Raw genomic sequence first — 55,953 nt, forward strand, 5'->3', positions numbered from 1 at the left:
CGCCGCGCCGATGATACTGGAGCTCCGCCTCCGGGAACGTAGGTCAGCGTCAGACATCCCCTACCCCGCACACCAAGAACCCCCTGCCAAAACGGTAGGGGGTTCTTGCGTCAACCCGGCGAGCACACAAAAAACCCGCTGCAAGCGGGTTTTTTGGTTCGTTGCTCTGGGTCCGAAAAAGGAGCAGCCGCGCGTTCCCTTTATTCCCTGTCCGTTTCTGCGCTCTTGCTATGGTGAGTGCTTTCGGGGTTTGCGCTAAACACCGGGCAAATCGAAGCGTGCGCTAGAGGATGGATTCCCCGTTTCATCCCAGGTAATTTCCTCGACCTCTGTGTGCCCGTCGCGGTGCTGCAATACGAAGGTGCTACATCGGGTACCGTATCCCGGCGCTTGCACGAAGATGGCGGACAAAGCCCGTTCCCAGTCGGCAGGGATACCGGTATCGGGCAGAAGCTCATCCGGAGCGTGCGAACGGTCGGTGAGGAGCGTGATCAGTCCTTCCTGCGTCGGTCGGGGAAAAATCGCTTTCTCCAGCAGGGTTCGGGCGCGTTCTGCTTTGGGCCAGGGGGTGTTGAGCAAGGCGTTCGAGAGGACGTGCAGACCGGGAGAAATCGGCCCGATACGACCGGTACGCGATTCCAGGATCGCTGCTTCGTCACGGTCGATCACGATCAGGTTGAACGGTGGGTAATCGCTCTTGTGCTCCGCGATGCGTTCGAGCACGTCCACGGGGGGATCGTCGGCCATTGCCGCGGCCACGACGAGCTGCCCGCGGCTGGGAGCTCCGGCCCGGTGTTGCGTCGGGTCCCGGTAGTTGGTCAGCGCAGCCAACCGGCCGGTACGGCTGAGCGCGAGCCAAGTTCCTCCACCCGTGAGGTCTCGACCGGCAAGGAGCGGTAGGTCCGGCCACCAGTGCATGGGTTCGGCCGGGCGATCGAAGTATTCGTCGCGGTTGGCGGCAAGGATGAGGGAATACTCCGGATGTACTTGCCAGGCGAAGGCGATGAGGCACATGGTTCAATCCAGTGAATAGGGGAGCGACAGGATTTCAGCCTGTGCGCCTTCGGGTGATCCGAGATGCACTTCACCCGATTCAGCCGCTTCGCGTTGGAGTACGGCGAGCAGCTCGAACCCACCTTCGGGGCGGAGCGCCGAAAGCACGACGCGTCCAGCCCCTTGTCGCCCAAAGACTGGAGAAAAGCACTCGTCTCCCGCCTGCGGGGGCGAGCCTTCGGCAGTACCGAGTCGGTACATACGCTTCTTGACGCGCCCGAGATAGTGTGTGCGCGTTACGATTTCTTGTCCGGGATAGCAGCCTTTGGTGAAGCTCACTGCGCCGAGGCGATCCAAGTTGATCCATTGTGGCAGAAATTCTTCCTGGTTGACGGGAAGCAACCATGGCAGGCCGTGGCGTATGAGTGCAAGGCGCCAGTGAACGGTGCCGCCGGGAGCGTACCGTTCGGTGAGTCGGGTGGTGAAATGCTCCGGGGCTTCCTGTGCGGGGAGGAAATCGAGTACGAAGTCGGGCCCCAGATGGAGAAAACGGCGCTCACCGACCGTTTCGAGCACGGGCGGCAGGAATGGCGCCTGCGGAGTGAGGGAGGGGAGTCTGGCCATGGTGACCAACCCGTCTTCGTATGTGAAGTCGACTTTGCTGCGCAATCGGTAACGAAGGAGCGTGGTGCGCAATGGTTCGGCGAGCGATGCCTCGAGTATCAAAAAGAAGCGTTCCGCCGCGTCTCGCCATAGGAGCACGAGGGCTAGGGTTCGTCCTTTGGGGGTGAGCAGCGCTGCCCAGCGCGCTTCGCCGCCGATGGAGAGGGATTTTATGTCTTGGGTCAGGAGGTTGTGCAGTAGGCTGGCGGCATCTGGACCTTCTGCGCGCAGTACGGCCAGGTTGGGTAACGGCACGATGTACGGAGGTTGCGCCGCTGCATTCGGTGGGATCGACTCGTCCGCTTCGATTCGGTAACCCAGATCGATGAGGTGTGTGAAGAACGTGCTGGGGATGGGCATGGGGAACGGCGTGTATGTGGGTTTGTCGTGTGTACATTATAGGGCGCTCCGAATAACCTACTGCGCGGCCGTATGCCGGGGTGGCGTGGTGCTTGCTTGCTCACCTATCGAGGAGGTATGTCCGGCATCCTGCGTTCCCGGCACCTTGCCCTGCATTCGCTCGCTACGGTTTTTCGTGGTGCCCCTATAAAATCGTGATTGTTACTTTGTGCCGGGCGCACGGCGTGGCTTTGGAGTCGGGAACATGACTGTGGAAAAAGGTGGCAGAAGGCGTTGGCTCTGGGGTGGGCTCCTTGCCTTTGCCGTGCTTTTTGCCGTGGTGGCGGCGACTGCATGGTGGGTGTACGTGCGACCTTTGCCGCTGGCTGCCTCCTCGCTGGAAGTGGAGGTGCCGCGCGGCGCATCCGCTTTGGAGGCAGGGCGTCATCTGGCGCGCCAGGGAGTCGGTGTGGAGCCGTATGCCTTCTATCTTCTGGCGCGCTTTTCTGGGGGAGGGCCGATCATTGCGGGCTATTATCGAGTGGAGCATGGGCTGACGATGTCGGCCTTGCTCGACTTGCTGCGCCGAGGTGAGCGTATCCTGGAGACCATCACCATCGTCGAGGGCTGGACTTTGGCCCAGATGCGTAGTGCGATCGATCGTCATCCCTGGGTGGAAAAAACCTTGGTCGGCGTGGACGAGCAGACTTTACTTTCCGCGATTGGTGCGGAAGAAGCCTTGCCCGAAGGGCTCTTCTTCCCCGATACCTATGTGTTCGATCGCAAGACTACGGATTTGGTGCTCTACCGCATGGCATATCGTAAGATGCAAGAGGAGCTGTTGGCGGCGTGGCAGGCGCGTGATCCGGAGTTGCCGCTGGCTTCGCCCTATGAGCTGCTCATCCTGGCGTCCATCATCGAAAAAGAGACGGGGAGGTCGGACGAGCGGGGCAAGGTGGCTTCGGTCTTCGTCAACCGCTTGCGCCGCAACATGCCGCTGCAGACCGATCCGACCGTGATCTACGGTATGGGCGATTCATTCGAAGGGAAATTGTTGCGACGCCATCTTCGGGAGGATCATTCCTACAATACCTATACTCGCGGTGGTTTGCCTCCTTCGCCCATTTGTCTCCCGGGGCGAGAGTCACTGTGGGCGGCGGCAAGGCCGGAAAAGACCGATTTCTTTTATTTCGTGGCGCGCGGCGATGGGTCGAGCGAGTTTTCGCGTACGCTCGAAGAACACAACCGCGCGGTGGCCCGCTGGCGGAGAGGACGGGGCGCACCATGAGGGAATCCGTGGCGCGCGTACCTTTCATCACGTTCGAGGGAATCGACGGGGCGGGGAAGTCTACCCAGATCGAGGCCTTGTGCCTATTTTTGCAGCAGCGAGGCACGTCTTTCGAGCGCACGCGTGAGCCGGGTGGCACGCCGCTCGGTGAGCATTTGCGCGAGGTGGTTCTGTCGGAATCGATGACCCCGGAGACCGAGCTCCTAGTAATGTTCGCTGCTCGCCACGAGCATCTCCATGCGCGGATCTTACCGGCGCTCTCGGCTGGACGTTGGGTGGTCTGTGATCGCTTCGCCGACGCTTCTTATGCCTATCAGGTGGGGGGGCGAGGCGTAGACGCGGGGCGGTTTACCCTCATCGAGCGCTGGGTGCTGGGGGGAGTACGCCCGGATCTGACTTTTCTCTTCGATCTCGACCCGGCCGTGGCAGCTAGGCGGCTCGCTCAGACCGGGGCGCGAGGTCGTGACCGTTTCGAGCGGCTCGACGAGGCGTTTTTTGCCCGGGTGCGTGCTGCTTATCTCGAACGGGCGGGACGCGAGCCTCAACGTTTCGTCGTGCTCGATGCGACCGATTCGCCCGAGGTGTTGTCGCGACGAGTGATTGCGGAGGTGCAACATCGATGGCCGAGTTGATGCCTTGGCTCGAACCGTTCTACCGTCGTTTCGTGGCGGCGATGCGGGGCGGTCAAGCGCCTCAGGCGCTCATTCTCGGCGGACCGGCCGGGGTGGGCAAGCAGCGCCTAGCGGAAGTGCTTGGCGCTCGCTGGTTGTGTGAGCGGCAGCCCGAGTCGGGGGATGCGCCCTGTGGTCAGTGCCGCGCTTGTCGCCTGCTGCTGGCCGGCGGGCACCCACGGTCCTGGCGGCTCGTGCCTGCTGCCGAAGAGGGGAACGAAGGCAGGCAGATCACGATCGAACGGATCCGGGAGGTGCAAGAAGGTTTGAGCTTGGCCGAAACCGGGCGCCGGGTGGTGACGATCATGCCGGCGGAGGCAATGAACCGGTTCACCGCCAATGCCTTACTCAAGGTCTTGGAGGAGCCCCCGGCAGAGGTATTATTTTTATTGGTGACGGATGTCCCGCAAGCCTTGCTGCCGACGGTGCGGAGTCGCTGCCAGCTTTGGTGGATCGTGCCGCCATCGCGGGAGGTAGCGCTGCTCTGGCTCCAGACCCAAAAGGACGGAGATCAGGCCGTGAGTCTGCTCGATCTTGCCGGTGGGGCGCCACTGGCCGCCTTGCGTTGGGCACGCGCAGGCTGGGGAGAGTGGTTCGAACGGTTTCTCGGTGAGGTCGGGGGAGCGGCGTCGCAGGCACCTCTGGCCTGGGCGGCGGGGCTGGAGTCCTGGCTCAAGTCGAAGGAGACTCGGGACAGCGGCTTCGATCTGGATGCGTGGATGGATTGGTGGTTGCGCTGGTTGCACGATTTGGCTCGAATCGCCGCTGGCGCCAAGGCATGTTATTTTCCTCGGTCCGAGGCGCGGTTGCGCGCTCTCGCGCGACATGCTTCTTTGCGTGCATGGATCGCGTTGGAAGCCAGGGTCAGGGCGCGTGCGCAATGGGTGCGACATCCGCTCAACTTACGCCTCTATCTCGAGGAAGTTTTGACGGCTTACGCCGAAACGCTTGGAGCGAAACGATGATGCAGGAGAATGGACCGCGTACCGATGGACCGAATACCGAGGTCAGGCCCACGGTCTTGTCGCTGAACGTGGCCAACGTCAGTGCCTTGTACGCGGCTTTCATGCCTTTTTTGCGGCGTGGTGGCGTGTTCGTGCCGACGACCAAGCACTACGATCTGGGAGACGAGGTATTTCTTTTGCTGCAATTGCCCGACGAGACCGAGCGTTTTTCGGTGTCCGGCTCGGTGGTGTGGATCACTCCCTCGGGGGTTCCCGGCAACCGGGTGCAAGGAATCGGCGTGCATTTCGCCGAATCGGAGTCCTCTGAGCAGTTGCGCGTGCGTATCGAGCGCAAGCTGGGTGCTTTGCTCGGCTCTGGCCGTACCACACATACTTTGTAAAGGGAAGCGATGTCCTTTCTGGTCGATTCGCATTGTCATCTCGATTTTCCTGGGCTGGCGGAACGTCTGCCGGAAGTGCTGGCGAACATGGATGCGCTCGGTGTAGGCTGGGCCTTGTGCATCGGTGTGACCCTGGAGGATTTTCCCAAGGTCTTGACGGTCGCGCGCAGCGACGATCGGCTGTGGGCGAGCGTCGGCGTGCATCCCGATCACGAAGGGGGTGAGGAGCCGACGCTGGAGCGACTCGTCGAGCTCGCGGCCGATTCCAAGGTCATCGGCATCGGGGAGACGGGGCTAGACTATTATCGGCTCACCGATCGTCCCGAGTGGCAGCGCGAGCGCTTTCGTACCCATCTGCGGGCGGCGCGTGCCTGCGGCAAGCCGGTCATCGTACACACGCGCGCCGCGGCCGAAGATACCCTGATGATCCTGCGCGAGGAAGGGGCCGAGGCCGTCGGCGGAGTGATGCATTGCTTCACCGAATCGCTCGAGGTGGCACGCGCGGCGCTCGATTTGGGGATGTATATTTCCTTTTCCGGCATTCTCACTTTCAAGAACGCCGCGGCGCTGCGCGAAGTGGCCGCGTACGTTCCCGAGGATCGCATCCTCGTGGAGACCGATGCGCCATATCTCGCGCCGGTGCCGCACCGAGGCAAGACGAACGAGCCGGCTTACGTGCGTTTCGTGGCCGAGTGCCTCGCCCAGGTGCGCGGCGTGTCGTTCGAGCGCATCGCCGAGCGCACCACCGAGAATTTTTTCCGCCTCTTTTTCGGGACAAAGAACTCTGCCCAATGAGCGATACTTCGAGAAAATATTTCATGGACATGACAAGCCCGAGGATGATGGTTCTGGCCTTTGTCTTGAGCTTGGGTATCACCGCGGCTCGGGCGTCCGACCTCGTCGAGGACACCGAGTTCGCCGTACAAAACGGCGACACGGCCACGATGCAGAAACTCCTCGCCAAAGGGATCGATCCGAACACCACCGATGCACAGGGGAATCCGCTCTTGAGCCTTGCTGCTGCCAATGGCGACGAAGCGATGGTGGAGCTGCTGCTGCGAGCGGGCGCTTCTCCCAATCGGCGCAACCTCCTCGGGGAGACGCCTGCGATGAGGGCAGCCCTCAAAGGAAACGCCAAAGTGTTGCAGCGTTTGATCGACGCCGGCGCCATCATCGACCACGCGGGCTGGACGCCTTTGCATTATGCGGCGCTCGGGGGGAATGTGGAGTGTGTCGAAGTGCTGCTGCGTGCCAAGGCCGACGTGAATGCTCCCGCGCCCAACGGGAGCACGGCCTTGATGTTGGCGGCACGCAATGGTCACGTGGACGTGGTCAAGCGTTTGCTCGCTGCTGGAGCGGACACCGAGAGACGCAACGAGGATGGGCGCACGGCAGTGCTCTGGGCGCTCGAGAAACGGCAGACCGAAGCGGCCGAGCTCATCGAGAATGCTCGACGTGCCAAGGGTTTGCCGCCAACCAAGGTGCAGCTCGTGATCGAGTGAAGGGGTTCTCGAGGCTGGGAGGGGGCGATGGAGGCAAGACGATGGTTGGTGCGGGCGCAGTCCCGCGAACGGGTGTGGCGTGAATGGCGGCACGAGTTGCACGCACATCCGGAGCTGGCTTACGAGGAACGGCGTACCGCTGCTTTCGTCGCCGAACGTTTGCGCTCCTTCGGGCTCGATCCGGTCGAAGGTTTGGCGGAGACGGGGGTGGTCGCGGTGCTCGAGGGGCGAAGGGGCGAGGGGCCGATGATCGCACTGCGTGCCGACATGGATGCACTGCCCATCCCCGAGGCCAATACCTTTGCGCATGCTTCGCGCGAGCCGGGCAAAATGCATGCATGCGGCCATGACGGTCATACGGCCATGCTCCTTGCCGCTGCGGAATTGCTCGCTGGTGATCCGGCGTTTGCAGGGACCGTGGTTTTCGTTTTCCAGCCCGCAGAAGAGGGGGGAGGAGGGGCGAAGCGCATGGTCGAAGAGGGGTTCTTCGAGCGCTATCCCGTGCGCGAGATCTATGGCATGCACAACTGGCCAGGATTGCCGGTGGGTCAATTCGCAGTGCACTCCGGTCCGGTGATGGCCGGTACCGAGCGTTTTCGCATCGTCTTGCGCGGACGCGGAACGCATGCAGCCATGCCGCATTTGGGTGATGACGTCATCGCCGCAGGGGCGGCGCTCGTGCAGTCCTTGCAGACGGTGGTGAGCCGTCGGGTGGATCCGCTGCAGGCGGCAGTGTTGTCGGTGACGCAATTCCATGCCGGGCATGCCTTCAACGTGATCCCCGCGGAGGCGGAGCTCGCCGGGACCGTGCGCGCCTTCTCCCCGGAGCTCTTTTCCCGCATCCGCGAGGCGATCGAGCGCATCGGGCAGGGGGTGGCGTCGGCTTACGGCCTTTCTTTGGACGTCGAGTGGGACGAAGGTTATCCACCCACGATCAATACTGCTTCTGCGGCGGCCCGCTGCGCCGAGGCCGCAGTGGCGCTCGTCGGGGCGCAGAACGTGTGCCGTGAAGCGCTGCCGTCGATGGGCGCGGAGGATTTCGCTTTCTTTTTGCAACACCGCCCCGGGGCCTATGTCTGGATCGGCAACGGTCCGGGCGAGGGAGGGTGCCTCTTGCATAGTCCTCATTACGACTTCAACGACGAACTCTTGTCTTTGGGAGCGGCCTATTGGGCCACGCTCGTCACCCATGTGCTCTCGGCATGAGTAGGCGAGTCACACTACACCTGCTGCGGCGGGATCTGCGTACGCCGGCGTTTGCCGCTATCATTGCGGCGCTGGCTCTCGCCGTGGCTGCCGTGGGCAGCGTTCTGTGGCTCAACGATCGCCTGGGACGTGCGTTGCTGCAGGAAGCGGGAGCTTGGCTCGGCGCCGATGCCATGATCACCGCCAATCGCCCCTTGCGAGCCGAGCTTCTTGCTTGGCTCGAGGAATATCCTGAGATCGAGCAGGCCCAGAGCGTGGCCATGGCATCGATCCTGCGCGTGGGCGAGCGCTGGCAATTGTCTTCTCTGCGGGCCATTCCTCCTCGTTATCCCCTGCGTGGGCAGTTCGTGCTGAGGCGTAGCGCCGAGGGGGGACGGGAAGAAACTTTACAAGGGGGTCCGGCACCAGGAGAGGTGTGGGTCGATGAGTCGCTCGCCGGGCTACTCGGCGTCGGTCCCGGCGACGAGGTCCGGGTGGGGCGCCTCTCCTTGCGCGTCTCTGCCATCGTGCGCCTCAATCCGGAACATGGGGGAAATTTTCTCGATCTGTTGCCCGAATCCTGGATCAGCCTCGCCGACTTGCCGGCTAGTGGTCTCCTCGGGCCTGGCGTGCGGGCTCAGTGGCGTGTTCATTTGAGTGGCCCCGAGTCGGTGCTACGTCGCGTGGCACGAGAGGCAACGGCGCGTTTGACCAAGGGTGAGGAGTTCGTCTCGCTCGAAGACGCTCAGCCGGCAGTGAAGACTTTACTCGAGCAGACGCAGCGTTTCCTACGTCTGGCGGTGTTGGCGGCGACGGCTCTCGCCGCCGTCGCCGTGGGACTGGCAACTCGCCGCTTCGTGCGCGATCGGCTCGATACCGCCGCCTTGCTGCGTTGTTTGGGGGCGAGCCGTTACCGGGTGGCGGCGATCGTGCTCGGAGAGTTCGCCGCAGCGATCGTGCTCGCTCTCCTGCTCGGGGCAGTGCTGGGATTACTCGCGCAGCAGGGGTTCGCTTCGCTCGCTGCACGGGTGATGGAGACTTCCAGTCTTCCCGCGCTGCGGTGGTGGGCTGCGTGGCCGGCGGCTCTGCTCGCCCTCCTGCTCGCCTTCGGATTTGCCGTGCCTCAGCTCGTGGCGCTCGCGCAGGTGACACCGCTAGCCGTACTGCGGCGCAACCTGGGGGGCTGGCGTGGTGGAGTGCTCGCTACGGCCGCGTGTGGGGCGTTCGCACTTTTTGCGCTCACGGTCTTGCTCGCGGGTGAGGTGCGATTGGCTGTCGGTGTCTTTGGTGGATTGATTCTGGGCTTCGTCCTGCTGCTGGGCGTGGGATCGGCCGGGTTTGCGGCCTTCAGACGTTTTTCTGAGGGGGCGGTGGTTCCGCTGCGGCTCGCCTGGCGAGCGCTCGGCAACCAGAAAGGGCTTGCCGCCCTGCAGGCCAGTGCGCTTGCTTTGGGCTTGGCAGCGTTGTGGCTGTTGGCCATCGTGCGTGGCGACCTGTTGGAATCCTGGCGTTTCAGAATTCCTCCGGATGCCTCCAATCGTTTTCTCCTCAACGTGCAGGCCGATCAGGTGGAAGGGGTGCGTGCCTCGTTTGTCGAGGCGGGGTTCGACGAGCCGCGTTTCTGGCCCATGGTGGGGGGCGCCCGCTTGGTTGCGATCGATGCAGTGCCGGTGAGCGACGAGTCTTTCACGGACGCGCGCGCGCAGCGGTTGATGCGGCGAGAGTTCAACTTGAGCCATGGGCTGACCTTGCCCGCAGACAACCGCGTGGTGGCCGGGCGCTGGCACGGTGAGCCCGGCGCGCCGGAGAACGCACTTTCGGTCGAGGAGAGTCTGGCTCAGACCTTCGGCCTGCAGTTGGGGAGCCGCTTGCGTTTCGTCATCGACCTGCAGGAGGTCGAGGGAGTCGTAACCAGCATCCGGCGACTGCGTTGGGAGTCGATGAACGTCAATTTCTTCATCATTACCCATCCGTCTCTGCTTGAATCATTCCCTGCCTCTTGGCTGACGAGCTACCGCTTGCCGCCAGGCCGGGAAGCGTTCGAGCGGACTTTGCTCGAGCGTTTTCCCAATGTCACCGTGATCGACGTCGGGCGCATCCGCGAGCAGTTCGAACGCATGAGCGACCAGGTGGCTGCGCTGTTGCAGGCGGTATTTTCTTTCACCTTGGGGACGGGCGCGCTGGTGTTGGCGGTAGGCTGGATGTTGGGACAGGAGGAGCGGCTCCAGCGTGTGGCCATCCTGCGGGCGTTGGGGGCGCGGCGCCGACAGATCCTCGCCACGCTCGCGCTCGAGTTCGCCACGCTCGGTGCCGTGGGGGCGCTGGTTTCGGTCGTTTTGAGCGCGGGGGTAGGTCTGTGGCTCGCGGCTTCGGTCTTCCGCCTGGAAGTGGCGCTCAGCTGGGGGGTGCTCGCCGCAGCGGGGGGGCTTGCCGTACTTGGGGTGGTCGCCGTAGGAATGGCCACCGTGCAGCCACTGCTGCGTCGCCCGCCCCTCGAGGCTCTGCGCGCGAGCGTCGTATAATCGCGGCTATCGTTCGATCTCGAGGTGGCCGTGGAGTACTTGTCGACGCGTGGGCAGGCGCCCGTACTAAAGTTTTCCGACATCTTGCTGGAAGGGCTCGCCGCCGACGGCGGGCTCTACGTGCCGGCGCAGTATCCCCACATCGCTTCCGCGGAGCTCGCGCGCCTGTCGCGGCTGCCTTATGGGGAACTCGCCTGGGAGCTGCTGCGTCGCTATATCGACGATATCGCCGAGGACGAGCTCGCCCGCTTGGTGGTGCGTACCTACACCGCAACGCGCTACCCCTTCGCCCGTCATCCGGCGCGCGCCGCGCGCATCACGCCGCTCACCTGGCTGGAAGAGGGGCGTTTCGGGCTTCTCGAGCTCTCCAATGGCCCCACGCTCGCCTTCAAGGACATGGCCCTGCAGCTGCTGGGCGAGCTTTTCGAGCATGTGCTCGAGCGCCGCGATGAGCGCTTGAACATCCTTGGCGCTACCTCGGGCGATACCGGTTCGGCCGCCGAATACGCCATGCGTGGGCGCGGGCGCGTGCAGGTCTTCATGCTCTCGCCGGCCGGGCGCATGAGCCCGTTCCAGCGCGCGCAGATGTATTCGCTGCAGGAACCGAACATCCACAACCTCGCCGTCGAGGGGACCTTCGACGATGCCCAGGACATCGTCAAGGCGGTGAGCCAGGATGCCGATTTCAAGCGCCGTCACCGCATCGGCGCGGTCAATTCGATCAACTGGGCGCGCATCGCCGCGCAGGTGGTCTATTACTTCGCCGGTTACTTCCAGGCAGTCGATCGTGTGGGCGAGCCGGTGGCTTTCGCCGTGCCCAGCGGCAACTTCGGCAACATCCTCGCCGGGCACATCGCCCGCCAGATGGGGCTACCCATCGGGCGCCTGATTTTGGCCACCAACGAGAACGACGTGCTCGACGAGTTCTTCCGCACCGGCGTCTATCGCCCGCGCGCATCGAGCGAGACGTTTGCCACGTCCAGCCCGTCGATGGACATCTCCAAGGCCTCGAACTTCGAGCGCTTCGTTTTCGATCTGGTTGGGCGCGATACGGAGGCGCTGCGCCGGCTGTGGCGGGCTCTGGAGACCCAGGGGCACTTCGATCTCGAGGGCACGCCGTATTGGGCGCGCTTGCCGGAATTCGGCTTCGTCTCCGGTCGCAGCACGCATGCCGACCGGCTCGCGGCCATCCGCGACGTCTGGACGCGCCACCGGGTGCTCATCGATCCGCACACGGCCGATGCGGTGACGGTGGCGCGGCGTGCCGGTATCGAGGACATGCCGGTGGTCGTCCTCGAGACGGCGCAGGCGGCGAAGTTTGCCGAGACGCTGCGCGAGGCAGTAGGATTCGAGCCGCCGCGCCCGGCCGAGCTCGCCGATCTGGAGCAGCGGCCGCAGCGCGTGATGCGCTTGCCGGCCGATGTGCAACAGGTGAAGGACTATATCGCGGCGCATGCCTGAGGGTGTGTAAATCGTTCCGGAGGGCGACCCCCTTGCCTGTGTGGGGGTCAGGTCCTCCGGAGGCTCAAGTTTCGAGCAGGCGCAAGGAGAGGTCGACGGCCCGCACGTCCTTGGTGAGCTTGCCCACCGAGATGCGGTCGACGCCCGTCTCGGCGATCGCCCGCACCCGGTCGAGGTCGACGCCGCCGGAGACTTCGAGCTCGGCGCGGCCGGCGTTGATCCATACGGCCTCCTTCATCTGCTCGAGCGTCATGTTGTCGAGCAGGATCATCTGCGCCCCGGCTTCCAGTGCTTCGGCGAGTTCGTCGAGCGTCTCCACCTCCACCTGGATGAAGGCGTGCGCCGCCTCCAGCGCTTGGGCCCGCGCGAGCGCCTGGCGGATGCCGCCGGCGGCGATGATGTGGTTCTCCTTGATGAGGATGCCGTCGTAGAGCCCCAGCCGGTGGTTGGTGCCACCGCCCACGTGCACGGCGTATTTCTGCGCCAGACGCAAGCCCGGCACCGTCTTGCGCGTGTCGACGATGCGGGCGCGCGTGCCCTCGACCGCGCGCACGTAGGCGCGCGTGGTGGTGGCCGTACCGGAGAGCAGCTGCAGGAAGTTGAGCGCCGTGCGCTCGGCGGTGAGCAGCGCCCGGGCGTTCGCCTCCACTTCGCACAGCGTCTGCTCGGGCGCGACTTCCGCTCCTTCGGCAGCGTGCCAAGTGAAACTTGCCGAAGGGTCGAGCACGCGTAGCGTTGCCTCGAACCAGGGTTGGCCGCATAGGACTGCCGCTTCCCGGCTGATGACGCGGGCGCGCACACGCGCTTCGGCTTCGATCAGGCGAGCGGTGAGATCGCCCGTACCGACGTCCTCGGCGAGCGCCTGGGCGACGTTGCGCTGGACTTCGATGCGCAGGGCTTCGGTGAAGAGCATGATGACGACCTCGTAGGGTGGCGTGGACTGGGGCTATGGTAGCATCGCTGACCATGAAAGCCGAAGCCGGATTCCTGGAGGTCGACGGGGAAGTCGTGGAGGTGCGGCGCAAGCCCATCCGCCACTGGCATCTTCGCGTCGTGCCGCCCGACGGACGTTTGCGCGTGTCCATCCCCTTGCATGCCGACGGGGAGGCGGTATCGGCCTGGATACGGGGAAAATTGGCTTGGGTGCAAAAACAGCGATCGCACTTGCGCCGAGCGTCGGCAGACCGGGCTTGGCTCTTCGGCGTACCCTATCCCCTGAGGATCGTTTCGGGCGGATCCGATGATGCGCCGGTTCTTTTCAGCGAACGGGAGGGGTTCCTGGTGCAGGGCGTCGGGAACCGGGAGAGCGCATGGAAGCTTTTGCGTGCCTGGCAAGGGGAACGGCTCGCAAGGTTTCTGGAATCGTTGGTGCCTCAGTGGCAAGAGCGGATGCAGGCTCCTTCCATTCGGTGGCGCATCCGTCCCTGCACATCCATTTGGGGAAGTTGCACCCGGGCCACGAGGCGTTTGACGTTCAACCTCTATCTGGCCGAGCGCCCGTCAGAGCTCATCGAATACGTGGTCGTCCACGAGCTCGCCCATCTGTTCCATGCGCACCACGGCCCGGCGTTCTGGGCCCTGGTGGCGCGCTACCTGCCGGATTGGCAACAGCGGCGTAGCGCGCTCAGACGGCCCCTGGGCTGAATCTTCGGCCGGTCAGCCTCGACCCTGCTGATCGACGATGGGCACGAGCAAAATCTCCACACGGCGGTTCTTGGCCCGACCCTCGGGGGTGCGGTTGTCGGCGATGGGTCGGGTAGCGCCGAATCCCACGGTCTGGATGCGATTGGTCGGCACGCCGCGCTGGATGAGGTAGCTCGCCACTGCCTGGGCGCGGTTCTCCGACAGCGTCTGGTTGAAGGCCGCCGAGCCGGTGGAGTCGGTGTGCCCTTCGATGCGCACGATGGTGTTCGGATACTGCTGCAGGCTCTGGGCGAGCTGGTCGAGCACGCCCATGAACTGCGGCTGCAGGGTGGCGCTACCCGTTTGGAACGTGATGGCCTCGGGGGCTTGCAGGCGGATCGTATCGCCCTGACGCTGGATTTCGACGCCGGTGCTGGCCATTTGGCGGCGCAGCTCCGCTTCCTGCTGGTCCATTTGTCGGCCGATGAGACCGCCTACGGTGGCGCCCACCGCGGCGCCGATGAGCGTGCCACCGGTTTTGGCATTGTCGCTGGCAACGGCCCTGCCGACTACGCCGCCTGCTACGGCGCCGATGGTGGCGCCGGTGGCGGCCTTCGCATGCTCGCCGCGGTAGGGGTTCTCGGCACAAGCCGTGAGCAGCACGGTGGCGCCGAGCAGGAGGAGGGGAAATCTCGTCTCGTTCATGGCAGTTCGTTCCATCATGATTTTTTGTCATTTTACATCATGGGATCTCGACGGCGGTTCGGGGTAACGAAGGCTTTCGCCGTTTCGGTGGGTAGAGATTGCAGAAACGTAACTCCTCGCCGTAGGGGAAGAAATCCTCCACCAACCCGGCGCGGATGCGTCGTTGTACTTCCTGCCAGAATTGGGGCGTGAGCAGGTCACGGTGGTATTTGAGGAAGGCTTTGCGGATGCGCGGATCGCCCAGGAGGAAGGTGGCGAACTCTTCGGGAAAGACGTCGAGCGGCCCGGCGCTGTACCAGGCTTCGCTCGAGAACTCCATCTCGGGATAGGGCGCCAGCGGGATGGCGCGGAAATTGACGTCGGTCATGTACTCGATCTCGTCGTAGTCGTAGAACACGACGCGACCGTAGCGGGTGATGCCGAAGTTCTTCCATAGCATGTCGCCGGGGAAGATGTTGGCGATGGCCATCTCGCGGATTGCATTGCCGTATTCGCGCACCGCATGTTCGAGCGTCTCCTCGTCGGCATTTTCTAGATGCAGATTGAGCGGTGTCATGCGCCGTTCGATGTAGAGATGTTTGATCACGATCTGGTCGCCCTCGATCTCGAAGGAGGAGGAGGCCACTGTACGCAGCTCTTCGAGCAGCTCCGGCGAGAAACGAGCCAACGGCAGGGCCACCTGGGAGAATTCCAAAGTGTCGGCCATGCGACCGACCCGGTCGACGCGCTTGACCATGAGATATTTCTGCCGCACCGTTTCGCGGTCGATGTTCTTGCTGCTGCCGAAGACGTCCTTGATGATCTTGAAGACGTAAGGGAAAGAGGGTAGGGTGAAGACGAGCATCACCATCCCCTTGATGCCGGGGGCGATGATGAAGTGGTCGTTCGAGTGGCGCAGATGGGCGATGAGATCGCGGAAGAACATTGTCTTACCCTGCTTGCCCAGCCCCAGCATGGTGTAGAGCTCGGAGCGTGGTTTGTTGGGCATGATGGAACGCAGGAAATTGACATAGCCCGAAGGCACTTCCATGTCGACGAGGAAGTAGGCGCGCGACAGCGAAAAGAGCACCGAGATGCGCCAGGCTTCGAGCAGGATGGCGTCGACCACCAGCATGCCCGATTTGCCGTGGCGCACGGCCACCGCGAAGGGGTATTCCTGGTGCCCATTGATCGCCTTGCCGATGACGTAGGCGGTCTTGTTGCGGTAGAAAGCAGAGTAGAGCACCTGGATTTGCGCGTTGACTTCGGGTGCCGGCCAGCGTCCGCCCAGATGGCGTTTGACGGTGCGCAGGATATGGACGACGTCGCGGTCCAGATGCTCGAAAGGCCGTTGCCAGTCGAAATCTTCGAGGATGCGCCGGATGGTGCGTCGCAGCCCCTCTTCCTTGGGATAGTAACTGGTATAGACGGGCGGGTAGGATTCGATGTATTCAGTGGAGATCGCCGGGCGGGCGAAAATGTATTGATTGTTGAAGTAGCTGCGATGCAGGATTTTCGTCGTCACCGAATTGAAGAAGGTCTCGGCGAGTTCCGGTTGCTTGTGTTCGAGCAAATGGCCGATATAGTGCAGCTTCACTTGCTGCCAGATCGCATCGTCGAGGTTGGCGATGTCGAACGCGCGGCGCAGGCGCTCGACGGTCTCCTCGACGCGCCGATCGTAGAATTCCACGCGCTCTCGTACCGCTTCGAGCAACTTGGACCAGTCTCCGGCTTCGAACAGTTCTTTTGCTCGTCCCGAGGTGGCGCGGAAGATTCGATAATGACGATCAAACCCTTCGATCATCATCTGGGCCATGGTCTCGGCGATACGTTCGGGCGGCAGAGGGTACTGCATCGCGTCTACTCCTCGTCTTGGAAGGACGACAACGGGGTGTCTCGAAAAATCGCCGCGAGCCTTCATGGGGCAGGGCAGCGTGAGTGCGTGGGATGCGATCCCGGTCGAATCGACGCACGGGCATCCGGTCATCACACCCCGCCGTGCGGCCGCGCGGGTCGTTGTTCGAAGTGCTCGATGATACCTTGCGGCGGAGGGGGCTGGGGGGCGGCGTTCTTTCGGATCGTGGAATTTTATTGGATAATACGAAACGGTGGCGCCCTGGGGCGCTGGAAGATGCGGGGCGGAGGCTGCGGGTGAGCTGCGGCCGTCGCATGCCCGCGATGATGACATCAGGGAGAATGACCGTGAGCGAGTCCAAGATCGAGGTACCTGCGGGTGGCCAGAAAATCGTATTGGGGCAGCCCATCCCCGACAATCCCATCGTGCCTTACATCGAAGGCGATGGCATCGGGATCGACATTACACCGGTGATGATCAAGGTCATCGACGCGGCCGTCGAGAAAGCCTATGGTGGCAAGCGCAAGATCCACTGGATGGAAGTCTACGCCGGCGAGAAAGCCACGCGCGTCTATGGGCCCGACCAGTGGTTGCCGGAAGAAACGCTCGCGGCGCTCAAGGAATTCGCCGTTTCCATCAAGGGGCCGATGACCACGCCGGTGGGCGGCGGCATCCGCTCGCTCAACGTGGCGCTGCGCCAGGAGATGGATCTCTATCAATGCATCCGTCCGGTGCGCTACTTCAACGGCGTGCCTTCGCCGGTCAAGCGTCCCGAGCTCGTCGACATGGTGATCTTCCGTGAGAATACGGAGGACATCTACGCCGGCATCGAATGGCCGGCCCAGTCCGACGGTGCGCGCAAGGTGATCGACTTCCTGCAGAACGAAATGGGCGTGAAGAAGATCCGTTTCCCCGAAACCTCGGGAATCGGGATCAAGCCCGTGTCGATCGAGGGCACCACACGCCTGGTGCGCGCGGCGATCCAGTACGCCATCGACAACGACCGCAAGTCGGTGACCCTCGTGCACAAGGGCAACATCATGAAGTTCACCGAAGGGCTCTTCCGTGACGTGGGCTACCGCGTGGCGCAGGAGCAGTTCGGCGCCCAGCCGATCGATGGCGGCCCATGGTGCAAGTTCACCAACCCGAAAACGGGGCGCGAGATCGTGGTCAAGGACGCGATCGCCGACGCCTTCCTGCAGCAGATCCTGCTGCGTCCGGCCGAATACGACGTGATCGCCACGCTCAATCTCAACGGCGACTACATTTCGGACGCGCTGGCGGCGCAGGTGGGCGGCATCGGCATCGCCCCGGGGGCGAACGTCGGCGACCTGTACGCCGTGTTCGAAGCCACGCACGGCACGGCGCCGAAGTACGCCGGCCTCGACAAGGTGAACCCCGGCTCGCTCATCCTCTCGGCCGAAATGATGCTGCGCTTCTTCGACTGGAAAGAAGCGGCGGATCTGGTCATCAAGGCGATGGAGCGTACCATCCAAGACAAGATCGTCACGTACGACTTCGCCCGGCTCATGGAAGGAGCCACCGAAGTGAGCTGTTCTGGCTTCGGCGAGGCGATGATCGCCCGCATGTGATCCTGGCTTCGTGTGCAGCACAGAAGAAAACCCGCCGCAAGGCGGGTTTTTTCTGTAAGTTCTATGTAAGCGGATATTTATACGATTAATAGGGCCAGGGTGGCATCGATGCCCAGGCTCGCACTCTTTTGCTACCGAAGAGGATGAAGGAGATGGAAAATGAATAAATCGCCGCAAGCTTACTGGTCGGCGACCCTGCGATTGATCTCGATCGTCCTGGTCGTCTGGTTCATCGTGTCTTACCTCGCGGGAATCATCCTTGCGCCCGCGCTCAACTCGATCCATCTCGGCGGCTATCCGCTCGGGTTCTGGTTCGCCCATCAAGGATCGATGTACGTCTTCGTCGCATTGATCTTCTACTACGCCTACGCGATGGACAAGATCGATCGCGAATTCGACGTGCACGAAGAATAAGGAGCGACGATCATGTCCGTGCAAGCTTGGATTTACTTGATGGTGGGACTGTCGTTCTCGCTGTACATCGGCATTGCGATTTGGAGCCGGGCGGGATCGACGGCCGAGTACTATGTCGCCGGAGGCCAGGTCAATCCCGTGATGAACGGCATGGCCACTGCCGCCGACTGGATGAGCGCCGCTTCGTTCATCTCCATGGCCGGCATCATTTCGACCATGGGCTATGGTGGAGCCTTGTTCCTCATGGGCTGGACCGGGGGCTACGTGTTGCTGGCGATGCTGCTTGCTCCCTACCTGCGCAAGTTCGGCAAATTTACGGTGCCGCAGTTCATCGGCGACCGGTTTTATTCGAAGAGCGCAGCGGTGGTGGCGGTGATCTGCCTGTTGGTGGCCTCGATCACCTACATCATCGGCCAGATGACCGGCGTCGGCGTGGCTTTTTCGCGCTTCCTCAACGTGTCGAACGAAGTCGGTATCTACGTCGGGATGGCGATCGTCTTCATGTACGCCGTGTTCGGCGGCATGAAAGGGATCACCTACACCCAGGTGGCCCAGTATGTCGTGCTGATCATCGCCTACACGGTTCCAGCGATCTTCATCTCGCTGATGCTCACCGGCAATCCGATCCCACAGCTCGGTCTTGGCTCCAAGCTCGCTGGCAGTGATCTGTATTTGCTCGAGCGGCTCGACCAGATCGTCACCGACCTCGGCTTTGGCAAGTACACCACGTCGGTGCCGGGCAGCTATCTCAACATGTTCATGTACACCCTGTCGTTGATGATCGGGACGGCGGGTTTGCCGCACGTGATCATGCGCTTCTTCACGGTGCCGAAAGTGCGTGACGCGCGCATGTCCGCGGGTTGGGCGCTGGTGTTCATCGCCATTCTCTACACCACGGCTCCGGCGGTGGCGGCGATGGCGCGTTACAACCTCTTGGCCACCGTCTACCCGGCCGCGCTGGAGAACAAGCCGCTGGTGGCTCCGGATCAGGGCATTCGCTACGACGAGCGCCCCGACTGGTTCAAGCGCTGGGAGCAGACGGGTCTGCTGAAATTCTCGGACAAGAACGGGGACGGGCGTATCCAGCACTACAACGACAAGAACGCCGCGCTTCAGGAGAAAGCCGAGCAGGTGGGCTGGAAAGGCAACGAGCTAGACGTCAATGCCGACATCATCGTCATGGCCAACCCGGAGATCGCCATGCTGCCTGGCTGGGTGATCGGTCTGGTGGCGGCAGGGGCGCTCGCAGCGGCCCTCTCGACGGCGGCGGGCTTGCTACTGGCGATCTCTTCGGCGATCTCGCACGATCTGGTCAAGGGGGTGTTCAAACCGGATCTCGACGAGAAAGGGGAACTGCTCACCGGACGGATCGCGATGGTGGTGGCCATCCTCGTGGCGGGGTATCTCGGGCTCAATCCTCCAGGCTTTGCGGCCGGTACCGTGGCCCTTGCCTTCGGGATTGCGGCATCCTCGCTCTTCCCCGCGATCATGATGGGTATTTTCTCCAAGAAGATGAACAAGGAAGGGGCGATCGCCGGCATGCTCGTCGGTCTGTTCGTCACCCTCTTCTACGTGTTCGCGCACAAAGGCATCTTCTTCATCAAGGGGACCGAATACCTCGGGTTGATCGGTGGGGCGAACAGCTTCTTCGGGATTACGCCGGAAGCCTTTGGTTCGGTCGGAGCCATCGTGAACTTCATCGTCGCTTTCATCGTCGATAAATTCACCAAAGAGCCGCCGGCGCATATCCAGGAGCTGGTCGAGAACGTCCGCGTCCCTCGCGGGTCCCAGGTGATCAAGGGCGCCCACTGAGTACGAGCGGGTCTTGACCCCACGAAATCCGCCGGCCCAATCGAGGGCCGGCGGTCTTGCTTGAAGGAGGATCCCATGGCGGACGTCCACGTCGTCGTGAGTTTGGTGCTGAATTGGATATTGTTTTTGTCGCTGTTTCCGCTTTCTTTCATTTGGTTGAGGCGGGCGTTTCGTATCCTGTTTCTCAAGGATTTTTCCGAAGTCGCCTTGCGGCGTGGTGAGCCGCCGCCCAATCCGGAGAAGTATGCGCCTTATACGGCCGTGATCAACCTCGTGGCCGGAGGCATTCTGGTTTATGTCATCTTCGGGGTCATTGCCGTGGGCATGCCTTTCGGCACCTGGACGGCGATCGCGGGTACCACTCTCTGGATGAAACTCTTCTTCGATTTTGCCTTGGCGCGACAGGCGCACTGGCAGGTCAAACCGCGTAAGGGTGGGCAGGAGCGCAACCCCTCACAGACGGTATAGTCTCTGCACGCTTTTGGTATCAGCCGTCATCCCGTTCGCCCCAGTGGCGAACTTGCCGTTCCCATCGGTTGGTGAGTAGTGCATAGACGGTGGCGATCGCGGTGAACAGTATCAAGGATACCGTCGAGAGCAGGAGAAAGCCGAGCGGGACCCCGCCGATGAGGAGCGTGTTGAGCTCCTCGGCATACCACACTACGCCGAGATTGAAGGCGAGCCACAGGGCGAGTAGCGCCAGCGTGAGCCGACGGGTACGCTGCCAGTACCATCGAGCCGCATTTTGGCGGTCGTCGTGCTCGGGTGCGTTCATTGGGCTTGCAGCCGCACACTACGACGGACGTGATACACGGTGGCCAATGGCGCGATCAGGCCAATGGCGATCACGGCCGTGAGCAGCATTCCCAGTTGGGAATAATCGGCCGGCACGAGGATGGTGCCGTCGGGGGCGCGTACTTCCCGCGTGACCACGAAAAGGGTGTTGAGATACTTCGTTCCGAGTTCGGACGCCGAGAGCGCCAGATTGGTGAACGAGGCCATCACGGCGAAGAAGGTCGCCTTGAGATGCTGGGGGGCCGAGTGCGCGATCCAGGCGAGCATGGGAACCATCGATACCTGCCCCAAGGGAGATTCCACGGCGGTGTTGACGATGGCGATGAAACGGGCATCGACCACGCCGTTCGTCATCTGGCTCGTCCATTCGTGCAGGCCGTGGTACATCCCCAGATAGGGCAAGGAAAGCAGGGCGCCGATCACCGAAAGGATCACCACGATGTCGAGAATGGAGCGCTCGGCCATGAAGCGGCGGAAAATGAAAAGTCCGGCCAAAGTGAGCACCGAGCCGATGAGCGAGAGCTTGGCGAGAAAGGACTGATCGAAGGCGAGCTCGTCGATCATCCACCAGGTGAGTCCGGGGCCGGCGGTGGGCGTGGCGCGAAAGACGAAGATTACGAGCGCAGTGCCGGCGAGCGTTCGCCGTGCGTTGGGGCTGAGTTCGCCCATGAGGCGGCGCATGAGGAAGAGGATCACGGCCAACGAGCCGACGAAAATCACTTCCTGATTGCCGGGAAAATCGAGTAACCCCATCGAGAGGGTGAATACGACGAAGATGAGGCTGCCCCACAAGAGCGGCCAGTTGGGTGCAGGGGCTTCCGTACCGAACTCCGGCCATAAGACCGGATCAAGCCCGAGTCGTGCATGACGACGCCGCTCGAGCCGGCGCAGCAGTGAAGCCAGCATGACGCCGGAAACGGACACGAGGGGGATCAGGAGCGCCAACTCATAGATACGTGCATACAGGGGGGCTTTTTCCTCGATCGACAAAGCTTCACTGCCGGAGAAGACGAGGACGTTGGCAATCGACACCAGCACGCCGCCACCGAGGATGGCGATGCGCCCAAGCGTCTGCAGCGTGGTGTGCATGAGCTTGACTTGCGCCTCGGGTAACGGTTCGCCGTTCTCGTCGCGCGTGGGGACGGCTTCGACCGTCATGGCGTCGGCCACCACGTCTTGAAGGACGTAGCCGAGCGGGGCGAGCAACACCGAGAGAACGTACCAGTAGGAGACGGGCCACAGCGCTGCCATCGCGTCGCGTTGGCTCGTGAGGCCAATCATGATGAGCATGCTTGCGGCGATCAAAGCGGCGCCCAGCCAGACGAAGAACGCCTTGCGATGCCAGAAGAGATCGACGAGGTGTCCCAGGGGCATCTTCAGCGCCCACGGGATACCCGCCCAAAAACCGAGCGCGGCAAGGAAAGCCGCGGAGAGGTCGAGGTATTCCTTGACGAAAAACGTACCGGCAATGCCGGTGAGCCCCGAGATGCCCGCTGCGAGGTAGACCATCAGCGGCGGGAGAAAACTCCAGCGCCATTCGCGGCCGAGCTCGATGACGTCGTCTTTCCACCAGAGGCGCAGGGCAAGGAGCAAGCGCAAGGGCAGCACGGGACGGGTCGTCATGCCGAATCATCCTTTGGCGCAAGGATGCGTACCGCCCCGCGGGCAGCGGGGCGGTCCAAGTCCGTACGATCCTTCCCGGGGAAGAAACGCACCGTGGGAAGAATCAGGGTAGCTCTTCGTAGAGGGGCAGCGTGAGGAATTCCGGGAATTCCTCGGTGAGCGCCATCTTCTCGAAGATCTTTGCCGCCTTGTCGTAGTTGGCGGTGTCTTCCCCTTGTGCCGTGACTTCCGCTTTGACTTTGGCGAGCTCTTCGGGGATGAGCGAGCGCACCAGCTCCACCGTGACCTTGCGCCCGTCTTCCAGCACGCCTTTGGGGCTGTAGATCCACTGCCAGACCTGGGCACGGGCGATCTCGGCGGTGGCGGCGTCTTCCATCAGGTTGTGGATCGCCACGGCGCCGTTGCCGCCCAGCCAAGAGCCCAGATAATGGATGGCCACGTTGATGTTGTTGCGCAGCCCTCCCTCGGTGATGGGTTTCTCCGGCTGGAAATTGAGGAAGTCGCGCGCGGTGAAGGTCTCGTCGCGCTGCTTGTCCCACTGGTTGGGGCGATCGCCCAACACCGCCTTGAATTCTTCCATGGCCACGTCGACCAGGCCGGGGTGGGCCACCCAGCCGCCGTCGAATCCGTCGTTGGCATCGCGCCGCTTGTCGTGACGTACGCCGGCCAGCGCCCGTTCGTTCGCTTCCGGGTCGTTCTTGATCGGGATGAGCGCGCTCATGCCGCCGATGGCCGGCGCGCCGCGTTTGTGGCAAGTCTTGACGAGCGCGAGCGCATAGGAGCGCATGAAGGGGACTTCCATGGTGATGCGGGCGCGGTCGGCCAGGCAGAAGTCCTTGTCCTTGCGGAACTTCTTGATGCAGGAGAAGATGTAATCCCAGCGCCCGGCATTGAGCCCGGCGGAGTGGTCGCGCAGCTCATAGAGGATCTCTTCCATCTCGAAGGTGGCGAGGATCGTCTCGATGAGCACCGTAGCCTTGATGGTGCCGCGCGGCAGCCCCAGTTCGTCCTGGGCGAAGCAGAAGACGTCGTTCCACAGGCGCGCTTCCAGGTGACTTTCGAGCTTGGGCAGATAGTAGAAGGGGCCTTGGCCGCGGGCGAGCTGCTCCTTGGCATTGTGGTAGAAGGCGAGGCCGAAGTCGAAGAGCGAGCCGGAGAGGCGCTGGCCGTCGACGGTGACGTGTTTTTCGTCGAGGTGCCAGCCGCGCGGACGGATCTGCAGCACGGCGATCTTGTCGGCGAGCTTGTATTCCTTGCCGTTTTCGGCCACGAAGTCGATTTTGCGGCGGATGGCGTCGTAGACGTTGATCTGCCCCTGCACCTGATTGAACCAGTTGGGGCTGTTGGAATCCTCGAAGTCGGTCATGTAGCTGTCCGCCCCCGAGTTGAAGGCGTTGATGACCATCTTGCGGTCGGCGGCCGGGCCGGTGATTTCGACGCGACGGCATTCGAGCGCCTTGGGCAGCGGCGCGATTTTCCACTCGCCCTCGCGCACGGCGCGCGTCTCGGGCAGGAAGTCGGGTTTCTCGCCGGCGTCGATACGTGCCTGGCGTTCGTTGCGCGCGCGCAGCAGCTCCTGGCGGCGGGGTTCGAAACGGCGGTGGAGCTTGGCGACGAACTCGAGCGCCTCGGGCGTGAGGATCTCGTCGAAACGGGGATGGAGCGGTGCGTGCAGTTGCACGCCTTGGGGCAAGGCGATGGTCATGGGGTTTCCCTCTCTTCTCGATCAAAAAAAGAAATAATAAAGCGTGAGTGCCGTTCCTACCAAGAGGATGAAGCGGCGCAGCCAAATCGCCGGCAGCCGGCGGGCGATGCGTCCTGCGAGATAGCCGCCCGCGGCGGCGGCCAGGAGCACCACCAGCGTGTGCGGCCAGCTCACGGCGCCGCCCAGGGTGAAAGTGAGGGCGGCCACGCTGTAGATCACCGCCGAGAGCCAGTTCTTCAGCGCGTTGATCTCGTTGATGTCCTCGATGCCCTGCATGGCGATGGCGGCGATCATCACGATACCCATGCCGGCGCCGAAGAATCCGCCATAGACCGACACGAGGAGCTGGAAGATCGTCCCGCCCCAGCCCAACGTTTGCCGCGGGCCAGCGCGGCGACGCGCCTCCAGCCAGCGGTTGATGCGCGGGGCGAGCGCGAAGAGGAGCGTGGCCGTGAGCAGTAGCCAGGGGACGAGGCGAGCGAAGAGGGCATTGCTCGTCACCAGCAGCAAGCCACCGCCCAGCGCACCGCCGAGAAACGCGGCCAAGGTCAGACGCGGTAGGTGCTGGCGGTAGCGGGCGAGCTCGCGGCGATAGGCCCAGGCGCTCGCCAGGCTCGCCGGCCACAAGGCCACCGAGTTGCTTGCGTTGGCGGTGACCGGCGGCAGGCCGATCGCGAGCAGCGCGGGAAAGGAGAGGAAGGTGCCGCCGCCGGCGATCGCGTTCATCGCACCGGCGCCGAACCCGCCCAGCGCGAGCAGGATCCAGTGGCTTGCCGTCATCGTCCTCTCCTTGGTGTTTCGTTCCCGGAATCGGGATTTTAGCCGGGCGCGGTCGTGGAGGGCTCTTTTTGAGGAGGGCAGGAAGGGGGCGAGGCCGGGTTCCAGTCACGGGGAAACCGTTCCAACCACGGACGTAATTGGAGGTCTTCCCTGATGATGTGATCGATCAGCCAGGATCGCAGCAGATTGAGGAGCGCACGGCGGGTGTCGTCATCGAGCGCATCGAGCGTGGTTCGCTCGACCGGCTGGGCGAGAATGCGGGCGGTGATGTCGGTCAGCTGCCGCTCGAGCTTTTCGTGTGAGCGGCGATGTTCGTCGAGGTCGGGGTAACCCGCTGCCTGCTGGATCTGCTCTTCGCGTGTGAAGTGCTCTTCGGTGTAGCGGGCGAGTTCGTCGAGCGCGACGGTGAGTCGGGCGAGCGAGGCGCGCCGGAGGATCAACGACTGGATGCGGTCGATGAGCTCGATCAGCCAGCGGTGATCGCAGTCGATGGCATCATTGTGGACCGATAGTTCGTCTCGCCAGTGAAGGTGGAATGCATGAGTGGGGATGGTATCGTCGGACATGCTTTTCCATGAGCGGAAGGGGGGTATTTCGATGCAAATGAGATTTTATCTTTCTGCCCCGCTCTGCACTGTTGCCGGCGTCCAGTCGGAAGGGAAACGTTCGAGCCAGGGTTTGTACCGCAAATCCTGCTGAATGATATGGCTGATGAGCCATTCGCGAAACAGATTCAGAATGCGTTGCCGCAGTTCGGGTGCGAGCGCATGTACCGTATTGCCGCCATGAGCCAGGGAGAGAATCTCGGCGGTGATCGTATGCAACTGATGGGTGAGGTCTCGATGCTGCATCGCATGAGACCGGGCCTCGGGGTAACCGATGGCCTGCTGGATCGCCTCTTCACGCCGAAAGTGCGTAGCGGTATAGTCGGCGAGTTCGTCCAGTGCCTGGGTGAGTTCGCCGACCGAACTGTCGTGCGCCAGCATGCTCTGTACCCGGTTGATGAGCCCGATGAGACGGCGATGGTCGCGATCGATGGCATCATTCTTCACCGAAAGCGCCTCGCGCCATTGGAGCTGGAAAGCGGAGTCGGATGGCGTATTCATGGCATCGATTGCGTCGAGCAGATGCAGGGATTATATTGTCGAAATCCCTCTCGCTAGGACCAAATGATGCCGATTCGATCAAATCATCCCGATAGTTGCCCTCTATGCCTTGAGAATGAGGAAGAGGTGCTGTGGCGCGATGGCCGCTGTCGCGTCATCGACGTCCGCCATACCGATTATCCGGGGTATCTGCGCGTGATCTGGAACGAGCACGTCGCCGAGATGACGGATCTCGACGCGGACGATTGCATGCACCTGTGGCGGGTGGTGCTTGGCACGGAACGCGTGCTGCGCCGCCTCATGAGCCCGGACAAGATCAATCTCGCCAGCCTGGGCAACATGGTGCCGCATCTACACTGGCACGTGATTCCCCGCTACCGCGACGACACCCACTTCCCCGACGCCATCTGGGCCCCACCGCGCCGCCGCGGCCCTTCGCAGCATGCCGTGGTGCATCCCTCGGCGACGCTTGCCGCTGCCCTGCGGGTGGAGCTGGGTGGTAGCGGGGCGACGGCATTCGCTTGAATGTGCGGTAGAATCGTCCTCGCCGGCGCGCAAGGTGCCGGCGCCCGGAGGCGTGGCCGAGCGGTTGAAGGCAGCGGTCTTGAAAACCGCCAGGGGTTTGCGCCCCTCGTGAGTTCGAATCTCACCGCCTCCGCCAAATTTCATTTGTTTTCAATGAATCGTTAGAGGGCAAGCAAGTGTTTTCCACGGGTTGCCCAATTGGGTCGACAATGGCGTCTGCTTGTGCCGGTACCTGCCTCGAGCGTACCACGCCAGAAATGGGTGTCACGGAAAGCAGATACTCGAAAAGTACCGCGTCCTTATGCGGGAGACATGCAAAAGCTTGGGGTTGGGTGAAGGGCACAGAAAAAGATGACTGCTTGATTTTCAGCAGATAGTGCGATTCATCGGGACGCAAAAAACGCCTGAACGGTGTCTGTGGTGCCAGGGAGGGGATTCGAACCCCCAAGCCTCACGGCGGCGGATTTTAAGTCCGCTGTGTTTACCGATTTCACCACCCTGGCGCACGTGCCGCCGATTGTACTGGGAAAATGAAGGGCGGTGTAGAATCGCCCCACATGCTCCAAGTGATTATGCCATGATCGATGAACGGGAAATCGAGGCGCTACGCCGCCGTCTGGAACGCATACGCATACGGACGGATTCCGCTTGGTTGGCCGAAGAGGGCAGGCCTTTGCTGGCCTCGATCGATGAGCTGCTTCATCATTCGGTGGCCTTGACTTTTCCTCTGCCCGCCAGCGACGTGCTCGCTCTGCATCGGTTCATGACGACGGCGGTGGATCGTCTCGAAGAGTGGCTTCCCGATGCCAGGCGTAACGAGTTGGCGGGCAAATTCTTTGCCGGGTTCGCGTTGCGTCTCTATCTGTTGTCGACCATGACCCGGATCGTCTTGCCACCGGGATTCTGGCGCCTCCTCACGCAGCTGGGCCATGCTTATGCGGACAAGGAGCCCGTACGCGGAGAGCTGGCGTGGTTACTCGCGCTGGCCGCGGCCGATCCTCGATTCATGGACGGAAAAGAGCTTTTATGGGCGCTACGTTGGATTCAGAGCGCATCGCCCGTCATTGTCCTGTACGGCTCGGGCCAGAGTCAGGAAGATGGTTTCGTGATGTCTTTGTCGCTCGACGAGCCGCCGGAACCGAGAGCGTGGTTCTTTGGGCGTGAGAACGCTCCTCGGGCCACCTTGTTTTTTTCGCTCGAAGAGCTCGCCAAACGGGCAGAAGAGGAGATCCACCTGCTCGAAGGGGGGGGCTGGGCAACGCGTCGGCATCAGGAGGGTGGCTTGAGTGCGGACGGACGGGCGGCCTTGTTGCGTGAATTGCTCGATCGTTGGCGTTACGGCTGGCAGCGTCGCCTGCCGCGCAAGCCTTTCGATGCCATGGCCGAGTTACTCGTCGGCTGGGAGGCTGTGTTGTCCCATCGTCTCGGCTTGCCAGCTACCATCCATCCGGTTCGCGTCACCGATGTGAGCATCAGCGGCTATGAGTTGCGCTGGACGGACAACGAGGCGCCGATTTTTTTTCCGGGACAGATCGTCGCGATCCGCGTAGGGGGGGATGTGCGCTGGGTGCTGGCGTTGGTACGCTGGTTGAGGCAGCATCCCAACGGTTTGCAGATGGGTATCCAGGCCTTGGGATTCGATCCCGAACCGGTCGCGCTGGGACAGGAGAAACCCTTGCCAGCGGGTACTTCGGCGCAAATGGCTTTGTCGGTGCGCAAAGCGCCTCCCTTGCGTCTGCAATCGGCGCTCGTCTGTACGAAGGGGACCGTTTGCGGTCCGAAATTGGTCGAGGCCAGCGAGTCGGCCGTGGGGAAGTGGCTGTTGCGGCAGGTGCATTTCATCCGGTTCGAGGCGCAGACACGCGACCTCGAAGTGTTTCAGTTCGAGGTCGATCCCTTCATGGAGGATTGATCTCCTGCTTCGTCGGTCTGCGCGGAGGCCGAATCGGGTTCGAGTGTATCGGGCCGCAAGCGTGAGGACGAGAGCGCACCGAGTGTGGCGGCCAAGGCTGCCCCGAGAAGGATGATCGTCCAGAGCAGATAAATCCAGACGAGAAAGATCGGCAAGGCGGCGAACGCGCCATAGACCAGGTCGTATGTGGCGAAACGGGCGATGAATATGGCAAATCCTCGTTGGAGGAACAGAAAGGCTCCTGTGGTGATGAACGCAGCGAGGAGTGCATCGCGAGATCGTACCGGGCGATGCGGGACGAGTTGATAGAGCGCCCAAAAAAAGCCCCAGATCAGGAAGAAGGAGACGAGTGGCGTGGCCAGCCCGACGTGCCCCGTGAGCTTGAGCGATTCCTTGGCCAGCTGTGTGGTCAGGTAGACGCCAATGCCGAATAGCAGGGGCCCCGCGGTCAGGACGAACCAGTAGGTGACCAGGCGTGCGCCGAGGGTACGTGCGCGACGTACGCGCCAGATGCGGTTGAAGGCCGATTCGATGGTCGACAAGAGTATCAGTGCCGTGACGATGAGCATCACGGTGCCGATCATCGAGAGTTTGGTCGAATTGGCGATGAATTCGCGGCTGTAGAGTGTGACGAGGCGCGAGACGGCTTCGGGCAAAAGGTTGGCGCTGAGAAACTCCTCTAGCGATTCGCCGACTTTCTCGAAGGCCGGAAAATTGTGAAAGACGAGCACGGTGATCGTCAGGAGAGGGACCAGCGCGAGCAACGTGGTATACGTCAGGGCTGCGGCTACCATGAGGCAGTCGGCACGGTACACGGTGTGCAGGAAGCGCCGAGCAAAGAGGCGTAGCCATCGAATCGGGTACATCGTGCGGGAAATGAACATGAGGGCCTTCTGCTCGAGCGACGAAGCGCCATGGTCGTATCAATGGGGATTGTATGGGAAAACGTGACGAGTGGGCGCTGGCGGCTTTCGTACTGGCGCTCGTACTGGCGCTTTGGTGCGTGCTGTGGGAGGGTTGGTTTGCCCCTCTGCGTCCCGGAGGGTCTTGGCTCACCTTGAAAGCTTTACCGATCGCTGCCGCGCTGCCCGGATTGTGGCGCGGCCGCCGCTACACGGCGCAGTGGGCTAGCCTCGTGAGTGTTTTCTATGTCGCCGAAGGGGTGATGCGCTGGAGTGATGGCGGGGGGGCGGGTTTTTTCGCCAAGATAGAGGCGCTCCTTGCATTCGCCCTCTTCGTGGCATTGCTCGCTTTTGCTCGGCGCTCGGGGCAGCGCGGGAAGGCATAGGCTGCCTCGAAACGACATCACGGCCGTTTGCGCGGGAGATGGCGAACGGGGGCGCGGGAGGCGGCCCCCGTCATGCAGATGGCCGAGCGCACACGGGCTCCCAACGCCGTTTCGCGGCCGGGCGACTTTTCTGGGCTGTGAACGGCGGCTACCGAAGGTGGCAGCCGCCTGGTCTCACAGCTGTGGGTTGATGCGTACGGCGTCGTGCTGCAACTTGTTGAGGGCGTTGATGTAGGCCTTGATCGAGGCGACGATGATGTCGGTGTCGGCTCCCAGGCCATTGACGATGCGTCCGCCTTTGCTCAGTCGCACCGTGACTTCACCCTGGGCGTCGGTTCCTTGCGTGATGGCATTCACTGAATAGAGCACCAGCTCGGCGCCGCTATGCACCAGGGCTTCGATCGCCTTGAAGGCGGCATCCACCGGCCCCGAGCCGTCGGCTTCGGTGGAATATTCTTTGCCGTCGATCGCGAGCGTGAGTTTGGCGTGTGGGGGTTCTCCCGTCTCGGAATGGATCATGGTCGAGACGAGCCGGATGCGTTCCTGTTCGCTGGGGGTGGGTTCTTCGGCCATGAGGGCGAAGAGGTCTTCGTCGAAGATCTCGTGTTTCTTGTCGGCCAGATCTTTGAAGCGGGCAAAGGCTTGGTTGAGCTGCTCTTCCGAGCCGATCTCGATGCCGAGCTCCTCGAGCCGGGCGCGGAAGGCACGGCGGCCGGAGTGTTTGCCGAGCACGATCTTGTTGGCCGTCCAGCCCACGTCTTCGGCGCGCATGATCTCGTAGGTCTCGCGGTGCTTGAGCACGCCGTCCTGGTGGATGCCCGATTCGTGGGCGAAGGCGTTCGCGCCGACGATGGCCTTGTTCGGTTGCACCGGGAAGCCCGTGATGGTGGACACGAGCTTGGAGGTGGGTACGATCTGCGTGGCGTCGATGCGCGTGTCGCAGGGGAAGGCGTCCTGGCGCGTGCGCACTGCCATCACGATTTCCTCGAGCGCGGCGTTGCCGGCCCTCTCGCCCAGGCCGTTGATGGTGCATTCCACCTGGCGTGCGCCGGCGAGCACGGCCGCGAGCGAGTTTGCGACTGCCAATCCTAGGTCGTTGTGGCAATGCACCGACCAGATCGCCTTATCGGAGTTGGGTACACGCTCGATGAGACGGCGGATCTTCTCGGCGTATTCGTGGGGCAGGGTGTAGCCGACGGTGTCGGGGACGTTGAGCGTGGTGGCGCCGGCTTCAATCACCGCCTCGAAGATGCGGCACAGGAAATCGAGCTCGGAGCGACCGGCGTCTTCGGCCGAGAATTCGACGTCGTCGGTGAAACGACGGGCGAAACGGACCGCCTCGACGGCCTGCGCGACGACCTCGTCGGGCGTCATGCGCAGTTTTTTCTCCATGTGAATGGGGCTGGTAGCGATGAAGGTGTGGATGCGCTGGCGCTTGGCCGGACGAATGGCCTCGGCGGCACGTTCGATATCGGCCTCGTTGGCGCGGGCAAGCGAGCAGACGGTGGATTCCTTGATCGCTTCGGCCACGGCACGCACGGCCTCGAAATCACCAGGGGAGGCAGCGGCGAATCCTGCCTCGATCACGTCGACCCGCATGCGCTCGAGCTGGCGCGCAATGCGCAGTTTTTCTTCCTTGGTCATGGAGGCGCCCGGGCTTTGCTCGCCGTCGCGCAAGGTGGTGTCGAAAATGATCAAATGCTCTTTCATCGTTTTGCTCCTGAAGAAACGACACGGGGTCGCCGCCACGACGAGCGAGTCGCGGCAGACGGAAGGGATGACAGGAGGGGAGGGGGAGAGTGTATTTAGCGCGCGAGGCGCAGCAGCGGACCCAGCAGTAGGCCAGCCGTGAGAAGGAATGAGCGAGGCAAGACGCTGCGCGTATTCATGCGAAAAAATCTACACGGAAATTCGTATCGAAGCAAGCTTTTTCATCATTGAAAAAAACTATGATTGCTGCGATGCTCGGGTATAGAGGCTCTGCGCGTGGTCGTGGCGCGAAGCCGACGAGGCGCAGAATGAACGCGCCGCGCAATGCCGGCGCAGTGGCCACACGGAAAGTCATTCGATGGGTTCATCGGGTTTGCGTTTGTGGCGCCAGCGCCAGAGGGCGAGCACGTAGCCGGAAAGCGCATAGCCGAGAAAGAGCAGGAAGAGGAGCCCCGGATAGATCGACACGAGGGCGAAGGCGAGCACCACGCTCGCGGCGGCCACGAAGGGAAAGGATCGACGCAGATCGATGCTCTTGCCGCTCCAGTAGAGAATGTTGGTGACCATGGTGATTCCGGCAAAGGCGGTGAGGATGGCAGCGAGCCAGCGTAGCTCGGTTCCGGTCCATTCCAGGTCGTGGGCTACCCAGACGAATCCGGCCACCAGCGCGGCGGCGGCCGGGCTGGGCAACCCCTGAAAGTAGCGTTTGTCGAGCGCCCCGATGTTGGTGTTGAATCGAGCCAGGCGTAGTGCGGCACCAGCGCAGTAGAGGAAAGCGACGATCCAGCCGATCTTGCCCAGGGAGTGCAGTGCCCAAGTGTAGCTCAGCACGGCGGGGGCGACGCCGAAGGAGACCATGTCGGAGAGGGAATCGTATTGGGCGCCGAATTCGCTCTGGGTGTGGGTGAGGCGCGCGATGCGCCCATCGAGTCCATCGAGCACGATGGCGGCGAAGATCGCGACCGCTGCGGTTTGAAACCGTCCGTCGAGTGCTTGCACCACGGCGAAAAAACCTGCAAAGAGTGCCGCCGTGGTGAAGAGGTTGGGAAGGAGGTAGATGCCGCGGCGCTTGGGCGGCGTGGCACATTCGTGTTCTTCGGTCATGGGGTGGCCTCGTGTTCTGCCGCAGGGAATTCGGCGAGAATCGTGCTCGTTGCCTTGACCTTCTCACCGAAGACGACCCGTGGGCGGCTCTCCGGTGGTAGGTAGAGGTCGACGCGCGAGCCGAAGCGAATGAATCCGTAACGCTGTCCGCGCGCGAGTCGATCACCCGGTTCGACGTAGCACAGGATACGGCGCGCCACCAGACCGGCGACCTGGACGCAGGTGAGTTCGTGTCCGGTGTCGCTGCGCAGATGCAGGGCGTTGCGTTCGTTTTCACTGGACGCTTTGTCGAGCGCCGCATTGAGGAACTTGCCGGGGTGATACCAGCGGGCGACGACGGTGCCGTCGATCGGGCTGCGGTTCGAATGCACGTTGAACACGTTCATGAAGACGCTGATTTTGAGCGCGTCGCAGTCGCGCCAGGGGTCACGTGCCGGCTCGATGGCTACGATGCGCCCGTCGGCCGGGGAAAGTACGGCCAGGGGCTCGGCGGGGACGGGGCGGGGAGGGTCGCGGAAAAACTGGATCACGAAGAGCGCCAATAGCCACAGGGGCCATGCCCAGCAAAAGCCTCCGGTGATCTGTACGATCAGGGCAAGGAAGATGGCGGCGGCGATGAAAGGCCAGCCTTCACGGGCGATGAGGGGATGAGGGTAGTTGGAGGATGTCATCGTAGGGTCTCTCGTTTGGCTGATGTTATTCTACCGGATGGGCGCTCTGGCTTGGTGGATACTGCATTACCGATCGGGATCGGCGATAATCTCGCGTCGGGGTGTCGGCATCCCCGATGTGTGAGCCGATTCGATCAGGGAGAATGTCATCATGCTGGGTCTACGGGCATCAGGGAAGTGGCGCTGGTGGTGGGGGGTCGTACCGTTGATGGTGGTCGTGCCCGCTCTGGGGCAGGAAGACACCGCTGCGTCCGACGTCCCGGCCACGGTTCGAGCGCAGGCCGGCGTCCATGAGTCCCTGGTCGAAGGGGTGGAGCGCGCGGGTGAGCCGGAGTCGGTTCGCCCGCAGTCGGGGCCCGAAGAGAAAACCGAGGTCAAGCCCAAGGAGCTCTCCGTCGAACCCAAACCCGTTCGCCCTGCTCGCCCCTCTTCGCCTCGCTGGGATTACTCCGGGGAGAGAGGGCCGGAACGGTGGGCGAAGCTGTCGCGGCAATATTTCTGGTGTGGGTTGGGAAAGAATCAATCGCCCATCGACATCCGGCTCGAAGAGGTGCTCACCACCGACCTGCGGGCGATCGAATTTCATTACCTTGCGCTCGACACCCGGCTGCGGGTGGAGAACTCCCTCGTTACGGCAAGACCCCTGGTGCCCAAGGCCACGATACAAGTCGAGCAGCGCCGCTTTACGCTCGAGACCGTGCAGTTCCATACGCCCAGCGAACATACCGATGGAGGCAATCATTATCCGTTGGAAGCACAGCTGATCCATCGGGACAAGGAGGGGAATCCGGCCGTGGTGGCCATTTGGTTCCGCCCTGGACAGGCCCATCCCTTGCTCGACGAGATTCTCGCGGCGGCGAAGCAAAAAAATGGTTCCAAACGGCCGATCGATTGGAGCAAGATTCTGCCGCCTTCGGCCGACTACTATCGGTATAACGGTTCGCTCACGACGCCTCCCTGCAGTGAAGGGGTGCGTTGGTACGTGATGTCGGAAGCGGTCGAGGCGAGCGAGGAGCAGCTACGGTCCTTCCGCGCCCTTACGGGCAAAAACAACCGCCCGGTTCAACCCCTGAACGCACGTCGCGTGCTGGAGTAGCAAGGGCCCCCGGCTGGCGCCGGGAAAGCGTTTCAGGGCGCCTCGAATGACCTGCTGCGCGGCCATCTGGCGGCGTTCTCCGGTGCCCGGGTGCCCGCCGCCTACCGTTCGCAGCGGGTCTTGCACTCGGCACTCTGGGTACCGACCCTGCAGCCGCTCGCGACGGTTTTTCGAGGCAGCCGTTACATGCCGACGTAGATCGGTCCTTCGCCACCTTGCGGCGGTACCCAGTCGATGTTCTGCGTCGGGTCCTTGATGTCGCAAGTCTTGCAGTGCACGCAATTCTGTGCGTTGATCTGCAGGCGTGGCGTGCCGTCCTCGCGCACGATCTCATAGACTCCGGCCGGGCAGTAGCGCTGCTCGGGGGCATCGTAGATCTCGAGATTGACGTCGATCGCCACTTTGGGATCGCGCAGCACGAGGTGGCAGGGCTGGTCCTCGTCGTGGTTGGTGTTGGAGAGGAAGACCGAGGAGAGCCGATCGAAGGTGAGCACGCCGTCGGGCTTGGGATAGGCGATGGGCGTGCATTGGGCGGCGGGCTTGAGCAGGGCGTGATCGGGTGTGTCGCGGTGCAGCGTCCAGGGCGCCTTGCCGCGGAAGACCATCTGGTCGATGCCAAAGAGCAGGGATCCGGCCCATAGGCCCTTTTTCATGAGCGGCTTGAAATTGCGGGCGCGGTAGAGCTCTTCGTGCAACCAGCTGCGCTCGAAAGCCTGCGGGTACTCGGTGAGCTCGTCGTGGGCCCGGCCGGCGGCGAGCGCGGTGAAAGCGGCTTCCGCCGCCAGCATGCCGGATTTGATCGCCGCGTGGATTCCCTTGATGCGCGAGGCGTTGAGATAGCCCGCGTCGTCGCCGATGAGCGCGCCGCCGGGGAAGACCGTCTTGGGCAGCGCCTGCAGGCCGCCGGCCACTAGCGCCCGCGCGCCGTAGGCGACGCGTTTGCCGCCTTCGAGCATGGAGCGGATGGCGGGGTGGGTCTTGAGCCGCTGGAATTCCTCGAAGGGCGAGAGATAGGGATTGCGGTAGTCGAGGCCGACGACGAAGCCGATCGCCACCAGAGGGCCGTCGTCGAGGTGGTAGCAGAAGGAGCCGCCGTAGGTGTCGGGGTCGAGCGGCCAGCCGGCGGTGTGCATCACCAGACCCGGTTCGTGCTTGGCCGGGTCGATTTCCCATAGCTCCTTGATGCCGATGCCGTAGGCTTGCGGATCGCGCCCTTCGCGCAGCTTGAAGCGCTGCTCGAGCCGTTTGCCCAGATGCCCGCGGCAGCCTTCGGCAAAGAGCGTGTAGCGCGCGCGCAGCTCCATGCCCGGCTGGTAGTTGGGCCCCGGAGTGCCGTCTTTTTGCAGGCCCATGTCTCCGGTGACCACGCCGAGTACGCGACCTGCGTCATCGTAGAGCACGTCGGCGGCGGCGAAGCCGGGATAGACGTCGATGCCCATGGCTTCGGCCTGCTCGCCCAGCCACTTGACGAGGAATCCGGCGCGGATGATGTAGTTGCCGTGGTTCTGGAAACACGGCGGCAGCAGGGCGTTGGGCACTTTCATCGCTCCGCTTTCCTTGAGGAAGAGGAAGCGATCTTCGCGCACCGCGGTTTTTACCGGCGCGCCGCGTTCCTTCCAGTCAGGGATGAGCTCGGTGAGCGAACGCGGATCGAGCACGGCGCCCGACATCGTGTGCGCCCCCAATTCCGCCCCTTTCTCGATCACGCACACCGAGAAATCCTGCCCTTTCTCGGCGCAGAGCTGCTTGAGACGGATCGCTGCCGCCAGCCCCGCCGGGCCGCCGCCGACGATCACCACGTCGAATTCCATCGCTTCTCGTTCCATCTTCGGGAGTCCTCGCGCTACAATGAGATGAGAGGCCATACGCTGCCGTATGTTGGCAGAAAAAGGGCCGACGATCAATCACACATTCGAGGAGGATCGATCATGACACACCGCCCGGCCCATGCCCGGAAAGTTTTGACGACCACCATCCCCGTGCGCTGGGGCGACATGGACGCCTTCGGCCATGTGAATAATACGATCTATTTTCGTTATTTCGAACAGGCGCGCGTGGAATGGCTCGAGGCGCTGGGCTATCGGGTGGTGGCCGGCGTGTCGCCCTCGCCGGTACTGGTGCATGCAGACTGCAATTTCCTCAAGCCGGTCACCTATCCGGCCGTGTGCGAGGTCACGGTGTATGCCGGTGAGCCGGGACGCTCCAGCGTGACGAGTTGGTACGAGCTGCGCTTGGTCGGCGACGAGACCCTCTACGCCACGGGTTCCGGTAAGATGGTGTGGGTGGACGCCGCGACCGGCCGCTCCACGCCCTTGCCCGACGACCTGCGCCGGGCGTTGATGAGTGCTTCCGGTTGAGGCAGCGGCAAAAAATCATAATAAATTCAAGAAAGAGGAGGAAGGACATGAGCGAGACGAACCCCATCTGGGTTCCTTCGGCCGAACGCGTGGCGAGCGCCACGATCACGGCGTTTACCCGCCACGTCGAAGCGCGCTGGAACCGGAGTTTTCCCGACTACGCGGCCTTGCATCGCTGGAGCATCGAGCATCCCGAAGAATTCTGGGTCTCGGTGTGGGACGAATGCGGCGTGGTCGGCGAGCGGGGCGAGGTGGTGCTCGTCGATGGTCACAAGATGCCGGGGGCGCGCTGGTTCCCACAGGCGCGGCTCAATTTTTCCGAAAATCTGTTGCGCCGACGCGACACGCGCGAGGCGATGGTTTTCTGGGGCGAGGATCGAGTCAAGCAGCGCTGGAGCTGGGAAGAGCTGTATCTCGAAGTGGCGCGTGTGGCCCGGGCGTTGGCCGAAGCGGGGGTGACGCGCGGCGATCGGGTCGCGGCCTACATGCCCAACATGCCGCACACGATCATCGCCATGCTTGCCACGGCAAGCCTGGGGGCGATCTTCACCTCCGCTTCCCCCGATTTCGGCGTGCAAGGGGTGCTCGATCGCTTCGGCCAGACCGAGCCGAAGGTGCTCTTCACCGTCGATGGCTACTGGTACAACGGCAAGGCGGTCGATATCCGCGGCAAGGTGGCCGAGGTGGTACCTGGTCTATCTTCGGTGCGCCGGGTCGTGGTCACGCCCTACCTCGAGGCGCTGCCCGATTTCTCGATGATCGATCGCGCGCTGGGCTGGGCCGAGTTCACCGCGCCGCACCGTGAGGCGACCGAGATCGACTTCGTGCGCCTGCCGTTCGATCATCCGCTCTACATCCTGTATTCCTCCGGCACCACGGGGCTGCCCAAGTGCATCGTGCATTGTGCCGGCGGGGTGCTGCTGCAGCACCTCAAGGAGCACAAGCTGCACGGCGACGTCAAACCCGACGACCGGCTCTTCTACTTCACCACCTGCGGCTGGATGATGTGGAACTGGCTCGCTTCGGGGCTGGCCTCGGAGGCGACGCTGCTGCTCTACGACGGCTCGCCGTTCGTCAAGGACGGCGCCATCCTCTTCGACTACGCCGACGCCGAGCGCATGACGCATTTCGGCACCTCGGCCAAATTCCTCGACGCGGCGGCGAAAAAGGGGCTCGCGCCGATCGAAACCCATCGGCTCGACACGGTACGCGCGATGTTCAGTACCGGCAGCCCCCTCATGCCCGAGGGCTTCGATTACGTCTATACCCGCATCAAGCGCGACCTGTGCCTGTCGTCGATCTCCGGTGGCACCGACATCGTCTCCTGTTTCGTGCTGGGCAACCCGACGCTGCCCGTGTGGCGCGGGGAGATCCAGTGCAAGGGGTTGGGGATGGCGGTGCAGGTGTTCGACGAGAACGGCAATCCCGTCGTCGGGCAGAAAGGCGAGCTCGTGTGCACCCGTCCTTTCCCCGTGATGCCTCTCGGATTCTGGAACGACCCGGACGGCAGCAAGTACCGCGCCGCCTACTTCGAGCGCTTCCCCGGCGTGTGGTGCCACGGCGATTACTGCGAGGAAACGATCCACGGCGGTTTCATCATCTATGGCCGCTCGGACGCCACGCTCAATCCCGGCGGGGTGCGCATCGGCACGGCCGAGATCTACCGTCAGGTGGAGAAACTGCCCGAAGTGGAGGAGTCCATCGTCATCGGCCAGGATTGGCAGGGCGACGTGCGGGTCGTGCTCTTCGTGCGCCTGCGCGAAGGCTTGGTACTCGACGAGACCTTGCAGGAAAAAATCCGCCGCGTGATCCGCGACAACACCACCCCGCGCCACGTTCCGGCCAAGATCGTGCAGGTACCGGACATCCCGCGCACCAAGAGCGGCAAGATCGTCGAACTCGCGGTGCGCCAGGTGGTGCACGGCCAGCCGGTGAAAAACGTCGAGGCGCTCGCCAATCCGGAGGCGCTCGAATACTTCCGCGATCGTGCCGAGTTGAAGGAGTGACAAAGGAGAACCCCATGAAAATGTGCACGGCAGAGGCGACGTTGCTCGTCGTAGATATTCAAACGGGGCTTTTGCCGGCCATCGCCGACGGGCAGCGGGTGTGTGAGGCCGCCGCCTGGCTGTTGCGGCTCGCCGGCATGCTCGACGTGCCGGTGGTCGTGAGCGAGCATTTTCCCGACAAGATCGGCGAAACGGCGCCGGAGTTGCTCGAACTGCTGCCTCCTTCGGCCGAGCGGGTACGCAAGACCGCTTTCTCGGCAGTGCGCGACGGTGTGCTCGCGCACACCGCGGTGGGGCGTTCCGGTCAGGTGGTCGTGGCCGGTACCGAGACCCACGTGTGCGTCTTGCAGACGGTGCTCGATCTGCTCGAAACGGGAAAGCAGGTTTTCGTGGTGGCCGAGGCGGTCGGCTCGCGCCGCGCCGAGGATCGTCTGCTCGCGCTCGAGCGGATGCGTCAGGCAGGGGCGGTGGTGGTCTGTCGCGAGATGGTGGCCTTCGAATGGCTCGAGCGCGGCGGCACGGACGTCTTCCGCGAAGTGCTGCGCACCCTGATCCGCTGAGGCGCGGAGCGTTCGCGAAGCGGCCGGGATCGGCTATCATTCGCTTTTCCAGCCAATCCACGTTCCCATGACCAAGTACGTGTTCGTGACCGGCGGCGTGGTCTCCTCGCTCGGCAAGGGGATCGCCGCTGCCTCGCTCGGGGCCATCCTCGAATCGCGCGGCATCCGCATCACCCACCTCAAGCTCGATCCTTACATCAACGTCGATCCGGGCACCATGAGCCCGTTTCAGCACGGTGAAGTCTTCGTCACCGAAGACGGCGCCGAGACCGACCTCGACCTCGGCCACTACGAGCGTTTCACCCACGCCAAGATGAGCCGGCGCAACAACTTCACCACCGGCCAGATCTACGAATCCGTCATCCGCAAGGAGCGCCGCGGCGAATACCTCGGCAAGACCGTGCAGGTGATCCCGCACATCACCGACGAGATCAAGCGCTTCATCGAGCGCGGCGCCGAAGGGGCGGACGTGGCCATCGTCGAGGTGGGCGGCACGGTGGGCGACATCGAATCGCTGCCCTTCCTCGAAGCCATCCGGCAGATGGGCATCGAGCTGGGCCCGCAGGGCGTGTGCTACATCCATCTCACGCTGCTGCCCTACATCGCCGCCGCCGGCGAGCTCAAGACCAAGCCCACGCAGCACTCGGTGAAGGAATTGCGCGAGATCGGCATCCAGCCCGACATCCTGCTGTGCCGCGCCGACCGGCCCATTCCCGAGGAAGAGCGGCGCAAGATCGCGCTCTTCTGTAACGTGCGCCCCGAGGCGGTGATCGAGTCGCGCGATGCCGACACCATCTACCGCATTCCCTTGCTGCTGCACGAGCAGATGCTCGACGAGATCGTCTGCCACAAGCTCGACATCCTCGCCCGCCCGGCGGATCTCTCCGTGTGGCAGCGCATCGTCGACGCCTGGAAACACCCGCAGACCGAGGTCGACATCGCCTTCGTCGGCAAGTACGTCGATCTCACCGAATCGTACAAGTCGCTGGTGGAAGCGCTCACCCACGCCGGCTTGCACACCCGCTGCCGCGTGAACATCCATTACATCGATTCCGAAGTGCTGGAAGACGAAGGCTGCGCGGTGCTCGCGGACATGGACGCCATCCTCGTGCCCGGCGGCTTCGGGCGGCGCGGCACCGAGGGCAAGATCCTCGCCATCCAATACGCGCGCGAACATCGCATCCCTTATCTGGGCATCTGCCTCGGCATGCAGCTCGCGGTGGTCGAATTCGCCCGCCACGTCGCCGGGCTCGAAGGCGCGCACTCCACCGAGTTCGACCCCGAAACGCCGTATCCCGTGGTCGGCCTCATCACCGAATGGCAGGATCGCAGCGGCAAGATCGAGCGGCGCACCGAGGAATCCGACCTGGGCGGGACCATGCGTTTGGGCGGCCAGGTGTGCCTGCTCGCCGAAGACACGCTCGCCCGTCGCATCTACGGCGCGCCGCAGGTCGTCGAGCGCCACCGCCACCGCTACGAGGTGAACAACCGCCTGCTGCCGCTGCTGCAGGAGAAAGGGCTCGTGGTCTCGGGCCGCGCGCCCGGTACCGATCTGTGCGAGATGATCGAGCTGCCGCAGGACGTGCACCCCTGGTTCGTCGGCTGCCAGTTCCACCCCGAATTCACGTCCAATCCGCGTGAAGGGCATCCCCTCTTCATCGCCTATGTCCAGGCGGCACTGGACGCGCGCCGACGTGCCGGGCGTCCCACGGCGATCGCATCGTTCAAGGAGACGGTATGAAACTTTGCGGATTCGAAGTTGGGCTCGATCGGCCGTTCTTCCTCATCGCCGGCCCCTGTGTGATCGAATCGCGTACCCTCGCGCTCGAATCGGCGCAGGCGCTCAAAGAGATCACCGCTGCGCTCGGCGTGCCCTTCATCTACAAGTCGAGCTACGACAAGGCCAACCGCACCTCCAGCAAATCCTTCCGCGGCTTGGGCATGGCCAAAGGGCTGGAGATCCTCGCCGAAGTGCGCGAGCGCGTGGGCGTGCCGGTGCTCACCGACGTGCACACCGAAGCCGAAGTGGCGCCGGTGGCCGAAGTGGTCGACGTGCTGCAAACGCCGGCCTTCCTCTGTCGCCAGACCGACTTCATCCAGGCCGTGGCCGCGAGCGGCAAGCCGGTCAACATCAAGAAGGGGCAATTCCTCGCTCCCGAGGACATGGCGAACGTGGTGGCCAAGGCCAAGGAAGCCAACGGCGGAGCCGACACCATTCTCGTGTGCGAGCGCGGCGTGAGCTTCGGCTACCACAACCTCGTCGTCGACATGCGGGGGCTCGCCATCATGCGCGCCACCGGCTGCCCCGTGGTGTTCGATGCCACCCATTCGGTGCAACTGCCCGGCGGGCAAGGGCAAGCTTCGGGCGGCCAGCGCGAATTCGTGCCCGTGCTCGCCCGGGCGGCGGTGGCCGCCGGCATCGCCGGGCTTTTCATGGAATCGCACCCCGATCCCGACAAGGCCCTCTCCGACGGCCCCAACGCCTGGCCCATTCCGCGCATGGCCGAACTGCTCGAAACGCTCGTTGCGCTCGACCGAGTGGTAAAGCAGAGAGGATTCATCGAACAGGAGATGATGTGATGGAGGCGAAAGCCTATGTGATCGTCGTCGCCCGTCGTGCCGACCATGATGCGCTGGCACGCTACCGGGAACTCTCCGCCCCGGCGGTGGCCGAGCACGGCGGACGTTACCTCGCTCGTGGTGGTCGCTTCACCGTGCTCGAAGGGCAGTGGCAGCCGCAGCGCGTGGTCATCGTCGAATTCCCCTCGTTCGCGGCGGCGCAGGCGTTTTATGACTCGGAATCCTATCGCGCGGCCCGGGCGGCGCGCGAAGGATTGGCCGAGTTCGACATGTTGGTGGTCGAAGGACTGCCGTCAGCGTGAACGATTTTCCCTTTCGTTTTTGGAGCATGAAATGAGTGCGATCGTCGATATCGTCGCGCGGGAGATTCTCGATTCCCGCGGCAATCCCACCGTCGAAGCGGACGTGTTGCTCGAATCCGGCGTGATGGGACGCGCCGCCGTCCCTTCCGGCGCTTCCACCGGCTCGCGCGAGGCCATCGAACTGCGCGACGGCGACTCCGCCCGCTACCTCGGTAAGGGCGTGCTGCGCGCCGTGGAGAACGTCAACACCGAGATCTGCGAAGCGCTCCTGGGGCTCGATGCCGAGGAGCAGACCTTCATCGATCAGACGCTGATCGAACTCGACGGTACCGAGAACAAATCCCGCCTCGGGGCGAACGCGATGCTCGCCGTGTCGATGGCGGTGGCCAAGGCCGCGGCCGAGGAGGCGGGGCTGCCGCTCTACCGTTACTTCGGCGGCTCCGGGCCCAAGCAGATGCCGGTGCCGATGATGAACGTCATCAACGGCGGGGCGCACGCCAACAACAGCCTCGACCTCCAAGAGTGCATGATCATGCCCGTGGGCATGGGCACGTTCCGTGAAGCGCTTCGCTGTGGCGCCGAGGTATTTCAGCACCTGAAAAAGCTCGTCGACCGCAAGGGGCATCCCACCACCGTGGGTGACGAGGGCGGTTTCGCGCCGAACGTGAAGAACACCGAAGAGGCGCTCTCGCTCATCCTGGAAGCCGTCTCCGCCGCGGGCTACGAACCGGGGCGCGACGTGCTGCTCGCGCTCGACTGCGCCAGCTCCGAGTTCTACAAAAACGGCGAATACGTGCTCGCTGGCGAAGGGCTCACCCTCTCGTCCGAAGGCTTCGCCGACTATCTCGCGGCGCTGGTCGACAAATTCCCCATCGTCTCGATCGAAGACGGCATGGCCGAGGGCGACTGGACGGGCTGGAAGATCCTCACCGAGCGCCTGGGCAAGAAAGTGCAGCTCGTGGGCGACGACCTCTTCGTCACCAACACGCAGTTGCTCGAACGCGGCATCCGCGAGGGCGTGGCCAATTCCATCCTCATCAAGATCAACCAGATCGGCACCCTCACCGAGACCTTCGCCGCCGTGGAGATGGCCAAGCGCGCCGGTTATACCGCCGTGATCTCGCATCGCTCGGGCGAGACGGAGGATTCGACCATCGCCGACATCGCTGTGGGGCTTTCCACCGGCCAGATCAAGACCGGGTCGCTGTCGCGCTCCGATCGTCTGGCAAAGTACAACCAGCTGCTGCGCATCGAGGAAGATCTCGGCGACACCGCTCGCTATCCGGGGTTGGCAGCCTTCTACAACCTGCGTACTTTGTAATCTGGGGAGAGGCGTGAGTCTGTGGGTGCGGCTGATCCTCGTCGTGCTGCTCGTGCTCGTGCAGTATCAACTGTGGCTCGGCCACGACGGTCTGCTGCATCGGCAACAGCTCGACGCCCGCCTTCATGAGACCATCCAGAACAACGAAGCGCTCGCCGCGAGAAACGCCGCCGCCGCGGCCGAAATCGAAGAGCTCAGGCGCGGCGGCGAAGCGCTCGAGGCGGTGGCACGGGGCGCGCTCAACTATTTGCGTCCGGACGAAGTGCTCCTGACCTTGCCCTCTGCCTCGGCGAACGCTCCTTCTCCGTGAAGCAGAGTCAGTCGATTCGTCGCAATGCGGTTCGATAGTATCTTGCGGCAACGCGGTAGTGCGCGGCGTTGGCCTGTAATCCTGCCACTTCTTCGTCGGTCAGGGTACGGATCACTCGCCCCGGCGAGCCGACCACCAGGCTGCGCTCGGGGATCACCTTGCCTTCAGGAATGAGCGCGTTCGCACCGATGATGCACTGTGCGCCGATCACCGCCCGGTTGAGGATCACCGCGTTGATGCCGATGAGGCAGCCATCCCCCACGGTGCAGCCGTGCAGCATGGCCATGTGTCCAATATTCACCCCGGCACCGATGGTGAGCGGCACGCCCTCGTCGTCGTGTAGGATCACTCCGTCCTGAACGTTGGTGCCGTCGCCGATCACGATCGGCTCGTTGTCGCCGCGCAGCACGGCGTTGAACCAGATCGAGACTTCGCGCCCCAGCCGCACGTCGCCGATCACCTCGGCGCTGTCGGCCACCCAACAATCGGGACCAAGCTGTGGGCGCTTGTCGCCCAAGGCATAGAGTGCCATTACTGCTTTCCTTCTTCGAGCGTCGCATTGGATGCGTGCAAGGATAACATGCTGCCTCTGTGCGCTGCAGCAGGAATTCTGGCCTTGTTGTATTTTTCGGCGGCTCGGGTATAATGGCGAACTCGTCGGGGCGTAGCGCAGCCTGGTAGCGCACTTGCATGGGGTGCAAGGGGTCGCGAGTTCAAATCCCGCCGCCCCGACCAATACAACTGCTGACTCGGATGGCACGAGTTCATTACTCGGAACCCGGAGTGGGTTCTGTCACGGTTTCGGGCCCGCGTTCGTCGGTGCTCCCACCTTCCGCTTGCGCGGTATCCTCTCCCATCTGTGTCAATCTCTGCTCGAGCAACGTGTTTACGTGTTCGGCGGCAGTGTTCCGCGAGTTGGAGTCGTTCGGCAGCATCTCCAAGAGAAGCAATCGGCCATCCGCTGGGACATGTCGTGTCTAGGACGATTCCGTGGTATTTTCATGAAGCGTTCCGGTTTTTGGCTTCGTCGAAACCCGCTTCGTTCGTTTTCCGCGTACCATTATGCACCACGTTGCGGATCAATGCACTCGTCCGGGACCCGACAGGTACTTTCAAGGATGAGATGATCGGTGTCTCTCGACTTTGCCACCCTCGCCACCCTGCGCGACCGCCATCCCGCCTGGCGCCTGCTTGCCTCGCCGCACGCGCCGCTGGTGGCGAGCTTCCTGCACCGGGTGTTCGTGGCGCCCAATGTGCGCGTAATGAGCGAGGCCGATTTGGCCGAGGCGTTGGAGGATGAGCTGTTCGCCCTGCGCGAGCAGCTGGGGCCTGAGGCCTACCCCAAGAGCGCGCAGGACTACTTGAACGACTGGGCCGCGCCGGACAAGGGCTGGCTGCGCAAGTTCTACAAGCCGGGCACGGACGAGGCGCAGTTCGACCTGACGCCAGCCACCGAGAAGGCCATCGCCTGGCTGGCCTCGCTCACCGAGCGGCCCTTCGTCGGCACCGAGTCGCGCTTGCTCACGCTGTTTGCGCTCTTGGAGCAGATCAGCGCCGGCACCGAGGCCGACCCGATCAAGCGCGTCGAGGATTTGCGCAAAAAACGCGACGCGCTCGACGCCGAGATCGCCCGCGTGCTGGCGGGCGAGGTGCCGCTGCTGGACGACACGGCGGTCAAGGACCGCTTTTTGCAGTTCCAGCAGCTGGCGCGCGAGCTCCTGGCCGACTTTCGCGAGGTGGAACACAACTTCCGCCGGCTCGACCGCAAGGTGCGTGAGAAGATCGCGCTGTGGGAGGGCAGCAAGGGCGCCTTGCTCGACGAGATCATGGGCGAGCGCGACGCCATCGGCGAATCGGACCAGGGCCGCAACTTCCGTGCTTTCTGGGACTTCCTCATGTCCAGCCGGCGTCAGGAGGAGCTCTCCGAGCGGCTCGATCGGGTGCTGGCGCTGCCCCCCGTGGCTCAGCTTTCGCCCGAGCCGCGCATCCGCCGCGTGCATCACGACTGGCTGGAGGCGGGCGAACACACGCAGCGCACCGTCGCTCAACTGTCGCAGCAGCTTCGCCGCTTCCTGGACGACCGGGCCTTTCTGGAAAACCGCCGCATCCTCGAACTGCTGCACGGCATCGAGAGCAAGGCGCTGGCTCTGCGCGAGGCTCTGCCCAGCGGCACGGTGATGCACATCGACGCGATGGGTGCGGACATCGACCTGCCGCTGGAACGACCCTTGTTCACGCCGAGCGTGAAGCCACGCCTGGCCGATCTGGCCCTCGTGGCCGGCGAGGACGATGTCGACACCTCGCGCTTGTTCGACCAGATCGTGGTGGACAAGGCGCGCCTGCGCTCGGCCGTGCAACGCGCACTGCGCCGCCAGCCGCAGATCACGCTGCGCGAACTGCTGGAGGACGAGCCTTTGCACCAGGGACTGGCCGAGCTGGTCGCTTATCTGGAACTGGCCCACGCCGGAGAGAGCGCGCTCGCGGATTTTCGCGCCCTCGTCGATGACGCCGTGATCGATCCGGTGCGCTGGCAGGCCCGCGATGCAGCGGGCAATGCCGTGACGCGCGAGGCGCGCTTGCCGCGCGTGATCTTCACGCGCTGACGGCTCTAGGCCGGGGGAGGAAAAGCACATGAACGAGGCGCTGTACGAGAACGATCCGGTGGAGACCCCGCCCAGCGCGCTGCCGGCCGTGCCCGAGCTGTCGCAGCTGATGGTGCACCTGCTCAAGGGCGTGCTCTACCGCGACGATGACGAGCGCTTGTGGGAGAGCCTCTTGCGCCTGCAGGCGCGCGTCAGGGAGCAGGCCGCCGTGCTGCTGCTCGATTTGGTGCTGGACGAGGCCGAGGGCTACGCCTTCCTCAAGAGCCGCCCCGACCCGGACGAGTCCGAAGGTGCGCCCCGTCTGCCGCGGCTCGTCGCGCGCCGACCGCTGTCCTACCCGGTGAGCCTGATGCTGGCGCTGCTCAGGAAGCGCATGGCCGAGTTCGACGCCGGCGGTGGCCAAGACGGGGACGGACGGCGGCTGGTGCTCTCCCGCGACGAGATTGCCGAGTTGATGCGAGTGTTCCTGCCCGATGGCACGAACGAGGCGCGGCTGATCGACCAGGTGGACGGGACGATCACCAAGGTGGTCGATCTGGGGTTTCTGCGCCGGCTCAAGCCCGCTGCCGGCAGCGCTCAGGACCGAGGGCATTACGAGGTGCGGCGCATCCTGAAGGCCTTCGTGGACGCACAGTGGCTGGCCGAGTTCGATGCGCGGCTGGAAGTCTACCGGACGGCGCTGTCGGGCAACGCGGGCAAGGAGGGAGGCGATGCCTGAATCACCGCTGGATTCGGCGACGTTGAGCTTGGACTTCGTGGCCGACGACAGCCGGGTAGGCTTTCGGCTGCACCGGCTGGAGGTGCTGAACTGGGGCACCTTCGACAAGCGGATCTCGCGCTACCCGCTCGACGGGCGCAACGGTCTGCTCACGGGCGACATCGGTTCGGGCAAGTCCACGCTGGTCGATGCCATCACCACCTTGCTGGTGCCGGCGCATCGCGTGGCCTACAACAAGGCGGCCGGCGCGGATGCCCGCGAGCGCTCCTTGCGCTCCTACGTGCTGGGCCACTACAAGAGCGAACGCAACGAGATCACGGGCAGCAGCAAGCCCGTGGCGCTGCGCGATGCGTCGAGCTACTCGGTCATCCTCGGCGTCTTTCGCAACGAGGGCTTTGATCAGGCGGTGACGCTGGCCCAGGTCTTCTGGCTGAAAGACCCGCAAGGCCAGCCCGCGCGCCTGTTCGTGGCCGCCGAGCGGGAACTCGCCATCGCCGACGACTTCAGCGGCTTCGGAGCCGACATCACTGCGCTACGCAAGAAGCTGCGGGCGCAAGGCTGCGAGCTGTTCGAGAGCTTTCCGCCCTACGGCGCCTGGTTCCGCCGGCGCTTCGGCATCGAGCACGAGCAAGCCCTGGAGCTTTTCCACCAGACCGTCTCGATGAAGTCGGTGGGCAATCTCACCGATTTCGTGCGCAACCACATGCTGGAACCGTTCGATTCGGGGCAACGCATCGAAGCGCTCATCCGCCACTTCGACGACCTGGACCGCGCGCACCAGGCGGTGCTCAAGGCCAAGCGGCAGGTCGATCTGCTCACGCCGCTGGTCGAGGACGGCAAGCGCCACCAGGCGTTGGTGGCCGAGATCCAGGACTGGCGGGAGGCGCGCGACCAGCTTCGGCCCTACTTCGCGCGGCTCAAGGGCGAGCTGCTCAACCGCCGCCTCGGCCTGCTGGCGGAAGAGGCCGCCCGGCTCGACGCGCAGATCGAGCGCCTTGATGCCCAGCGTGAGACCGAGCGCCTCGAAGTCGGCCGCCTGGAGCGGGCCCTGCGCGACAACGGCGGCGACCGCCTGGAGGAGCTGGCGGCGGAGATCCGCCGTTTGGAGCAGGAGAAGGCGCAACGTCAGCACAGGGCCGAGCGCTACCGGGACTTGCTGGCGCGCATCGACGAGGCGGCGCCGGCCGATGAAGCCGGCTTTCTCGCCCAGCAGCAAAGCATCGCCCAGCGTGCCGAAGGCTTGCGCGAGCGCATTGCCGACCTCGACGACCGCGAGCGCGAGGAGGACTTTGCCTTCCGCAAGGGCCGAGAAGAGCACGCCGCCCTGTCCGACGAGATCGAGAGTCTTTCTCGGCGCAAGAGCAACATCGACGCCGCCCAGATCCGCATCCGCGAGGCGCTGTGCGCGGCGCTCTCGATCGACGAGGACGAACTGCCGTTCGCGGGCGAGCTCATCCAGGTGCGTGAGGACGAGCGCGATTGGGAAGGCGCCGCCGAGCGGCTGCTGCGCGGCTTCGGTCTGTCGTTGCTGGTGCCGGATGCGCACTACGAAGCCGTGGCCGACTGGGTGGACCGCCAGCACCTGGGCGGGCGGCTGGTGTACTTCCATGTGCGGCCACGGGAGGCAACGCAGAGCGCGGCGCTGCATCCGCAGTCGCTGGTGAGAAAGCTCCAAATCAAGCCGGATTCACCGCACTACGAGTGGTTGGAGCAGAAGCTTCGGAGCCGCTTCGATGTGGCCTGCTGCGACACCGGCGCGCAGTTTCGCCGCGAGACGCGCGCCATCACCCGCGCAGGACAGATCAAGGACCCGAGCGGACGACACGAGAAGGACGACCGCAGCCGCATCGACGATCGCAGCCGCTACGTGCTCGGCTGGAGCAATGCCGACAAACTGCGGGCGCTGCGGGATCGGCGGGAACGTCTGGAGGCGAAACTCGCCCTGCTCGGGCAACGCATCGGCGAGATCCAGCAGGGGCGTAACGAACTGCGGGGGCGGCTGGATGCACTCGCCAAACTGGAAGAATTCACGCGCTTTGCGGACATCGACTGGATGAGCCCGGCGCGGAGAATCGCCGAGCTCAACGAGGAACGGGCACGGCTGGAGTCCGCTTCCGACGCGCTGCAGGAGCTGGGTCGCCGGCTCGAAGCGGCGCAAGCGCGGCTCGCGGAAGTGGAGCGCCAGCGCGACGCGGTGCGCGACAAGCGCTCGGCGGTGGCGACCAAGCGAGAAGCGGCGCAAACGCTACTCGAAGAGGCCCGCGCGGTTTGGGCCGATGCGCCGCTCACCGACGCGCAGATCGCGCGTCTGGACGCCTGGCGTGCACAGGCGCTGGGCGAGCATCAACTCACGGTCGAATCCTGCGACAACCGCGAGCAGGAGCTGCGCCAATGGCTACAGCAACGCATCGACGCGGAGGACAGGCGCCTCGCGCGGCTCACCGAGCGCATCGTCAATGCCATGCGCGGCTTCAAGGAAGAATTCAAGGCCGAGACCGTCGAGATGGACGTTGCGCTCGCGGCATTGCCGGAGTACGAGCGCATGCTGGCCGGCTTGCAGAGCGACGACCTGCCGCGTTTCGAGGCGCGCTTCAAGGAGCTGCTCAACGTCAACACCATCAACGAGATCGCCAACTTCAACGCTCAGCTCGCCCGTGAGCGGGAGACGATCAAGGAGCGCGTCGACTTCATCAACCAGTCGCTCGCCGCCATCGACTACAACCCCGGCCGCTACATCAAACTGGTGGCGCAGCCGAGCCCCGATGCCGAGATCCGCGACTTCCAGCAGGACTTACGTGCGTGCACCGAGGGCGCGCTAACGGGCTCGGCCGACGAACAGTATTCGGAAGCCAAGTTCCTGCAGGTCAAGGCCATCATCGACCGCTTCCGGGGCCGCGAAGGATTGGCGGACGCCGACCGGCGCTGGACCGCCAAGGTCACCGACGTGCGCAACTGGTTCCTGTTTTCCGCCAGCGAGCGCTGGCGCGCCGACGGCGCCGAGCACGAGCACTACTCGGATTCGGGCGGCAAATCGGGCGGCCAGAAGGAGAAACTCGCCTACACCGTGCTGGCGGCGAGCCTGGCCTACCAGTTCGGGCTGGAGTGGGGCGCGGTGCGTTCGCGCTCGTTTCGCTTCGTCGTGATCGACGAAGCGTTCGGGCGCGGCTCGGACGAGTCGGCGCAGTACGGATTGCGCCTCTTCCAGCAGCTCAACCTGCAACTGCTCATCGTCACGCCGCTGCAGAAAATCCACATCATCGAGCCCTTCGTTGCCAGCGTCGGTTTCGTGCACAACGAAGGCGGGCGCGACTCGCGACTGCGCTGCCTGTCGATCGAGGAGTACCGGGCGCAGAAGGCAGCAGGGACGGCATCGGTTCAGCCCGGAGAGATGGCCGTTGCCGGCGTGGCGGCAAGTGACGCGCCCCCATGAGCTGGACCACGCCGGCAGATCTCCGCGCCCAGGTGCAACGCTTGTGGGACCGTGGCGAGTTGCTGCGTGCGACGGTCACGGACGCCATGGCGTGGCCCTTGCGCCTGAGTTTGAAGGCGCCCTCGGCTGCCGACTTGTCCGATCGCTTCGAGTCGGTGCGTGACTGGGTGCGTGCGCTTGGCGAGACCCCGCAGGTTCGGATCGAGTGGCGGGAATGGAACCACCGCGTGCAAGGCGTGCAGCGTCTTCCTGCCGTGGTCTGGCTCGACACGCTGCAGGCGGCCTTGGCCTTCATCGGCAAGGTTCGTCAGGCGCAACGCTTCGCGGCTTTGTGGCAGCAGACGGCCGTCATGCAGCCAGCGCTGCTGGCGTGGCTGTCCCGGCGGCCGCTTCAAGCGCTCGACTTGGCCGACCGTTGGGAACGCCTTCTGGCGGTGGTGGCTTGGCTGCAGGCCCATCCGCGCCCGGGCGTGTATCTGCGCCAGGTGGATGTGCCCGGTGTCGACAGCAAGTTCATCGAGACCCACCGCGGCGTGCTCACCGAGCTGCTGGACTTGTCCCTTCCTCCCGAGGCCATCGAGACCAGCGCGACGGGTGTTGCGCAGTTCACGCGCCGGTTTGGTTTTCTGGACAAACCCCTGCGGATCCGGTTTCGTCTCCTCGACTCGGCGCTACCCGGTCTGCCGGGCTGCCAAGCCTTGCCCGGGGTACTGGCTGACATTACGCTGGATGCAGCCAGCTTCGCGGCGATGACCTTGCCCATCGAGCGCGTCTTCATCACCGAGAACGAGACCAACTTTCTCGCTTTCCCCGCCGTGGCGGGATCCATCGTCGTCTTCGGCGCGGGTTACGGCTGGGAGGCGCTGGCGCGCGCCGCGTGGCTGCATCGCTGCCAGCTGCTCTACTGGGGCGACATCGACACCCACGGCTTCGCCATCCTCGACCAATTACGCGGCCACTTTCCCCGCGCGGTATCCTTCCTCATGGACCGGGAGACTTTGCTTGCGCATCGCCCGCACTGGGGCGAGGAACCCGAGCCCGTGCGCCACGATTTGCCGCGCCTCACGCCAGGGGAGGCGGCCGTCTATGACGACCTCAGATTCGATCGCCACCAGCCCCGGCTGCGTCTGGAACAGGAGCGCGTGGGGTTTGGCTGGCTGTGCGATCGACTGGCGCGGACATTACTATTTTGCTCCCACGGCCGCGAGACATGAGATTGCCTTCCCCCTCGGCCCAGGCTAAACTGTATCCCGTTGGCTTGGGAGGTTTCCTTCATGATCGGCCAGTTCATCGAACGGCGCCGCGAGCGCCGCATCCCTCTGCCCGGCGGCATTCCTGCCCGGGTGCTCTCCCCGCGGGGTGAAGTGCACGACGCCGTCTGCTTCGACCTCTCGGTGGGCGGCATGGCGCTACGCACCAACTACGTCTCCTCCGCCGAGGAAATCCTTGCCGTTCAGCTCGAGCAGCCCGGCGGGGTGCACGGCATGCCGGCGCGCCCGCTGCGGGTGCGCCTGGAGGTGCGCCGCTGCCTCGGGCTCGAAGGCGGCACCTGGCGCTGCGAACTGGGCGGGCGAATCGTGGAGGTTCTCTCGTGATTCAGCCGCGGCGCAGGGCGAGCCACGCCGCGAACCCGGCGAAGAACGCGAACCACAGCGCCGACCAGTTGGCGATGGTCAGCCCGAGGAAAGTCCAATCGATGGCCGTGCATTGCCCCTCGCCGGCGAACACCTTGGGCAGCCATTCGGCGAGCGGCAGCGTCTCCACCAGGTAATCCAACCCGGGGCCACAGGCGAAAGGGTCGTTGGGCGGGTGCCGCTGCAGCCAGCTCTGCCACAGCGCCGTGCCCAGTCCGCCCAGGGCGCACAGCAGCATTGCACCGGCGCAGGCCCGGGCCGCGAGCTTGCGGGTGCCGAGCATCGTACCCAGGAGCGCGAAGAGCCCTACCCCGAAGAAGGCGATGCGCTGCAGGATGCACAGCGGGCAGGGCTCGAGCCCGAGGCCGTGCTGCAGGTAGAGGCCGAAGGTAAGCAGCGCCGCCACGGCGAGGGTGGCGGCGAGGAAGAACGCGCGCACTGGCAGGGATGGGGTCATGCTCGACTCGTCGAATGCGGCCGTGCCATTGTACCCCGTACCGCCCCTCGAGCCTGGCTCCGTCAATCGCACTCCATCGCCCGGGTTCAGCGCCAGCAGCCGTCTGGGCCCTTGGTGCCGGCGCTATCCAGGGTGAGAGTGGTGCAGCCGGTGTCGCGTGTCTGCGCTCCTTTGGCGGTGGCCTTCAGTTTATAGCTCGTGTCGGATAGTGTCCCGTCAAATTCAAAGGTATAGAAGCTGTTCAACTCCGCCGTACACGAGAGTGCCGGTAGCTTCGCATTCTTGTAGGTCATGTTGGTGGTGTAGTAGCGCTCCATCCATTGGGCCAATTCCATCAGGCAGCCCTGCGCCGCCGTGCGGCGGGTCTGCAGCACGTGGCGCTGGTAGCTGGGGTAGGCGATTCCGGCCAAGATGGCGACGATGGCGACCACGATCATCAGCTCGATCAGGGTGAAGCCGCGGCTGCGGCGTGGCGTGCGAGGCATGGCTTACTCCCGGATCAGTTCGCGCCAGTTGATGCGGCGGGGGGTGATGTTGTCCAATTTGACCTGAGTCTGAGCGGTGTCGCCGCTGGATCCTGCCACGATCAGCATGGCACCTGCGGGGCCAGCCACGATCTGCGCTTGGCCAGGCATGCCGATCCCGAAATCGATGGAGCCCACGGGAATTTTCACACCATCGACGTCCAATGTGGCGTATTGGAGGAAAAAGGGGAGGGCCGTTCCCGTGAAGGGATCGATTGCGTTGACGTAGCCCGTACCGCCGGGCGTGCAGGGGTCGTCGCTCGGGATGACGCTGCTGGCAATAAGGACAGAACCGTAGAACTGAGACGAGGTGATCATGCGCTCGCCAGGGTCGAGGTCGACGTACCAGCCTTTCTTGCCGTTCATATCGCCGTTGGTAGCGAGTTCGAAAGCCCGAACTGGGTCGCCCGTTTTGGGGTCCGTTCCCCGTGCGACGATCTTGCGCTCCTTGAGCTGACTGCGGGTCACGGTGTGCTGATCGTCGTCGATGATGCCGTACCAGCTCTGGGTCGAGGTGTCGGACCGGTCATCCAGGGTGAGGAACCGCCCGGTGCCGAAGAAGACCCAGCGGCTGCCGTCGGCGGGATTGAGGCCGATCGAGGGGCGTGCGGTGATGGGCTGGGCCTTGCCGTTGGCGTCGGTCGCCTTGAAAAATGGCTGGGGCGTGTTTCCCTGTTTGAATGCGACGTCCCATTGGTTCACGTTCTTGGCCGAGAGATCGAATTTCCACAGATTACCCTGCAAGTCGCCGGCGTAGACGTAGTCGATGGTGCCGTCAGCGCCATCATCCCATCCACGAGGGGCTGCCAGCCCATTGGGTTGGGTTGCCGACCCGACCCTCGTATCGATCGCTTTGATCAGCGCCCCCGTCTCGAGGTCGACGATGAAGAGAGCCGCCGTCTGATTGGTGCTGTTGTAGCCATTGCCGAAAATCACGGCTTTCCTGCCATCGTTGAGCTTGGTGATCATGAGCTCACCCGTGACCAAACCGAGCAGGTCCGCAGCGGTGCCGCCGGTGAATTCCCATTTTACATCCTCTGCGGAAAAGGACTTCGGTTTGGTGACGTCGAGCCCAAAAAGCGCTTTGCCACCCAGGCCGAGGCTGGCCACGAGCAGGTTCTTGTCCGGAGTGATCCGGAAATCCGAAACGGCGATCTGCCCATCGACGAAATAGCGGTGCGTGTACGCCGGATTGGCGAGGGTGGCGAGCGTCGACGTGATCACGGCGTTAGGCACGTAGGCGAAGCGTTCCTGGCCGTCGGTGGCGTCGAAGGCGTGCAGCATGCCATCGTTGGCGCCGACGAAGACGGTCTGCGCGCGTGCGGTTCCGCTTTGCTGGTTGTCGACGAACACGGGCGAAGAGTGGATGATGTCGCCGAGCAGGCTCTTGCGGTTGCGCAACGTCCCGCCGTTTTGTACCTCTTTGCTCCGCTCGCCGCGGAGGTAGTCGACGATGTCTTGGGAGCCGAGGGCCGTCTTTTGCGTTGGGGTGAGAGCGTTCCAATCGAAGGCAATGCCGCTGTTGCTGCCGTTCGAGGTGAAGATCTTGCGGGAACCGACGGCGGGAATGCTGGCCGTCCATGTCGGGGTATCGCCGATGCCCGTGGCGGTGACGGGGTAGGCGAGGAGCTCTCCGTACCAGTCGCCAGGGTAGTAACGGGCGACAAAGGTGAGGGAATCGGTGTGAATGCTGTAGCTATTGACCGACAGGTTGCTGGCCGAACTCACCAGGGTGGAGATGGCTCCCAGCGCTTCCTTGAGCCCCTCGGCGAATTCGTCCGGATTCTGGGCGGCGAAGAACTTGCCGTGGCCATTGATGGCGGCATGCCAGAGGTCGTCGATCTTGGCTTCGCTTTTGCTGGTGGGGTTGGGCCATGATTCCGTGCCATTGCACAGCTTGGCCACGGTCTCGGGCGTGCGGGGCAGCGTACCGCTCACGCCGAGAGAGAGGGTGAACGTGGTCATGTGCTGCCAGAAGGCGGGGTCGGGAAAGGTGGGATCCAGAGAGTTGGCATTGCACGCATTCAGGTTGGACGAGGCGGCGGGAACATCGTTGGGAAGGTCGGTGCGCAGATCTTCTTTCCAGTATTTCATCGCCACGTCGGCCAGGGTATTGGAATAGCCGTCTTTGAAGGGGGCTTTGGGTTCATAGGTATAGGTCTTCTTGCCGTCAGACGATTCGATTTTCGATCCTGATTCATTGTCGGTGTTTCCCGCACCAGAGAAATTGTCCGTATTGTCCCAGTACCCATCGGTGGTGAGGATGGTGAAGGATTGGCGGCAGGAGAGTTGTTTCTGCTTGCCTTGAACCGTGACTTTGGGTCCCCAGGGGCCGCTGTCTTCCTCTTTTGCATAATATTGGCCAGCCCAGTCGAGGGCGCTACGCAGGGGGGTCCCCTGGGCGGGTATCTTCACGCCGATGACTTTGTCAAAGAAATTTGCTTTGGCCGAACCGGTGAATTTACCGTGGGGAATCGGTACGGTGGGGTTGGCGCTCGAGCTCTTGCACGTGTTGATGGTGCAGAACCCGACGCGGTAGTTTTCACCGAGCTCGGCGAAGGCCCGTGTCACCCCGGCCTGGGTCGCGAGGATGCGCGAGCGGTGGTAGCTGAACCAGTTGGCGAAGTTCTGTACTTCGTCGGCGACGGAGCGCCCCCAGGGTAGGGGATCGGGGGCGGGATGCTCATCCGGTACATCTTCGCACTCTGTTGTGCATTCTCTGCGCGTGGTTCCGACTCTCCATTGATACATGACATTGGAACGGTATTGATAGCGGATGTAGTTCGTCCGGTTGGTGACGTCGCCGCTGCCGACATAGACATAGAATGTGATGGGGGTCGATAAAGTGGTGTTCGAACAGTTACTTCCCGTCATGTCCCCCGTTTTT

The 55,953-nt window shown here is 63.5% G+C and carries 51 protein-coding genes and 3 tRNA genes (1 of these 54 running past the window's edge); 33 read left to right on the top strand and 21 right to left on the bottom strand.

All coding sequences use genetic code 11. From position 1 onward, the window contains the following. Window positions 1-255: 255 nt before the first annotated feature. Window positions 256-1,014 (bottom strand): NRDE family protein, encoded by a 759-nt coding sequence (locus tag EPD81_RS09350; protein ID WP_142805179.1) that lies wholly within the window; start codon window positions 1,012-1,014, stop codon window positions 256-258. 3 nt (window positions 1,015-1,017) lie between these two features. Beyond that, on the bottom strand, window positions 1,018-2,016 hold the full coding sequence (locus EPD81_RS09355; protein ID WP_142805180.1) for a folate-binding protein YgfZ: 999 nt from the start codon (window positions 2,014-2,016) through the stop codon (window positions 1,018-1,020). A 244-nt stretch (window positions 2,017-2,260) separates the two neighbouring features. On the opposite strand from EPD81_RS09355, the gene mltG reads away from it, so the two are divergent. From mltG to thrC, 9 genes are read left to right on the top strand one after another with little or no spacing between them, the layout of a single operon-like run. Further along, window positions 2,261-3,283 (top strand): endolytic transglycosylase MltG, encoded by a 1,023-nt coding sequence (gene mltG / locus EPD81_RS09360; protein WP_142805181.1) that lies wholly within the window; start codon window positions 2,261-2,263, stop codon window positions 3,281-3,283. Further along, entirely contained in the window at window positions 3,280-3,915 is a 636-nt protein-coding gene (gene tmk / locus EPD81_RS09365) for a dTMP kinase (RefSeq protein ID WP_142805182.1), read from the top strand. Before mltG ends, tmk begins: the two co-directional genes overlap by 4 nt. Continuing rightward, on the top strand, window positions 3,903-4,919 hold the full coding sequence (locus EPD81_RS09370) for a DNA polymerase III subunit delta' (protein WP_142805183.1): 1,017 nt from the start codon (window positions 3,903-3,905) through the stop codon (window positions 4,917-4,919). Before tmk ends, EPD81_RS09370 begins: the two co-directional genes overlap by 13 nt. Further along, window positions 4,916-5,299, top strand: coding sequence for a PilZ domain-containing protein (locus EPD81_RS09375; protein ID WP_221928892.1), 384 nt, complete (start codon window positions 4,916-4,918; stop codon window positions 5,297-5,299). The genes EPD81_RS09370 and EPD81_RS09375 overlap by 4 nt, the downstream gene beginning before the upstream one ends. Before the next feature lie 9 nt (window positions 5,300-5,308). Next, window positions 5,309-6,094 carry a TatD family hydrolase gene (locus EPD81_RS09380; protein WP_142805184.1) on the top strand — a complete coding sequence of 262 codons (786 nt, stop codon included), beginning with the start codon at window positions 5,309-5,311 and terminating at the stop codon, window positions 6,092-6,094. Between the two features lie 23 nt (window positions 6,095-6,117). Beyond that, window positions 6,118-6,801, top strand: coding sequence for an ankyrin repeat domain-containing protein (locus tag EPD81_RS09385; protein ID WP_185955417.1), 684 nt, complete (start codon window positions 6,118-6,120; stop codon window positions 6,799-6,801). Between the two features lie 27 nt (window positions 6,802-6,828). Beyond that, the gene (locus tag EPD81_RS09390; protein WP_142805186.1) at window positions 6,829-8,007 is read left to right on the top strand and encodes a M20 aminoacylase family protein; all 1,179 of its coding nucleotides are present in this window, start codon (window positions 6,829-6,831) and stop codon (window positions 8,005-8,007) included. Then, window positions 8,004-10,508, top strand: coding sequence for an ABC transporter permease (locus tag EPD81_RS09395; protein WP_142805187.1), 2,505 nt, complete (start codon window positions 8,004-8,006; stop codon window positions 10,506-10,508). The genes EPD81_RS09390 and EPD81_RS09395 overlap by 4 nt, the downstream gene beginning before the upstream one ends. Before the next feature lie 30 nt (window positions 10,509-10,538). Continuing rightward, entirely contained in the window at window positions 10,539-11,969 is a 1,431-nt protein-coding gene (gene thrC, locus EPD81_RS09400) for a threonine synthase (protein ID WP_142805188.1), read from the top strand. A gap of 64 nt (window positions 11,970-12,033) precedes the next feature. On the opposite strand, the gene nadC is transcribed toward thrC, so the two are convergent. Next, window positions 12,034-12,882, bottom strand: coding sequence for a carboxylating nicotinate-nucleotide diphosphorylase (nadC, locus tag EPD81_RS09405; RefSeq protein ID WP_142805189.1), 849 nt, complete (start codon window positions 12,880-12,882; stop codon window positions 12,034-12,036). 53 nt (window positions 12,883-12,935) lie between these two features. Between nadC and EPD81_RS09410 the strand changes: the two genes are divergently transcribed. Continuing rightward, entirely contained in the window at window positions 12,936-13,613 is a 678-nt protein-coding gene (locus EPD81_RS09410; protein WP_185955418.1) for a M48 family metallopeptidase, read from the top strand. A 12-nt stretch (window positions 13,614-13,625) separates the two neighbouring features. Here EPD81_RS09410 and EPD81_RS09415 read toward each other — a convergent pair whose 3' ends face one another. After that, on the bottom strand, window positions 13,626-14,297 hold the full coding sequence (locus EPD81_RS09415) for an OmpA family protein (protein WP_142805191.1): 672 nt from the start codon (window positions 14,295-14,297) through the stop codon (window positions 13,626-13,628). A gap of 37 nt (window positions 14,298-14,334) precedes the next feature. Beyond that, the gene (gene aceK / locus EPD81_RS09420; RefSeq protein WP_142805192.1) at window positions 14,335-16,131 is read right to left on the bottom strand and encodes a bifunctional isocitrate dehydrogenase kinase/phosphatase; all 1,797 of its coding nucleotides are present in this window, start codon (window positions 16,129-16,131) and stop codon (window positions 14,335-14,337) included. 347 nt (window positions 16,132-16,478) lie between these two features. On the opposite strand from aceK, the gene icd reads away from it, so the two are divergent. The 4 genes from icd to EPD81_RS09440 all read left to right on the top strand — a co-directional run bounded on the left by icd (window position 16,479) and on the right by EPD81_RS09440 (window position 20,417). Then, window positions 16,479-17,723 (top strand): NADP-dependent isocitrate dehydrogenase, encoded by a 1,245-nt coding sequence (gene icd / locus EPD81_RS09425; RefSeq protein WP_142805193.1) that lies wholly within the window; start codon window positions 16,479-16,481, stop codon window positions 17,721-17,723. Between the two features lie 159 nt (window positions 17,724-17,882). Further along, complete coding sequence (locus EPD81_RS09430) at window positions 17,883-18,137, top strand: DUF4212 domain-containing protein (protein ID WP_116543469.1); 255 nt, start codon at window positions 17,883-17,885, stop codon at window positions 18,135-18,137. Window positions 18,138-18,149: 12 nt separating this feature from the next. Beyond that, window positions 18,150-19,949, top strand: coding sequence for a sodium:solute symporter family protein (locus tag EPD81_RS09435; RefSeq protein WP_142805194.1), 1,800 nt, complete (start codon window positions 18,150-18,152; stop codon window positions 19,947-19,949). 75 nt (window positions 19,950-20,024) lie between these two features. Next, window positions 20,025-20,417, top strand: coding sequence for a hypothetical protein (locus tag EPD81_RS09440; RefSeq protein WP_142805195.1), 393 nt, complete (start codon window positions 20,025-20,027; stop codon window positions 20,415-20,417). Between the two features lie 19 nt (window positions 20,418-20,436). Here the strand turns inward: EPD81_RS09440 and EPD81_RS09445 are convergent, their stop codons facing one another. From EPD81_RS09445 to EPD81_RS09470, 6 genes are all read right to left on the bottom strand, one after another. Further along, on the bottom strand, window positions 20,437-20,724 hold the full coding sequence (locus EPD81_RS09445; RefSeq protein ID WP_142805196.1) for a DUF4212 domain-containing protein: 288 nt from the start codon (window positions 20,722-20,724) through the stop codon (window positions 20,437-20,439). Next, complete coding sequence (locus EPD81_RS09450; RefSeq protein WP_142805197.1) at window positions 20,721-22,367, bottom strand: folate/biopterin family MFS transporter; 1,647 nt, start codon at window positions 22,365-22,367, stop codon at window positions 20,721-20,723. The genes EPD81_RS09445 and EPD81_RS09450 overlap by 4 nt, the downstream gene beginning before the upstream one ends. A 103-nt stretch (window positions 22,368-22,470) precedes the next feature. Then, window positions 22,471-24,072 (bottom strand): malate synthase A, encoded by a 1,602-nt coding sequence (aceB, locus tag EPD81_RS09455; RefSeq protein ID WP_142805198.1) that lies wholly within the window; start codon window positions 24,070-24,072, stop codon window positions 22,471-22,473. 21 nt (window positions 24,073-24,093) lie between these two features. Continuing rightward, on the bottom strand, window positions 24,094-24,852 hold the full coding sequence (locus EPD81_RS09460) for a sulfite exporter TauE/SafE family protein (RefSeq protein WP_142805199.1): 759 nt from the start codon (window positions 24,850-24,852) through the stop codon (window positions 24,094-24,096). Between the two features lie 38 nt (window positions 24,853-24,890). Beyond that, the gene (locus EPD81_RS09465) at window positions 24,891-25,418 is read right to left on the bottom strand and encodes a bacteriohemerythrin (RefSeq protein WP_142805200.1); all 528 of its coding nucleotides are present in this window, start codon (window positions 25,416-25,418) and stop codon (window positions 24,891-24,893) included. 45 nt (window positions 25,419-25,463) lie between these two features. Then, complete coding sequence (locus tag EPD81_RS09470; RefSeq protein WP_142805201.1) at window positions 25,464-25,958, bottom strand: bacteriohemerythrin; 495 nt, start codon at window positions 25,956-25,958, stop codon at window positions 25,464-25,466. Window positions 25,959-26,024: 66 nt separating this feature from the next. Between EPD81_RS09470 and EPD81_RS09475 the strand changes: the two genes are divergently transcribed. Both EPD81_RS09475 and EPD81_RS09480 read left to right on the top strand, forming a co-directional pair. Next, complete coding sequence (locus EPD81_RS09475; protein WP_142805202.1) at window positions 26,025-26,483, top strand: HIT family protein; 459 nt, start codon at window positions 26,025-26,027, stop codon at window positions 26,481-26,483. A 46-nt stretch (window positions 26,484-26,529) separates the two neighbouring features. Beyond that, window positions 26,530-26,619 (top strand) — tRNA-Ser (locus tag EPD81_RS09480). A gap of 282 nt (window positions 26,620-26,901) precedes the next feature. Here the strand turns inward: EPD81_RS09480 and EPD81_RS09485 are convergent. After that, window positions 26,902-26,986, bottom strand: a tRNA-Leu gene (locus EPD81_RS09485). A 74-nt stretch (window positions 26,987-27,060) separates the two neighbouring features. Here EPD81_RS09485 and EPD81_RS09490 point away from each other — a divergent pair. Next, window positions 27,061-28,395, top strand: a complete 1,335-nt coding sequence (locus EPD81_RS09490; protein WP_142805203.1) for a hypothetical protein — start codon at window positions 27,061-27,063, stop codon at window positions 28,393-28,395. On the opposite strand, the gene EPD81_RS09495 is transcribed toward EPD81_RS09490, so the two are convergent. After that, window positions 28,362-29,279, bottom strand: a complete 918-nt coding sequence (locus EPD81_RS09495; RefSeq protein ID WP_142805204.1) for a YihY family inner membrane protein — start codon at window positions 29,277-29,279, stop codon at window positions 28,362-28,364. The genes EPD81_RS09490 and EPD81_RS09495 overlap by 34 nt on opposite strands. Before the next feature lie 53 nt (window positions 29,280-29,332). Between EPD81_RS09495 and EPD81_RS09500 the strand changes: the two genes are divergently transcribed. After that, on the top strand, window positions 29,333-29,683 hold the full coding sequence (locus EPD81_RS09500; RefSeq protein ID WP_142805205.1) for a DUF2069 domain-containing protein: 351 nt from the start codon (window positions 29,333-29,335) through the stop codon (window positions 29,681-29,683). A gap of 174 nt (window positions 29,684-29,857) precedes the next feature. On the opposite strand, the gene EPD81_RS09505 is transcribed toward EPD81_RS09500, so the two are convergent. The 3 genes from EPD81_RS09505 to EPD81_RS09515 all read right to left on the bottom strand — a co-directional run bounded on the left by EPD81_RS09505 (window position 29,858) and on the right by EPD81_RS09515 (window position 33,168). Continuing rightward, window positions 29,858-31,393 carry a 2-isopropylmalate synthase gene (locus EPD81_RS09505; protein ID WP_142805206.1) on the bottom strand — a complete coding sequence of 512 codons (1,536 nt, stop codon included), beginning with the start codon at window positions 31,391-31,393 and terminating at the stop codon, window positions 29,858-29,860. 351 nt (window positions 31,394-31,744) lie between these two features. Beyond that, window positions 31,745-32,497: a CDP-diacylglycerol--serine O-phosphatidyltransferase gene (gene pssA / locus EPD81_RS09510; protein WP_142805207.1), complete on the bottom strand. Its 753-nt coding sequence runs from the start codon at window positions 32,495-32,497 to the stop codon at window positions 31,745-31,747. Beyond that, the gene (locus tag EPD81_RS09515) at window positions 32,494-33,168 is read right to left on the bottom strand and encodes a phosphatidylserine decarboxylase (RefSeq protein ID WP_142805208.1); all 675 of its coding nucleotides are present in this window, start codon (window positions 33,166-33,168) and stop codon (window positions 32,494-32,496) included. Before EPD81_RS09515 ends, pssA begins: the two co-directional genes overlap by 4 nt. 151 nt (window positions 33,169-33,319) lie before the next feature. On the opposite strand from EPD81_RS09515, the gene EPD81_RS09520 reads away from it, so the two are divergent. Continuing rightward, window positions 33,320-34,264 (top strand): carbonic anhydrase, encoded by a 945-nt coding sequence (locus tag EPD81_RS09520; RefSeq protein ID WP_142805209.1) that lies wholly within the window; start codon window positions 33,320-33,322, stop codon window positions 34,262-34,264. A 182-nt stretch (window positions 34,265-34,446) separates the two neighbouring features. Here EPD81_RS09520 and EPD81_RS09525 read toward each other — a convergent pair whose 3' ends face one another. Further along, a complete protein-coding gene (locus EPD81_RS09525; RefSeq protein ID WP_142805210.1) occupies window positions 34,447-36,090 on the bottom strand; it encodes an electron transfer flavoprotein-ubiquinone oxidoreductase in 1,644 nt (547 codons plus the stop codon). Between the two features lie 102 nt (window positions 36,091-36,192). Here EPD81_RS09525 and EPD81_RS09530 point away from each other — a divergent pair, with 102 nt between their 5' ends. From EPD81_RS09530 to EPD81_RS09565, 8 genes are all read left to right on the top strand, one after another. Beyond that, window positions 36,193-36,621, top strand: coding sequence for a thioesterase family protein (locus EPD81_RS09530; RefSeq protein ID WP_142805211.1), 429 nt, complete (start codon window positions 36,193-36,195; stop codon window positions 36,619-36,621). 47 nt (window positions 36,622-36,668) lie between these two features. Then, a complete protein-coding gene (locus EPD81_RS09535) occupies window positions 36,669-38,627 on the top strand; it encodes an acetoacetate--CoA ligase (protein ID WP_142805212.1) in 1,959 nt (652 codons plus the stop codon). Between the two features lie 14 nt (window positions 38,628-38,641). Further along, complete coding sequence (locus EPD81_RS09540; RefSeq protein WP_142805213.1) at window positions 38,642-39,187, top strand: isochorismatase family protein; 546 nt, start codon at window positions 38,642-38,644, stop codon at window positions 39,185-39,187. Between the two features lie 67 nt (window positions 39,188-39,254). Next, window positions 39,255-40,928 (top strand): CTP synthase, encoded by a 1,674-nt coding sequence (locus tag EPD81_RS09545; protein ID WP_142805214.1) that lies wholly within the window; start codon window positions 39,255-39,257, stop codon window positions 40,926-40,928. Then, the gene (gene kdsA, locus EPD81_RS09550) at window positions 40,925-41,767 is read left to right on the top strand and encodes a 3-deoxy-8-phosphooctulonate synthase (RefSeq protein WP_142805215.1); all 843 of its coding nucleotides are present in this window, start codon (window positions 40,925-40,927) and stop codon (window positions 41,765-41,767) included. The genes EPD81_RS09545 and kdsA overlap by 4 nt, the downstream gene beginning before the upstream one ends. After that, on the top strand, window positions 41,767-42,069 hold the full coding sequence (locus tag EPD81_RS09555; protein WP_142805216.1) for a DUF1330 domain-containing protein: 303 nt from the start codon (window positions 41,767-41,769) through the stop codon (window positions 42,067-42,069). Before kdsA ends, EPD81_RS09555 begins: the two co-directional genes overlap by 1 nt. A gap of 31 nt (window positions 42,070-42,100) precedes the next feature. Next, entirely contained in the window at window positions 42,101-43,390 is a 1,290-nt protein-coding gene (gene eno, locus EPD81_RS09560) for a phosphopyruvate hydratase (RefSeq protein ID WP_142805217.1), read from the top strand. Window positions 43,391-43,403: 13 nt separating this feature from the next. After that, window positions 43,404-43,700: a septum formation initiator family protein gene (locus EPD81_RS09565; protein ID WP_185955419.1), complete on the top strand. Its 297-nt coding sequence runs from the start codon at window positions 43,404-43,406 to the stop codon at window positions 43,698-43,700. Window positions 43,701-43,707: 7 nt separating this feature from the next. Here EPD81_RS09565 and EPD81_RS09570 read toward each other — a convergent pair whose 3' ends face one another. Beyond that, entirely contained in the window at window positions 43,708-44,232 is a 525-nt protein-coding gene (locus EPD81_RS09570) for a gamma carbonic anhydrase family protein (protein ID WP_142805219.1), read from the bottom strand. Window positions 44,233-44,358: 126 nt separating this feature from the next. On the opposite strand from EPD81_RS09570, the gene EPD81_RS09575 reads away from it, so the two are divergent. The 6 genes from EPD81_RS09575 (at window position 44,359) to EPD81_RS09600 (ending at window position 52,046) form a co-directional block, all read left to right on the top strand. Beyond that, window positions 44,359-44,435: transfer RNA gene (locus tag EPD81_RS09575), tRNA-Pro, on the top strand. Between the two features lie 395 nt (window positions 44,436-44,830). Continuing rightward, entirely contained in the window at window positions 44,831-46,303 is a 1,473-nt protein-coding gene (locus EPD81_RS09580; RefSeq protein ID WP_142805220.1) for a DUF3375 domain-containing protein, read from the top strand. A 28-nt stretch (window positions 46,304-46,331) separates the two neighbouring features. Next, the gene (locus EPD81_RS09585; RefSeq protein WP_142805221.1) at window positions 46,332-47,021 is read left to right on the top strand and encodes a DUF4194 domain-containing protein; all 690 of its coding nucleotides are present in this window, start codon (window positions 46,332-46,334) and stop codon (window positions 47,019-47,021) included. After that, on the top strand, window positions 47,014-50,451 hold the full coding sequence (locus EPD81_RS09590) for an ATP-binding protein (RefSeq protein ID WP_142805222.1): 3,438 nt from the start codon (window positions 47,014-47,016) through the stop codon (window positions 50,449-50,451). Before EPD81_RS09585 ends, EPD81_RS09590 begins: the two co-directional genes overlap by 8 nt. Next, window positions 50,448-51,665, top strand: coding sequence for a DUF3322 domain-containing protein (locus tag EPD81_RS09595; RefSeq protein ID WP_142805223.1), 1,218 nt, complete (start codon window positions 50,448-50,450; stop codon window positions 51,663-51,665). Before EPD81_RS09590 ends, EPD81_RS09595 begins: the two co-directional genes overlap by 4 nt. Before the next feature lie 60 nt (window positions 51,666-51,725). Then, the gene (locus EPD81_RS09600; RefSeq protein WP_142805224.1) at window positions 51,726-52,046 is read left to right on the top strand and encodes a PilZ domain-containing protein; all 321 of its coding nucleotides are present in this window, start codon (window positions 51,726-51,728) and stop codon (window positions 52,044-52,046) included. A gap of 1 nt (window position 52,047) precedes the next feature. Here EPD81_RS09600 and EPD81_RS09605 read toward each other — a convergent pair whose 3' ends face one another. The 3 genes from EPD81_RS09605 to EPD81_RS09615 form a co-directional block, all read right to left on the bottom strand. Further along, window positions 52,048-52,542, bottom strand: a complete 495-nt coding sequence (locus EPD81_RS09605) for a disulfide bond formation protein B (RefSeq protein WP_142805225.1) — start codon at window positions 52,540-52,542, stop codon at window positions 52,048-52,050. 86 nt (window positions 52,543-52,628) lie between these two features. Beyond that, window positions 52,629-53,027, bottom strand: a complete 399-nt coding sequence (locus tag EPD81_RS09610; RefSeq protein WP_142805226.1) for a type IV pilin protein — start codon at window positions 53,025-53,027, stop codon at window positions 52,629-52,631. 3 nt (window positions 53,028-53,030) lie between these two features. After that, on the bottom strand, window positions 53,031-55,953 hold the 3' portion of the coding sequence (locus EPD81_RS09615; RefSeq protein ID WP_185955420.1) for a pilus assembly protein. The gene runs 491 nt beyond the window's last position; the window shows 2,923 of its 3,414 coding nt (coding positions 492-3,414); its start codon lies beyond the right edge, outside the window; the stop codon is at window positions 53,031-53,033.

Source organism: Tepidiphilus sp. J10 (assembly GCF_006980785.1).
Taxonomy (GTDB): Bacteria; Pseudomonadota; Gammaproteobacteria; order Burkholderiales; family Rhodocyclaceae; genus Tepidiphilus; species Tepidiphilus olei.

Coding starts and splice junctions, on each gene's coding strand:
- EPD81_RS09350 (WP_142805179.1), bottom strand. CDS start 1,014: ATGTGCCTCATCGCCTTCGCCTGGCAAGTACATCCGGAGTATTCCCTC.
- EPD81_RS09355 (WP_142805180.1), bottom strand. CDS start 2,016: ATGCCCATCCCCAGCACGTTCTTCACACACCTCATCGATCTGGGTTAC.
- mltG (WP_142805181.1), top strand. CDS start 2,261: ATGACTGTGGAAAAAGGTGGCAGAAGGCGTTGGCTCTGGGGTGGGCTC.
- tmk (WP_142805182.1), top strand. CDS start 3,280: ATGAGGGAATCCGTGGCGCGCGTACCTTTCATCACGTTCGAGGGAATC.
- EPD81_RS09370 (WP_142805183.1), top strand. CDS start 3,903: ATGGCCGAGTTGATGCCTTGGCTCGAACCGTTCTACCGTCGTTTCGTG.
- EPD81_RS09375 (WP_221928892.1), top strand. CDS start 4,916: ATGATGCAGGAGAATGGACCGCGTACCGATGGACCGAATACCGAGGTC.
- EPD81_RS09380 (WP_142805184.1), top strand. CDS start 5,309: ATGTCCTTTCTGGTCGATTCGCATTGTCATCTCGATTTTCCTGGGCTG.
- EPD81_RS09385 (WP_185955417.1), top strand. CDS start 6,118: ATGGACATGACAAGCCCGAGGATGATGGTTCTGGCCTTTGTCTTGAGC.
- EPD81_RS09390 (WP_142805186.1), top strand. CDS start 6,829: ATGGAGGCAAGACGATGGTTGGTGCGGGCGCAGTCCCGCGAACGGGTG.
- EPD81_RS09395 (WP_142805187.1), top strand. CDS start 8,004: ATGAGTAGGCGAGTCACACTACACCTGCTGCGGCGGGATCTGCGTACG.
- nadC (WP_142805189.1), bottom strand. CDS start 12,882: ATGCTCTTCACCGAAGCCCTGCGCATCGAAGTCCAGCGCAACGTCGCC.
- EPD81_RS09410 (WP_185955418.1), top strand. CDS start 12,936: ATGAAAGCCGAAGCCGGATTCCTGGAGGTCGACGGGGAAGTCGTGGAG.
- EPD81_RS09415 (WP_142805191.1), bottom strand. CDS start 14,297: ATGAACGAGACGAGATTTCCCCTCCTCCTGCTCGGCGCCACCGTGCTG.
- aceK (WP_142805192.1), bottom strand. CDS start 16,131: ATGCAGTACCCTCTGCCGCCCGAACGTATCGCCGAGACCATGGCCCAG.
- EPD81_RS09430 (WP_116543469.1), top strand. CDS start 17,883: ATGAATAAATCGCCGCAAGCTTACTGGTCGGCGACCCTGCGATTGATC.
- EPD81_RS09435 (WP_142805194.1), top strand. CDS start 18,150: ATGTCCGTGCAAGCTTGGATTTACTTGATGGTGGGACTGTCGTTCTCG.
- EPD81_RS09440 (WP_142805195.1), top strand. CDS start 20,025: ATGGCGGACGTCCACGTCGTCGTGAGTTTGGTGCTGAATTGGATATTG.
- EPD81_RS09445 (WP_142805196.1), bottom strand. CDS start 20,724: ATGAACGCACCCGAGCACGACGACCGCCAAAATGCGGCTCGATGGTAC.
- EPD81_RS09450 (WP_142805197.1), bottom strand. CDS start 22,367: ATGACGACCCGTCCCGTGCTGCCCTTGCGCTTGCTCCTTGCCCTGCGC.
- aceB (WP_142805198.1), bottom strand. CDS start 24,072: ATGACCATCGCCTTGCCCCAAGGCGTGCAACTGCACGCACCGCTCCAT.
- EPD81_RS09460 (WP_142805199.1), bottom strand. CDS start 24,852: ATGACGGCAAGCCACTGGATCCTGCTCGCGCTGGGCGGGTTCGGCGCC.
- EPD81_RS09465 (WP_142805200.1), bottom strand. CDS start 25,418: ATGTCCGACGATACCATCCCCACTCATGCATTCCACCTTCACTGGCGA.
- EPD81_RS09470 (WP_142805201.1), bottom strand. CDS start 25,958: ATGAATACGCCATCCGACTCCGCTTTCCAGCTCCAATGGCGCGAGGCG.
- EPD81_RS09475 (WP_142805202.1), top strand. CDS start 26,025: ATGCCGATTCGATCAAATCATCCCGATAGTTGCCCTCTATGCCTTGAG.
- EPD81_RS09490 (WP_142805203.1), top strand. CDS start 27,061: ATGATCGATGAACGGGAAATCGAGGCGCTACGCCGCCGTCTGGAACGC.
- EPD81_RS09495 (WP_142805204.1), bottom strand. CDS start 29,279: ATGTTCATTTCCCGCACGATGTACCCGATTCGATGGCTACGCCTCTTT.
- EPD81_RS09500 (WP_142805205.1), top strand. CDS start 29,333: ATGGGAAAACGTGACGAGTGGGCGCTGGCGGCTTTCGTACTGGCGCTC.
- EPD81_RS09505 (WP_142805206.1), bottom strand. CDS start 31,393: ATGAAAGAGCATTTGATCATTTTCGACACCACCTTGCGCGACGGCGAG.
- pssA (WP_142805207.1), bottom strand. CDS start 32,497: ATGACCGAAGAACACGAATGTGCCACGCCGCCCAAGCGCCGCGGCATC.
- EPD81_RS09515 (WP_142805208.1), bottom strand. CDS start 33,168: ATGACATCCTCCAACTACCCTCATCCCCTCATCGCCCGTGAAGGCTGG.
- EPD81_RS09520 (WP_142805209.1), top strand. CDS start 33,320: ATGCTGGGTCTACGGGCATCAGGGAAGTGGCGCTGGTGGTGGGGGGTC.
- EPD81_RS09525 (WP_142805210.1), bottom strand. CDS start 36,090: ATGGAACGAGAAGCGATGGAATTCGACGTGGTGATCGTCGGCGGCGGC.
- EPD81_RS09530 (WP_142805211.1), top strand. CDS start 36,193: ATGACACACCGCCCGGCCCATGCCCGGAAAGTTTTGACGACCACCATC.
- EPD81_RS09535 (WP_142805212.1), top strand. CDS start 36,669: ATGAGCGAGACGAACCCCATCTGGGTTCCTTCGGCCGAACGCGTGGCG.
- EPD81_RS09540 (WP_142805213.1), top strand. CDS start 38,642: ATGAAAATGTGCACGGCAGAGGCGACGTTGCTCGTCGTAGATATTCAA.
- EPD81_RS09545 (WP_142805214.1), top strand. CDS start 39,255: ATGACCAAGTACGTGTTCGTGACCGGCGGCGTGGTCTCCTCGCTCGGC.
- kdsA (WP_142805215.1), top strand. CDS start 40,925: ATGAAACTTTGCGGATTCGAAGTTGGGCTCGATCGGCCGTTCTTCCTC.
- EPD81_RS09555 (WP_142805216.1), top strand. CDS start 41,767: ATGGAGGCGAAAGCCTATGTGATCGTCGTCGCCCGTCGTGCCGACCAT.
- eno (WP_142805217.1), top strand. CDS start 42,101: ATGAGTGCGATCGTCGATATCGTCGCGCGGGAGATTCTCGATTCCCGC.
- EPD81_RS09570 (WP_142805219.1), bottom strand. CDS start 44,232: ATGGCACTCTATGCCTTGGGCGACAAGCGCCCACAGCTTGGTCCCGAT.
- EPD81_RS09585 (WP_142805221.1), top strand. CDS start 46,332: ATGAACGAGGCGCTGTACGAGAACGATCCGGTGGAGACCCCGCCCAGC.
- EPD81_RS09590 (WP_142805222.1), top strand. CDS start 47,014: ATGCCTGAATCACCGCTGGATTCGGCGACGTTGAGCTTGGACTTCGTG.
- EPD81_RS09595 (WP_142805223.1), top strand. CDS start 50,448: ATGAGCTGGACCACGCCGGCAGATCTCCGCGCCCAGGTGCAACGCTTG.
- EPD81_RS09600 (WP_142805224.1), top strand. CDS start 51,726: ATGATCGGCCAGTTCATCGAACGGCGCCGCGAGCGCCGCATCCCTCTG.
- EPD81_RS09605 (WP_142805225.1), bottom strand. CDS start 52,542: ATGACCCCATCCCTGCCAGTGCGCGCGTTCTTCCTCGCCGCCACCCTC.
- EPD81_RS09610 (WP_142805226.1), bottom strand. CDS start 53,027: ATGCCTCGCACGCCACGCCGCAGCCGCGGCTTCACCCTGATCGAGCTG.